Genomic DNA, 40,677 nt, shown 5'->3' on the forward strand with positions numbered 1-40,677 from the left:
AGTTCTTTTAGTTGTTGATTTCATAACACTCTCCAATTTTGGGGGTAGAAAGTGTCAACCTTATTTAGGACGGCACACGAGAATTGAAAAAAGCGACGAAATCAACGTCGCTTTTTTATCACCTAAACTATTGAATGAACGATTCAACCCGTTGAAGTAGTAGAACAATCCATACAAAATTATTGATAAACATAATAATTAACTAGCAACTCTACTTACTTCTCATATCGTCACTTTACTTCGTCCGCTTTGCAAAACTGTCGACAACTCGACACATTATTTTTCTATACTGATTTACGCCCATTAATTAGCACAAATGTAAAACAGCATGAATATGGAAGTTGAAGTGTGTACACATGGTGCTTACTTACAACGCGTACCGCGCAGTTTTTTTCAAAAGCTGCTGGGCATCAAGGAAGTATACGTATGCACAAAATGTGGTTACGTCATGAAAGTTAAGTAATTAGCCCAAGAAAAAACCAACCGCAAAAAAAGCGGCTCAATTGAGCCGCTTTTCACATCTAGATTAGCCTTATTCTTCGGGTTCCGCTTCTACTTCTTCGCTTCGACGAGTATAAAAACGCGCGAAGAACAAACCGACTTCAAACAGTAAACACATCGGAATAGCGAGTAAGGTTTGCGAGATCATGTCTGGTGGCGTTAACACCATACCTACGACAAACGCAGCCACTATAATATAAGGACGTTTCTGTCTTAAATCTTCTGGTGTAGTGGCCCCAGTCCAACACAACAAAATAATCGCAACAGGCACCTCGAATGCGATACCAAACGCCATAAATAGCGCCAGCACAAAGTCGAGATAACTCGAGATATCAGTTGCAAACTCTACTCCACCAAGAGAGATGGCGGTAAAGAAGCCAAACACCAATGGAAATACCACGAAGTAGGCAAATGCCACTCCACAGTAGAACAATAGCGAACTAGAGAACAGCAATGGCATGATCAATCGACGTTCATGCTTGTACAAACCTGGCGCTACAAATGCCCACACTTGATACAAGATAAACGGCACCGCAATAAATACCGAAGCAATTAACGTCAGCTTAAGTGGCGTAAAAAAAGGTGACGCTACATCCGTAGCAATCATGGTCGCGCCTTCAGGTAGACGTTCTACTAAAGGTGCGGAAACAAACTCGTAAATGTGGTTAGAGAAATAAATTAGTCCAACAAACACGACCAACACTGCGAGGATTGAACGCAGTAGTCGGTTGCGAAGCTCCAACAAATGACTAATTAAAGGTTGTGTCTGCTCGACGGTAGACATGGCAAACCTCTTATTAAAAACCAGATCAAAAAGGAGCTACCAATCACTAGTAGCTCCTCCTAATGAGACTATTCGGCTTTCTTATCTGCCGCTGTAACCTTGATCTCTTGCGCTTTCACGGCCTCTTCGACTGCTGGCTCTGTTTTTACAGGCTCAGCCTCTGAATCGGTGTTCTTTGCGTAAGGACGATTTACAGATTGCGCTGCCTTCTTCAACTCTTCAACTGAAGATTTCAACTCAGGGGACAAATCATCCATCCCCATTTGTTCTGCTTTGCGCAAGTTTTCTTGCAGCTCTTGGACTTTCAGCTCGTGTGACAATTCGTCTTTGACGCTATTTGCCATACTCTTAGCGGCACCGATAAAGCGAGACACGCTGCGAATAGCATGAGGCAAACGCTCCGGCCCAAGAACGACCAGACCAACAACAGATATTAATACCAGTTCCCAAAAACCGATATCAAACACGTTTTACGCCTGCTCTTTGTCTTTTTTCGTTTCAGGAGCAGCTTCTTTTTTCTGCTGCTCTTCTAGACTTTTTGGTTCGAAGTCTGCGTCTTTGTCATTTTTCGCAGGTTCATCTTCGCTCATCGCTTTTTTGAAGCCCTTAACGGCACCACCCAGATCGCCACCGATACCGCGTAGTTTCTTTGTTCCGAATAGCAATACAACAATTACAGCAATGATTAGAAGTTGCCAAACACTGATACCACCCATTCTCTTTACCTCGGGTCTTTAAACAAACAAAAATATTTCAAGAGTTTAACGTCTATTGACGATAAGCTCGCCAACTAAGCAGCCAAAATGTGACACCTGCGATACCGCAGGCCAACGAAAGCTGCTCAAAAGCATCGTTCACCAATATTGCCGAGCATACGACTAAAGTCGCGCCAACGCCAAACAAAAACTTTCCTGTCGCCTGCTGGCGCTTGCTCTGGCGATACCCTTGATAAAGCTGATCCATACGTTGATTCATCGCTTTACCTTGTTTCAGGCTATCGTAAAGCAGCTCTGGCAGTTCAGGTAATTTCTCTGCCCAAAATGGTGCGCGGTCTTTAATCGCATTCACTAGAGCTTGCGGCCCAACTTGATTCATCATCCATTCTTCCAGGAATGGTTTTGCGGTCTCCCACAAATCAAGTTGAGGATATAGCTGCCTACCAAGCCCTTCCACATACAACAGCGTTTTTTGCAACAGTACAAGCTGTGGCTGAACCTCCATATTGAATCGACGTGCCGTATTGAACAAATTCAACAACACATGACCAAAGGAGATTTCGCACAATGGCTTAGCAAAAATAGGCTCACACACAATGCGAATCGCGAACTCAAACTCATCGACATTGGTATCCGCAGGCACCCATCCTGAATCCACATGTAACTCCGCCACTCGGCGGTAGTCACGATTGAAAAACGCCAGGAAGTTTTCCGCCAGATAACGCTTGTCTTCGCTATTAAGTGTACCAACGATTCCGCAATCTAGCCCTATCCACATTGGGTTCTCTGGATGTTCGGGTTTGACGAACACATTACCCGGATGCATATCAGCATGGAAAAAGCTGTCTCGGAACACCTGAGTGAAGAACACACTCACACCGCGTTCCGCGAGCAATTTCATATTGGTGCCATTTGCTTTCAAGCCTTCAATATCAGAGACTTGAATGCCATATATTCGCTCAGAAACCATGACAGTTTCATTACTGAAGTCGGGAAAAACTTCAGGAACATACAATTCTTCGCTGCCCTCAAAGTTGCGGCGCAACTGAATGGCATTCGCCGCCTCACGTCGCAAGTCGAGTTCATCAAGCAGGGTTTTCTCGTACTCACGCACGACTTCAACTGGTTTTAAACGACGTGCTTCAGGCATCGCTCCGGCGACTATACGCGCCATTCGGTGCATCAGTTTTAGATCTGAATCAATGACTGGGCGAATATCTGGGCGGATAACCTTTAATACCACTTCTTGGTTAGTGTCTTTTATGCGCGCAGTATGTACCTGAGCAATCGACGCAGACGCCAGTGGTTTGATATCAAACTCGGTAAACCATTTTTCTAACGGACCACCTAATGCTTGCTCCATCTGCTTTTTTGCCAACTCGCCATCAAAAGGCGCGACTTGGTCTTGAAGTAAAGCTAGGGGATCAGCGATATGCGGAGGAAATAAGTCACGGCGCGTCGACATCATCTGACCGAACTTAATCCAAACCGGCCCCAGCTCTTGCAGTGCTAAACGCAGACGTTCACCGAGTGGTTTTTCTGGGTGCTTGTTCTTAATCCAAAACAAGCTTTTGCGCAGTAAAAGCGGAGCTTTGGTCAGTTGGTGATCGGGAAGCAGCTCATCTAAGCCGTATTCCAGTTGTACTTTGGCGATGTGGTATAAGCGCTTTAGTTCTGCTGGCGTCATGGTTTCTCCAATGCAGGCTTATCTGCATCCAGCTTATTCAGCAAAGCCGTTAAACGAGCTTCAATGCGAGAAGCCTGGCTGCGAACCTCATCAACTTGGTCACAGAAATAGGCCACTTCTAACGGAGCGGGAGCCAGTTTCCATTCTTCAGTCACTACTTGCGCAAGATGACGCTGGTGTTTTTCTGCTTGAGACGCAAGAAAGTTGCCGATGTTTTTTGAACCTTGCACAAAGGTATGTGCGGCGACATCGCCAGTCACGCGAGACAACCACTCTTCAACATCTGGTTTGCAATCCACCATCAACTGAGAGAATTTCTGCGCCAATTGAATATCGCCTTCGAGTTCAAGTTTATCTTGTTTAATAAGACGAGTGATGTTGGCCTGATCGCGCAGCTCTGGTAACACACTCAAGTTGAGCGATAGATAGCAGTTAGGCTGCCCTTCGTAATGACCAAGCACATCAATTTGCTGACTAAAAACGAATGTCAGTGTTTTATTGATCTCTTTCAGGTGAACTTGAATAACTTGACCTTTTAGACGCGCTAAACGACGGCCCAATGCAGGGTCGTCTTTGATCAGTGTATTCAGTGACGTTTCAATCACAGCGGTGATAAGTGGTTCAAATGGCATGCCGTTAACCCTTAGAATTTATAACCGCGATGCAAAGCCACAATACCACCAGTTAAGTTGTAGTATTTGGTGTTTTCAAAACCTGCGTCTTGCATCATGCCTTCCAGCGTTTCTTGGTCTGGATGCATACGGATTGACTCCGCTAGGTAGCGGTAACTCTCTGAGTCATTCGCAACTAGCTCACCGATTCTCGGCAACAAGTGGAATGAATATGCGTCGTATACTTTCGATAACGGCTCTAGCACTGGTTTTGAAAATTCCAACACCAATAGACGGCCGCCTGGCTTCAGTACGCGGAACATTGAACGAAGCGCTTTGTCTTTGTCTGTCACATTACGCAAACAAAAACTGATGGTGATAACATCAAAATAATCATCAGGGAACGGCAGTTCTTCTGCGTTGGCTTGAACGTAATGCACGTTACCCACAATACCGTTGTCACGCAGTTTATCGCGACCAACGTTAAGCATTGAGTTATTGATATCGGCAAGGATGACATGGCCTTCATCGCCAACAATGCGCGAGAATTTCGCCGTCAAATCCCCCGTACCACCACCTAGGTCAAGAATACGCTGGCCAGGGCGAGCGCCACTACAATCGATAGTGAAGCGCTTCCAAAGGCGGTGAATACCACCTGACATCAGGTCATTCATGATGTCGTATTTTGTTGCCACGGAGTGGAATACTTCGGCAACCTTAGTCACTTTTTCGTCTTTTGCCACTGTAGAGAAACCAAAGTGAGTGGTTTCATTCTCTAACGCTGTATTGGATTGCAAACTTGTGTCCGTCATTCTAATTCCTCTTAGGCAGCGCTTTCCTCTACGGGGCGTTTGTTGACAAATAAAATCGCCCACTGCACTGCGGGCGATTAGTTTACTTTATCCTCAGCCGGATGTCTTTCTACTAACGGGTCATTTTCTGAAAATGCATCACTCTGCGCTAACTGCGCGAGGTCGGAAGAAATCGGTCGTTTAATTTCAACTCCCAAGTGTTTAAAGCTTTCGGCTTGGCGAATCACATTTCCGCGCCCTGTGGCAAGCTTGTTCATCGCACCTTGATAGCTTTGATTCGCCTTATCCAGCGCACCACCGAGCCCCTCCATGTCGTCTACAAACAATCGTAATTTGTCGTAGAGTTTTGTCGCACGCTGCGCAATCATTTTGGCGTTTTCATTTTGGCGTTCATTGCGCCATAGATTATCAATGGTGCGCAATGCCACCAGCAACGTTGTTGGGCTCACCAAAATGATGTTTTGCTCCATCGCGTCTTTGATCAAACTTGGATCGGCTTGAATCGCGACTTGGAACGCCGGCTCAACCGGGATAAACATCAGAACATAGTCCAAACTCTGAATACCTTTGAGTTTGTGGTAGTCCTTCATGCTTAACCCTTTGATATGTGCACGTAGAGCGGCTAAATGCGCATTCAAAGCCTGATCGCGCTCAGCATCAGTTTCGGCGTTGAAGTAGCGCTCATAGGCAACCAGCGCCATTTTAGAATCCACAACCACTTGTTTGTTTTGTGGGAGATGAACAATGACATCAGGTTGGTAACGCTTGCCAGCTTCATTTTGTAAGTTCACCTGAGTCTGATATTCGTGCCCTTCACGCAAGCCAGATTCGGCAAGTACCCTAGCGAGCACCACTTCGCCCCAGTTACCTTGCTGTTTGTTGTCCCCTTTCAACGCTTGGGTCAAATTAACCGCTTCGCGCGTCATTTGCTCGTTCAAACGTTGCAGGTTTTTCAGCTCATGCACTAAGGTATGGCGCTCTTTAGCTTCTTGACTAAAGCTGTCATTAACGTGCTTTTTGAACCCTTCTAACTGTTCTCTAAGCGGTGACAACAAGCCTTCTAAACTCTGACGGTTTTGCAAATCGACCTTCGCGGTTTTTTCTTCAAACAGTTGATTGGCCAAGTGCTCAAATTGTTGTTTCAAGCGTGCTTCTGCTTGTTCTAAAATTTGCAGTTTTTCGGCATTAGCTTGGTTAATTTGCTCATGGCGAGCTTGCTGTTCACGCAGCTGCGTTTCTAGACGTGATTTGTGTTCACGCATTTGGCCAAGCTCATCAAAGTATTGCTGGCGCTCTTGCTTTACAGCCTCGAAGTAACGCAGTTTTTCCATTGCTGCCATCAGCTTTCCATGTGTTTGGCGTACTTCAAACGCGGCTTTATCGCGCTCATCATCTAATTCATCCAACTCTTGCTGAGCATCGGCAAGGCTTTGCTTGACCTGTTCAAGTTGCTGTTGATGAAGCTGTTTTTCTGAAACAAGTTGTTGCTCGAGAAGCTGAGTTTGGGTGATAAAACGCTGTTTCACCCACCAACCGGCAGCGACACCACTAAGCGTGGCAGCACAAAGAGAAGAGAGAATGAGAGATTGGTACTCAAGAATCCATTGCATAATAGCGAGTTAGCCTGTGTTTTGTATCTATAACAATGGTATTTAGACACTGGATAAATGTCCAGTTTGTTGGATGAAAAATCCTCGCATACACTAGGCCTTCCTATAATATTCTTTCTTCCGCTCAAATTATCCAAACCGAGCGGCACATCATCACGCAGAGGCATCATGAACGAGCGTCGCGCCCTAGGATTTGGGCTCTCAGCAGTATTACTTTGGTCTACCGTTGCAACCGCATTTAAACTCACGTTGGCAGAATTTACGCCTATTCAAATGCTATGCATTGCCAGCATCGTCTCTGCGATTGCGCTAACAGTAATCTGTGGTGTGCAAGGTAAATTGGGCCAGTTAAGTGCTACATTTTTCTCAAACCCTTGGTATTACCTACTGCTTGGGTTGATTAACCCTTTGGCGTATTACGTTATTCTGTTCAAAGCATATGACTTGCTGCCCGCATCTCAGGCTCAAGCGATCAACTACAGCTGGGCCATCACCTTAACGCTAATGGCCGCTGTTTTCTTAGGACAAAAGATCCGTGGTAAGGACTGGCTGGCTTGCGGTTTTAGTTATGTCGGCGTGATAGTGATTGCCACACAAGGCAATCTTTTAGGCATGGAATTTGAGAGCCCGTTGGGTGTTGGTCTTGCGCTGCTATCAACGCTGCTGTGGGCCGGTTACTGGATTTTAAATACCAAAAATAAGGCCGACCCTGTGGTTGGCGTTCTGCTCGGCTTTTTGGTCGCTATTCCATTCGCCATTGGTTTAAGTCTTTATGAAGGTGCTGGCTGGCAGATGATCTCAGCTAAAGGCTGGGCAGCGGTGACGTATGTCGGACTGTTTGAAATGGGGATCACTTTCGTTTTGTGGCTGAGCGCACTCAAATCAACGCAAAACACCGCGCGTATCAGTAATCTGATCTTTGCCTCTCCATTTATCTCACTCATGTTGTTAGCTACCATCATCGGCGAAGAAATTCACCCTTCAACCTTGATTGGCCTAGTATTGATCATCAGTGGCTTAGTCATTCAGCAAGTCTCATGGGGCAAGAAAACCAAAGCGATACACGCTTCTTAATCACCTATCAAAAGCCCTAAAAAACGATGCAATAAGTTGGATAAAAAAGAGATATAGATAACATTTTAATGATAGAAAGCACTTTACGCTGCTAGGATTTAGCTACGCGTTGGATACGATACTCACAAAGCCCAATAGCTTACGCTAGATTCTAATATAATTACCTTTGGGCGATTTAGGACTCGTTATTAATTATGTTTCGCTTCGCTATTCCTTCGCCTTTGATGGCAGACTGGCAACACGTTCTGCGACAATGCTGTAATGTAACTCAAGCTCAGGGACAGCTTTATACTCTGAGCGATACTCAGCAGTGGCTATCGACTGAGGTGTCCACCTCAACCCAAAATCATCGTGCTATCGTCGATGTGATAACGCAAGTTGTCGATCACTTTACGCCGACAGATTTTACAGTTAGCCATACCCCCTTTGAAGAGCAAACCTTGAGCATTGGACCGATTTGGCTACCTAATGGCGAATTGCTTGCCGTACTGACACTGACTCACCCTAATGATCAATCAACGGTTGTTTCGGCATGGCTAAGCGCAATCGCGGGGCGGATCAGCTTTGATATCAACTTGCACTGTCAGCAAGAACAAACGCGACATCAAAGCGCGGAAATAAAGCCAACACCAACACTACAAGAGTTTATCGACTGCCTTGAAGACCACGTATGGATAAAAGGCATGGATGGTCTTTATTCGATGACCAACCGAAGCGTAGAAAATGCGTGGCAAAAAACCAACAGTGAAATCATTGGCAAAGACGATTTTGCCCTGTTTAGCCATGAACGTGCGGAAAAATTCATTGATGCCGATAAATTGGTGGTAGCCACTGGCACGCAAAATATTGTTGAAGAATGCCGTCAAATTGATGAAAACAATAACCCCACTTGGCTAGAAACCATTAAGTCTCCTGTCCGTGATCATGCGGGAAACTTAATCGGCATTCTGGGGATGACACGTAACATCACCCGCCGAAAAATGGTAGAAACGCAGCTCTCCTTAGCGTCCCAAATTTTCAACAATTCGCAAGAAGGCATGGTCATTACAGACCGCAATGCCAACATTATTGATGTAAACACGGCTTTTACCCAAATTACAGGTTACCGCTCTGAAGAGGTGATAGGAAAAAACCCACGAATTCTGCGCTCAGGTCATCATGATCAAGGTTTCTATCAACAGTTGTGGCATCAACTCGAAAACAAAGGCCAATGGAAAGGCGAATTCATCAACAGAAAGAAAGATGGCAGCATTTATCCGCAATTAGCGACCATTAGCGCCGTAATGGACGATAAAAACCACCTTATTAACTACATTTGTGTGTTTGAAGATATCTCTGTGCGTAAGGCACACGAAGAAAAGCTGCAGCGCATGGCTTTTTACGATCCATTAACCAATCTACCTAATCGCACTCATTTACTTAGCTTACTCGAGCAACACATCGAAACCGGACACAAAAGCCAGCAGACGTTTGCCACCCTATTCTTAGATATCGACCATTTCAAACACATCAACGATAGCATGGGCCACTTCTGTGGTGACCAATTGCTGTCTAAGTTAGCGATTCGTCTGCAAGATGTGCTTCACCTCAATGCGCATGTGGCTCGCATTGGCGGCGATGAATTTGTGATTATTTTGCCAGACATCCATAGTGATGTTTCCTTATTGGAAACCGTCGGCGATATTCTAAGCGTATTCCAGCAACCATTCGACTTGGCAAACCACGACTCACTTCGTGTCTCGACAAGTATTGGTATTGCCTTGTACCCAAGAGACGGTCAAGACAGTGAAACCTTACTGAAAAACGCAGACACCGCGATGTACTTAGCGAAGAAAAATGGACGCAACGGCTACGCGTTTTACTCACCGGATTTGACCGATAAATCCGTATCCCATGTACGCATTCAATCCGCTTTGCATCAAGCAATAGAAAAACAACAACTCCGGTTAGAATTCCAACCGCAATACAATTTGGAACAAAATACGATTGTCGGCGTGGAAGCTTTATTACGCTGGCAGCATCCAGAGTTTGGCCTTGTACCACCAGCAGACTTTATTCCAATTGCAGAAAAAACAGGGCTGATTCAAAGCATTGGTGAGTGGGTGTTACAACAAGCCTGTTTGCAAGGTAATGCTTGGCTGGACCAGGGCATCGAGTTTGGCAAAATCGCCGTCAATGTTTCTGCATTGCAGCTTCAGCAGTCAAATTTCATTCAGCGATTAAGTACTATCCTCGATAACACCGGATACCCTGCCCAACGGTTAGATTTGGAGATCACAGAGAGCTTTTTACTGATCGACCCTCAACAAGCCATTGCATCGTTAAATCAATTACGAGAGCTGGGTATTGAGATTTCTCTGGATGACTTTGGAACTGGCTATTCGTCTTTGTCTTACTTGAAAGGTTTGCCAATCAACAAACTGAAAATTGACCGCTCATTTGTCAGTGATGTCCCAAGTAATAGCGACAGCAACGCGATTGTGAATGCCATTATTGCCATGGGAAAAACGCTGTCGTTGAAAGTCGTCGCGGAAGGGATAGAAACTCGGGAACAAGCCGATTATTTATTCGAAAAAGGCTGTATTTATGGTCAGGGATATTTATTTAGTCAGCCAGTGAGCGCTGAAAAACTGTTTCGTTGAACCAGCTTGCTCCTCAAGTCACTCTCGCGGTGCCACGTCCGCGGAGGTGATTTGTTTTGCTTGATTTTGGGTTGATTGGCATAGCTCTAGACGCTCAACCAAAATATTGATACAAACCAGCAACGGCACACCGATCAATAGTCCCATTCCGCCCCAAAGCCAGCCCCAAAAAACAAGCCAAACAAAAATCACTAACGGGTTTAAGTTAAACCTTTTCCCCAATAGTGTTGGTGTAACAAACTGACTTTCAATCAAATTGAGCAGTAAATAGATAGACACCACCGTCAGCATAAAACTGACCGACTCCAACTGAAGATAAGCAACAAAGCCAAAGCTCACCATGGATATGACAGGGCCGAGGTACGGCGCAAAATTCATCACGCCTGCAAATGCGCCCCATAGAAATGGATCTTCAAGGCCTAGAACAAAAAACACGGCCCCGACACTCAACCCCAGCCCAGCATTCACTAAAGTGATGGTGCCAATGTATCGAGATAGGTCTTTCTGTAGCGCTTTGACCAACTCAATCGCTTGGCGCTGTTTGGCGAACCCATGTAAGTAAGACACTGACTTTCGAAATAAGCTTCGTCCATGATTGAGCATAAAGTAAACCATAAACAGCACGATCATCGCTTGTGTCAAAATCGTCGGCGTAGTGGTCGCGAGCGTTTTTACCAAAGAAAATACGGTGTTGTTCCCGACCTCATCCATACTCATATCGTTGGCGATATTCAATGGAGTATTAAGGTGATCAGCCGAAGCTTTAGTAACTTCGCTTACTTCTTGCGACACATTTTTCACGATACTGGGCAGCTCAGACCACCATTGCTTGGCGGGCTCCGACATGGCGGCAAGACCAATAATTGAGGCGCCAACGAGGAATGACAGCGTCAACACGACGGTAATAGCACGTGGTAAACCTTTGTCTTCAAGATAATTAATGAAAGGGCTGCACAGCAGAGAAATAAAGGTGCTAAGCACAATAGGTAACAATATTGGCTTGGCAAAATACAGCCCTGGGACGAGTAACAGGACGAGAAGCGTTGCACCAATCGCAGTGTTGGCAGGAATGTTCAATTTCGCTGTCATAATAAGCTCAGAATCGGTAAGAAAATTTTGCGGTGAAATCCGCTATTAGAGTGGTTCGCCCTCTGTCGTCGCAGCGTTGCTTACTTGTGTTGCTGCATTTCCATTTTGCTCCGCATCTGACTCATCCAGAGAAGCTGCCGCGACCGGCTTTGTGAGCGAATCGGTAATATCAGACACGCTGCTAACCAATAGCCCCATTGACGAAATAGAAGAAGTCAGTCGAGACAATCGACCTGCTTTTGCTGCGGTAACGGCAACGACAGCACTAATGCCTAATGTCGTCCAAGGGTTTTCTCTCACAAACTTCTTGGTGGTAAACGTGAACATTTCCATCGACAAACAACATTGCTCTAGAGATGCTTTACCTTCCATCCGCTTGATCCGCATGGCTCGATTGAGCTTTTGTAGCGAGCGCATCCCACCCCTCCTGTAATTGTTCTGTCGTATTTTTGAATCCAAGAAATCCAACTAAACGCTTCTGCCACCAGGCTAAAGCAAATAATGCCAAGCCTAATGATGTGATAAATACACCCACGGCAACATATACGTTGGCAGTTAACTGATAAGCCACCACCCCAGAGGCAAGGCACAAACTGAATACGAACAGTACCGACAATAGGGTAAAAACAACGGTACACAGCAAAATCTGACGCACTGCGGACACGTTAACTTTTATCTCCAAGAGGAACAAATCCAACGTTGAACCTGACCATGCTTTTAGCGATTTCGTCAGTTGGTCCAATTGCGCAAGAATGCTGCTCAAACCATTAATGGTTTGTTGGATATCCTGTTCTTCTGCCCCATCAGGGGCTCGGCCGCTGTCTGAAGCCGCCGAGCCTGATTGCTGATTGGTAACTTGCCCTGAGTTATTCATGTGAAGCCTCGCCTTTCTGTTGTGTGGCTTAATCCTTGGTGACCACTATTATTTGATCAGCTTCGAAACCGCCCAACCAGCAAGGAAGGCACAGCCTATGCTCAGCAATGGGCGCTCCTTGATTACATTTTCTGCCGACTTAGTCGCCTGCTGAACTTGCTGTGCACCGACATCCAGCTTCTCTTTGGCTTGGTCTTTCATCGCGCCAACGGCTTCCGTCGTGGCTTGTTCCGCTAAGTGATATGCTTCTTCTAACTGCTCTTGAGGTTTTACTGTGCTTTCTTTTGTAGTAGCCATAACTAGCCTCCATTAATGAGTTGAATAGTGAATCAAGTGAAACAATGTTTGACCTCACTTACTCCCTACAAAGCCATATCCATGCCAGAATTTTAAGTTATTGTTTTTTATTAATTTTATTTTCATTTCGATAAAAAGCCGTATCTGTACGTGTAATTCTTTCCAAGCTTTCCCCGCCATTCTTGTAATTTTTTCTTAGCGCCTTACCGACTGTTAGCAAGTTATTGCAAAAAAATACATTAAGTCACTGATTAATAAGACTTAAAATTCATTGGCATACAACCTGCAATTAAAGATGAAACATCGTGTTTGTATTCCATACGCTCAAACACCCCTATCACCAGTAAATAAGGAGTGGCATATGAAAAATGAAAACATCGCCTCAATCATTGAGCTTATCGAAAGCGGAAATGAAATTTACAACAAGGCCATCGAGAACATCGACAACACTTCTTTGAATAATGTGTTGGTAGAACTGCTCAGAGTACGTGAGCGTGCAGTCATTGAGCTCACTCCCTACTCTCTAGCAAGTAACAATGAAGAATCTGCCGACGACACTCCGGTTTCCTACACCATCAAGGCGCGTGAGGTCTACAGCGACGTGATGAAGGAAGTGTCCTCTGACAAAGAGTCTATGTATTTAGAACAGCTTGAAGGTGTCGAAAGCAAGGTACTCAAAGAGATTGAGAATTTGATTACTTCCCACCCAGAGCAGGCGGATAACTCGGTTCTGCTGAAAGTTCGTAGCGATATAAAAAGCTGCAAAGAAAAACTCAGCAGCATCAGCCTTATTAGCTAAAACTTGGTGGTCGCCTTTGCAATAAAGCTCGGTATTGATCAAAGAAATGGCCAACTTGCTTTGGCCATTTCTGACAAGCCCACAGGCGCATTAACATAACCATCACGAGAAATGTCCCACGACAATAGTCATAAATAAAGAGGTCACTATGACATTGGATAACAATCGAGTAAGGGAGCTACTCGTAAAAATGACACACCATCGCCAAACGTGTTTGCCTCTCGTTAACCCGCAATCACATATGACACTCGCAAGAGCGGCATATCGATTCGTGAAAATAGAAAAAGTGATGATCAAAAAGATGGCGAAGCTGTTTTTCGACCAACAAGATGGTGAACAATTCATTGCAGAAAATGCCACCGAATACGGCGTTGCCGAGCTAGGTAATTACAAAGAAATGCATTTTATGAATAAATTACTGTTAGATGATTTAAAAGCCCTGCTTAGAGCCATTGACGACACCAACTTAACCGCACTTGTTTCTTATTGGTTAGCTGCTTTACAAGTTGAAAACGATGAAATTGAAAAGCACTTACCTCAGGGTGAGTAATTATACTCGCCCTTCTTTCTTCACTTTGTTTAACCCTCATCCCCAATCAACCTAATAAAAAGGTGTAGATAGACAAAAGCCGCTGCATCTACGCAGCGACCTTAATAGCCTTTTTACGACGCACACCAAATCATCAAACAACACAGAAAAAGCGCCATGTAGAATACGAAGCAAATGGCGCGTCATCCGCGGATTACAGTGTTAAAGCGAAGCTGATTTACGTCTCTGGCTTGGAACAAATACGTTCAATGACTTTGGACGCAGCTTGATTGCCAGTTGCTCATCAGAATACAGTTCACCATCAATCACATACTCAATCGGTTTATTCGCAGAAATAGTGACGCTCTGAGCCGTCGCGTATTGAAAATGTGTCGATTCTTCCTGTGCGCCTACGCTCGTTAATGTCAGATCCGACAAGGCGATAAGACGTCCGCCTAAAGACTCGGTGTTATCTAAATATGTGATATGCAGCTTGCCATCATCAGGCTGCGGCGCATCACCACCTTGGGCAAGCAACGTACTAAATGGAGCGATATTCGCAACGACAAAACTATGGACTTCAAGCGTTTGTGTATTATTGTCGTGGTTTCCATCTTCAGTTGGAGCGTCTAACGAAACGGTTAAAGCTTGCGTTTCTTCCGCCACTACAGCATTAAAAAAGCCAGTGAGGTAAGCGAGTTGTCCAAAAACATTTTTCTCTTCTCGCTGAGCGTGCTCGATCATCTTCTGTTCTAGCCCAATACCTAAGACCAATAAAATAAGCCGCTGATTGCAGTCCGCAGTATCAATACGTTGGCAGTGTCCGCCAAGCAACGCTTCACACGCTTTTTCGACCGGTGAGAATTTGGCGCCAACGCCATAGAGCACATGACATAACGCATTGGCAGTTCCGAGCGGAACAATACCGAGTTTTAGGTCGGTATCCACCAATTGGCTAGCCACCTCTGTTACTGTGCCATCGCCACCAGCTACGATGATTTGCTTAGCTCCACTTTCTTTTGCCTGTTGTGTTAGCTGCTCGGCGCTGAGGTTTGTGGTGGTTTGATGAATACTCAAGCGATATTTTTTGGTTAGCTCACGAATCAAGTGCTGTTCGTTTTCCTCCCATTTGCCGCCACCTGAAACAGGGTTAACCACCATCCAAGTGGATTGATCCAGCCCCAGTACGCCTTTTTCACTGATCGCTCGTAACGTCCTAATCTGTAATTTATTTAATCTCGCGGTACTACGTACGTCATTGATTTTTTTCATCACAGATTCAACCGTCAGTGACGGGTCTTTGCTCAGTAAATACGCCGCCACAACAAACACTGAACGACCACGCCCTAACGCACAATGCACAACCACAGCCCGCGAGCACGAGATTTGAGTATCAATCCAGTTAATCGCATGGCGAAGGCGCTCTAGCGTTGGGGCTTTGTGGTCGAGTACCGGAATCGAAAGGTAATGAAACTGCTTGTCGGTCATCGCACTTTCAAGGCCTGCAAATTCTGCGGTGACATCGACAATACAAGAGATCTCATTGGATTCGAGAAAATCTAAGTCACTCTGAAACAAACGGCGAGATAGGTATAAATTGTCGCTGACTTTTTGGATTGGAGGCACAGTATCACGCCGTCTTTCCCAGGCGTTATACGCTCTAGCCCCCAATAAAAATGGAATGAATGCCCAGCGAATCCACCTGACAATCTTGCCATCTTGGTTTTTTCTAAAAATAGAGGGAATGTCGAATACGTAGGCTACGCTGACCAACGCTAAAGAAAGAGATATCCACAAGAACAGCAGACTAACGATAATTTGAGGCGTATATATAGCGGCCAATAAACTGATCAGAGCGCCAAAAATATAATATTTGATGATAAACATTCGCTCTCCTTGCCTTCAGCGAGTGCACTTTTTAGTGGAAGTTAGAATACGCGGGGGATTGAGCTTGGATACATGAACTTGAGTAAACGCCTTGATTGAGTGCCTTCCCGTGCCGAAATGGCACGAAAAGGTCCAACACTCTACCTAGCTTGCCATCTCTTCAACATAACCATCCGCTAGTTTCATTTTCTGCTTATCGGTCATTACCTTACCGGCTAACTGGAAGAAACGCTGCTCTTCTTCCTCAAGATGGTGCAACACTTTGTGACGCAAGGTTTTCATTAGGTTGAGCCACGCTGGCGAGCTCATATCGGTTGCATCAAGCTGTGCAATCACTTTATCAATTTCATGATGCTCTGCGATGCCATGGCGAGTGAGATCAATGGTCTTATCGCTATCTATTAAAGGCGCGTAGAAAAATCGCTCTTCTGCCGCTGCGTGCTGTTCGAGTTCCTCTTTAAGGTTGTGATAAAACTCTTCACGAGCGGGGGAATCTCCAGACGTTTCCATCAGAGCATCGAGTAAAAGGCGCTGCTTTTCATGACTCTCTTTCAGTACATCAAATATGTTTTTCATCTTTGACTCCTTATCTGATTGTAAACAATTGGGACAAAAGGAAGGGCGGTGATTGACCGCCCCTCTCTTACATAGCTATGCGTAAAAACCTAACCTGATTCGGCTAACAATCTTGGTCTTCAGCGTTTAGGTTTTCTTTAATGTTTTCACATTCATCTTCAATCGCATTTTGGGTTTCTTCGGCGGCTTCATCTATCTTTTTGCCGGCCTGTTCCATTGGCCCTTCTTCACTACAAGCTGCCAACGCAAACACCAAACCGAATACTGCGGCGATACGGTAAATAAATGACGTAAGTCGCATGGAATCTCCTATCTATTTACGTTTTTTCTTCCCAGCAGAACAATCACTATTGATACAATTAATGACAATAGGAATAGGTAAAATATCACTTGCGCGATAGAGGCAGCAGCTCCTGCAATACCGGTAAAGCCTAATAGTGCAGAAATTAGTGCCAGTGCCAGAAAAATAAACATCCAACGAACCATAGTGTTACCTCCTAATAAAAGTGGGTTAAATCACTCGGCTCGCTATTATTGAACCACTTCTAGCTTATCAATCACCTTATTTACGTCATTGGTGTTATTTGCAATTGAAATTGCAAGATCATGCTCCGCATCTGAATTAACTTTACCTGCCAAAGTTACCGTTTTGCGTTCTGTCGTTACATCAATATCCGTACCACTCACATTGGTATCCATTAGTAGGCGCGTTTTAACTATAGTCGTGATTTTAGAATCGGTCAGTGTAGCTAAAGCTTCTGAATCAGTTTCTTTCTTGCCTTCATTCACTACTGACAATTCGTTGTTTACTTTTTTCACACCATCAAGACCAGTAACAAGCTCTTCGGCAAGTGATTTTTCAAGATCATTGTTTACCGAACCAGAAAGGGTAACGACCTGATTCTCTACATCGGTATTGATATCAAAAGAGTTGAGATTGCTGTTTAGCAGTAGTGTGGTTTCAGCTTTACCATCTAGCCAAGCGTCCATGGATTCTTTTTCCCATTTATCACTCGCTAAGACTGCTGTAGATGAAGTAGCAAGAACTGACGTAAGTACAATTTTAGCTGCGATGTTATTCATGGTAATTCTCCTTTATTGACGTTGCACTTCCCTAGGAGCAAACCATGTGCCAACTTTATAACTCATTGTTTTTAAGTGACTAATAAAGGAAAGAGGTAAAAATGAGATGAGCAATAAAGTATAAGCATGAATTATTTACACGTAAAAAATGTAATTTTTAATCGGTGATAAAGCCTCCGCCACTTGTGCAGAAATAACCTGATAAAACAGAAAGGCTATTTCTCCAGGATCAATTAATAGCAAAATTATTATTTTAAAAATAAAAATCTGAACAAAAGGAAATATCTACTGATAGCTCTCACCGATATATATCAAAAAGGGGCTAACAACATAAAAATACCGAACAAATCCTTAAATCTATGCTGACAATATTTTGTCTTGTGAAGTGAGAATAATCCACGTACATTGTTTCTGTCATAGTAAAGAGGACATTTCTATGTCGATGCCAAGCCTGTTTCTAAGAATACAAGATCCATCACTTAAAAATGCCATCGCTTCTTGCCAGGAACTGAACAAATTTCGTCTGCATGACATCGATGCCGCAGACCAATGGATTGAAGATTTCCTACAACTCAAACCGGAAGTTGCGATTGTTGAAGTCGCCCACTTTACTAGTGCAGATTATCAACGTCTTTCTAATATCGAAGACATCTACGATATGGACTTGATCATCATTAGCTCAGGCGCTCCAAACGAGAACTTGGATAAACTGATGAACTTGGGTGCTATTTTTCACTACAGAAAGCCCGTTGATATTGCCATTCTGACGGACACCCTGAGCGAAGTCAGCCAGTACTATCAACACAAACAAGATCAAGGGCGTAAAGTGTCCACCAGCGATCTTGACCAATTTGGTCTTTTGGTCGGATCTTCCTCTCCGATGCATCAGCTCTATCGTATGATCAGGCGCGTTGCTAAAACAGAAGCCAACGTCCTTATTGTCGGTGAAAGTGGATCAGGCAAAGAACTGGTGGCGCAGACCATCCACTTAGCGAGTGAGCGTAAACAACAGCCCTTTATAGCGATTAACTGTGGTGCCATTAGCCCTGAATTGGTTGATAGTGAACTGTTTGGTCATGAGAAAGGCGCTTTTACCGGAGCAAATAAAACTCACCAAGGTGTATTTAAGCAGGCAGAGGGCGGCACACTATTTTTAGATGAAATCACCGAGATGCCTATCGAGCATCAAGTGAAGCTATTGCGGGTGCTAGAAACCGGAGAGTATCGCCCAGTTGGCAGTAATACAGTTCATATCGCTAATACTCGCATCATTGCTGCTACAAACCGTGATCCTAAAATCGCCATTGAGGAGCAGTTCCTGCGTGAAGATCTGTTTTTCCGGTTATCGCATTTCCCATTAACGATACCGCCACTGCGAGAACGAGGCGGTGATATCGTCGGTCTGGCCAAGCACTTTATCGCGCACCGCAACGCCAATGAGGCAAAAACCAAAACGATTCTTGACTCTGCGATCCAAAAAATCGCTGCACACGACTGGCCAGGTAATGTCCGTGAGCTCAAACACACGATCGAACGTGCATTTATTTTGGCTGATGACACTATCCGAGATGAACACCTTATCTTCGACACACCACCATTGGAAACAGGCACCAGCATCGAAGACCTTGTTCCGGCGGGCGTTTCGTTAGAAGAGCTAGAAAAAGCCGCCATTCTCAATACCCTTGAAGAGAATCAAGGTAATAAAACGGAATCAGCGCAGGAGTTAGGCATTAGCGTGAAAACGCTCTATAACAAACTCGAAAAGTATCAAGACGAGTAACTCGCTATGGGAATACAAAAAAAGCACTGAATAAAACTCAGTGCTCTTTTTGTATCTTATCTTTTATGCAGTTAGGCTGCGTTTGGTGTTTGATTAAACCCACTGCCCCGCAACAAAACCGCTCGACCAGCACCACTGAAAATTGTAGCCCCCTAGCCAACCAGTCACATCCATCACTTCACCAATAAAATAAAGCCCTTTAATGTCTTTGCATTCCATGGTTTTCGAGGATAAGTGATCAGTATCGACACCGCCGAGTGTCACTTCCGCAGTTCGGTAGCCTTCAGTGCCATTCGGGGCGATATCCCAATGCTCTAGACGCTCCACAATCGCCGCAAGCTCCTTTTGATTGAACTGTTTTAGCGGTTTATCGACTAGCTCTTTACGTTCAATTAAGACTTCAACCAGACGCTTAGGCAGCACTTTGGCAAGCGTATTCTTGAGTGACTGATTTGGATGCTTCTCACGACTGCGTTCTAATAACTCAGCAACATCATCGTTTGGCACAAGATTGATCAACACCTTTTGTCCGGCCCGCCAGAATGAAGAAATCTGTAACACTGCTGGACCAGATAACCCACGATGTGTGAACAACAGGGCTTCTTTGAACATGGTGCCATCTTCAGCCGTAATTTCCGCAGGTACCGCGATACCAGATAACTCAGCAAAGTCTTCTTTGTCTTCTTTATGCAGAGTAAATGGTACAAGCCCTGCCGTGGTTGGAATAACTCGAAGACCAAATTGTTCCGCGACTTTATAACCAAATGGTGTCGCTCCCAGTTTTGGCATCGACAAGCCACCTGTTGCGATAACTAAAGACTCACATTCGACAATCTCAGTACCAGCATGCAAACGAAAGCCTTCATCAATTTTTTCAATCGAATGAACATCGCATTGGTAACGCTGCTCGATGTTCGGCATGTCACACTCAGCTAACAACATCTTCACGATATCTTTGGCCGTAAATGCATCGACACAAAACAACTGGCCGTGATCACGCTCTTCGAACTCAATGCCATGTTTACACACCATCGAGATGAAATCCCAGTTAGTGTATTGGGAGAGCGCCGACTTAACAAAGTGCGGGTTTTGACACAAATAGTGATTAGCTGAAACGTCGTAGTTAGTGAAGTTACAACGACCACCGCCCGAGATAAGGATTTTACGTCCTGGCTTTTTAGCATGATCGAGCACCAAAACACGGCGGCCTCGCTTGCCTGCTTCTGCAGCACACATTAAACCTGCTGCGCCTGCGCCAATTACAACAACATCAAATTTCTTACTCATCGGTAGCTCTTAGACTGATTGGTATCGAATCAAAATAAAAAAGGATGTGCACATTGCACATCCTTGCTTTCTAGGCGCGACATTCTACCGACAAATACCGAAAGGGAAAAGCGCTTAAACTCTAAGCGCTCTGTATGTCCGCAAAATCTCAGACAGAACAACTTCTGGATTATTGACTCTTAGAGAATGAAGGCCGCAAGTAGCGTCACGCCGAGCAACGCGGTCGATAGAACAAACAATTCACGCACTCTTTCACACTTACCAGTAAAAATTTCATCGTGGTGATGATGATATTCTTTACTTTTAATGTAGTGATACAACCTCACCTGCTTGGTGACATTTCCATGAGTGGTAAAAAAACCATTACCATCAACTTGCTGATATAACAGCGGATGCGCTTCACGCATGATATAAATTAGAGAACGAAGAGCGGTGAGATACCGGACCATATTAACTCCAGTTACCACCATTAGCGCAAATAAGATTGTGTCTCCACTGATCATCTTTTCCTCCCTACATCTTCAACAATGCTCAAGAGAAAAAGACGATCAACACTTCGTCTTTACCCGCTACTTACAACGTCCCAAAACGCGTTTACGCAGCTGGAGCATCCATGATTGAAGATGAACCTTCTTTCGCCATTTGTGCTAGATCTTTGTCAATGAAGAACAACGCTTTACCGTCTTCACCTACCAGTTCGATCTTATCTAAAATCCCTTTAAACAACTTCTCTTCTTCGTGCTGTTCTGACACGTACCACTGTAGGAAGTTAAACGTTGAGTAGTCTTGGCTAGTAAATGCAACGTGCGCCAGTTTGTTGATTTTTTCCGTGATCATTTGCTCATGTTCAAATGTCTCGCGGAAAACGTCACCTAGGCTCGCAAAGTCATGCTTTGGCGCATCAATAGCGCCTAAGATTGGCATTGAGCCAGTTTCACTCACGTAAGTGAATAGGCGTTGCATGTGCTCCATTTCTTCTACGGCGTGAGCGCGTAAAAATTCAGCCGCACCTTCAAAACCTTTGTCTTCACACCAAGCACTCATTTGTAAGTATAGATTGGATGAGAAAAATTCTAGGTTAATTTGCTCATTCAATTGTTCGACCATAGTTTGAGACAGCATGTTAACTCCTATTATTGTGCATGCAATATACCCAAGTAACCTCGAAATAAATGACGCTGCGAGAATAGCTTGGTCTGGCAGACACGGCGAAGTTTCACTTCAACTCTAGTCAGTAACACTACGCTTATTTCAGCATATCAAAGTCACTTGGGTATAACGCCACTATAACATGATTACTGAGACAAGACTTTGTACCTACGGCACCGATATGAGATCACTTCAGCAAATTTTTTTTGGGGTTGGTGCTAATCTAAAACTATGACCTTACAAGGAGATAGCAATATGAGTTACAAACACATACTTGTGGCAGTCGACCTTTCAGACGACAGTAAAGTGTTGATTAAGAAAGCCGTATCACTGGCTAAACCTCTGGATGCGAAAGTCTCTTTTATTCACATCGACGTGAACTACGCAGAACTCTACACCGGGCTTATCGATATCAATATGGCAGAAGCGCAACATCAAGCAATGGAAGCATCGCGCACACAATTGGCAAACTTCGCTGAATATGCGCAATACCCAATTGCCCATACTTTAGTCGGTAGTGGCGATTTGAGTAATGAGCTGTGCGATACCATTCAAGATTACAGTATTGATTTGGTGGTTTGTGGTCATCACCAAGATTTCTGGAGCAAGATTCTATCTTCGACTCGACAGCTGATTAACTGCTCACCAGTCGATATGCTGGTCGTACCGCTAAAAGACTGATTGGCGCAGCGATAAAACTTGGTTAGACTGCGGGCACATTTGTTGTTGATAAAGATTCTCATCCATGGCTTATCTATCCGCAGTTACCCTACTTTGGGCATTCTCATTTAGCCTGATCGGCGTTTACCTCGCCGGTCAGGTTGATTCTTGGTTCTCGGTGTTCATGCGCGTGGCACTGGCGAGCCTGGTTTTCATTCCCTTTTTGAAATTCCGTGGCGTTAGCAAACCCCTGATCGCGAAACTGATGACCGTCGGTGGCTTCCAGCTCGGCTTGATGTATTGCTTCTACTACCAATCTTTTTTGCTCCTTTCCGTGCCAGAAGTATTGCTGTTCACCGTATTCACACCCATTTACGTCACGCTAATCTATGACTTCTTGAAAGGTCGCTTTTCACCTTGGTACTTAGTTACCGCTGCAATAGCCGTATTTGGTGCCGCCTGGATTAAATTTGCAGGCATTAATGAAGATTTCCTACTGGGCTTTTTGGTCGTACAAGGAGCAAACCTCTGCTTTGCCATCGGTCAGGTGGGCTACAAATATATCATGGAGAGTGAACCCGTCGATTTGCCACAACACACCGTGTTTGGCTACTTCTACTTAGGTGCACTTTGTGTAGCAACCGTGGCTTTCGCGCTCATGGGTAACCTCGACAAACTACCTACCACTGCAACACAATGGGGCATTCTGACATACCTTGGGTTGATTGCTTCTGGTTTTGGTTACTTTGCTTGGAACAAAGGCGCGACTATGGTGAACGCAGGTGCACTGGCAGTAATGAACAATGCATTGGTTCCGGCGGGCTTGATTGTAAACATTGTGATTTGGAACCGCGATGTTGATGTCATGCGACTCGCCATTGGCGGTGCGATCATCATGCTATCCCTATGGATTAACGAAACCTGGGTGAAAAAGCGCGTAGAGATGAGCTACGCCAATAAGTAACGCAGCTAATCCTATAAACATTTCGACAATAAAAAACGCTCTCCGACTGGAGAGCGTTTTTTTATTTGATTAATGCACTTTGGCTTGTGAGATTGCGTTCATCAAAGCATTAGGTGGCGTTGGCAGCAACACTTCTAGTTTCGCATTACGCGCTTCCAGTTTACGCTGACGCTTAAGTAACTTTTGTTGTTTTTTCGCCACTTTTAGCAACTTCTTTTGCTGCTTATAGTGCTTTTTCAGTGCTTTTTTCGCTTTCTTGAGCGATTTTTTATCGGCCAAATCAAACAGTGCAGGAGCCGCCATCGACACTGGTGTCACCACTTTCGCGGCTTGTTTCTTCTCTTTCACTCGCTCGACCACACGTTTCACGATCGCCGCCTTTTCTGCGCTGTGTTTTGACGTGACGGAAATGGATTGCGCAGGCAGCGCTTCAGCTAACAAACCGCATGCTTGTTGCTCGTTTAACGGCTTGTCTTGGCATTTTTGTGGAGGAATTGCGGCAGGCTTACACAATGAGTCTTTAGAAGCGGAAGAGCGTGCACAAGAGCGACAAACGAACTTAGGTGCGACGACCAAACGGTGAATGTCACCCAAGTTGGCCGCAATTTGTTTGCGGTTCATCTTACATAAGCGTTTAGACATTCGACTACTCCAGCTTCCCAATTATCGACAGCATCACAACAAGTGAAATAATAATAATTCTTAGTTAGATATACAGTCAGAGTGTCGAATTAGCAAGTGAAAACTATCAATAGTGTTCAGGAAAGAATGGCAGCGTCACAGCACTTGGTTCAATGCTGTGACGAGAAGTTTTTGCGAGTCAGGAGGTTATGCCATCGAGGCTTTGACGTAGACGTCGAAACGATTCTTTTTGGTTTCAATCGCCATGCTTGGCTTTTGCTCGTTCAGCCAATTCGCGTAGTCCGGGCGCTTAACTACTACACGCTTTGTGGCTAACGCCATGGCTGGTCCTAGTAGGCCATCGGCGTCCAAATCAGCGCCAACCAACGATTGGAAAACGCGCATTTCTTTTTTCACGAGCGCCGACTTCTTTTTATTTTCTGGGTGCGGATACATCGGGTCAAGATACACCACATCTGGCTGGACAAAGTCTTTATCTTGCGCCAATTGTTCCAGCGCATCATGGCTAGAAGCATGGATTAGCGACATGCGCTCAGATACCCAGGTGCCGATTTCTGGGTCTTGTTTCGCTCGATCCAAGCCATCATCTAACAAAGCCGCTACGACTGGATGACGCTCGACCATCTGCACTTTACAACCTAGCGAGGCGAGCACAAACGCATCACGACCAAGACCTGCCGTGCCGTCTAACACGGTTGGCGTTGCCCCTTTGTTCAACCCCGCAGCTTTCGCAATTGCCTGGCCTTTACCACCACCGAACTTGCGACGATGACCGACCGCACCACCAATCAAATCCACAAAGATTGCACCCAGCTTTGGCTCATCCACTTTACGTAGCTCCAAACGCTCGGTGGTTAGCACCAAAGCAAAATCGCTATCGTCAGTGTGTGAAAGCTGCCAACGCGCAGCGAGTTCATCAAGATGAGATTGTTGAGACGGGTTTTCACAGATCAATTGCAGTTGCAAAAGGAGGCTCCAATAAAAATCGAGGTAACTGGCGCTGAGTGTATACCTAAGTTACCTATTAATGCTAGGTTGAGCTTGCTACGCAGAGGTTATACAGCCGTCAGTTGCTCCACTAGCTCAGAAAGCGGCTTAGGATGGCCAATACCGTAGCCTTGGCCGTAGTCCACACCGAGGTCTATCAAATGCTGCATGACCTGGTCATTTTCGACAAACTCCGCCACCGTCACTTTGCCTAGTTGCTTCGCCAAGTCATTGATTGAACGAACCATCACGCGGTCCATTTCATTTACGTTGATATCTTGCACGAAAAGACCATCAATTTTCACGATATCGACAGGAAGTTTCTTTAAGTAACCAAATGAAGACAATCCAGATCCGAAATCATCCAATGCAATCATGCAACCCAAAGACTTTAGCTTGGTAAACAACTCAATGGCTTGATCCAGATTGCTCATCGCCGCTGTCTCGGTGATTTCTAAGCAGATTTTTTCACACGGCAGAGTCGAACTTTCCAATCGCTCCAATAAGAAGTCAATAAACTCTTGATTCCCCATAGATTGACCTGAAAGGTTTATCGAACAGCGACCAAGCTGTTCAACCACCTCAGGACGCTGTTCAAACCACTCTAGTGTTTGAGTAATAACCTGCTTATCAATCCAATGGGCAATGTTGTAGCGCTCGGAAGCAGGGATAAACAGCGCAGGAGAAACATAATCACCGTACCCATTGCGAATACGCACCAAAATCTCAAAATACATTTGAGTCTCGTGCTTTTGTAAGCTTTTTATCGGTTGAGCAAACAGTTCTAAACGTTGATTCGACAATGCCTCATGCACCAAATTGACGCTCTGCATTTCCATCTGACGACGCTGCAACTCTTCGTTATCTAAGCTGAATAGATTATAGCGGTTACGGCCTTGCTCTTTAGCGGCGTGACAAGCAGAGTCTGCTTGAGCGTGCACCATTTGTGGCGTATCAGCGGTATGATCGATGATACGGATACCAATTGAGCAACTGATGAACAGGCGTGTGTCTTCCCAAATAAAGAGGTGTTCGCTTAGTGTCGAGATGATCAGTTTGGCAATATTGATGGCGCCATATTCGTCACAGTCTTTGAGTAACACCGCAAACTCATCGCCTCCCATTCGAGCCAAGATGGAATTGTACGGCAGAACGCCTTCCAGCATACTTGCGCAGAATTGAATCGCCGCATCACCTGCATCATGCCCAACCGTATCATTGAGGACTTTTAGTTGATCTAAGTCGAGGTACAACATGGCGTGGACTCGACGATGGCTGTCCACTTCGCACAGTGCGGTCTTAAGCTCTAGTTCAAAATGGTTTCTGTTGTAAGTCCCCGTCAGTAAGTCATAGCGAGCTTGGTATTCCAATTTCTCGGAGAGCAGTTTGGTTTCGGTAATATCTTCGCCCACAATCAGCAGTTGCTCAGATTCACTCAGCGGACGAATATTCTCGCGCACCCAAACACGATGACCATTTGCATGACGATACTCGACTTCACGTCGCCAAACACCATGCACTTGCTGGTTGGGTTGCAATAACACTTGGCGAGGGAACAGCACTTTGTCATCAAAATAGAACTCCCTCAGGCGATGTCCGAGCATGTCCATCGGTTTGTAGCCAAGAAGTAGTTGAGCAAATCGATTCACTTCTTGAATTCGGTTATTACTATCAAGCGTCACCATCATCACGGGCTGCTGCTCATAATAGTTGCGTAGGGTTGACTCACGTTGGTAGAGCTTGTCCTCCATCAATTTACGACTGGTAATATCGCGCGCTTCAAACAAGTATTGCTTATGATTCCCTACTTGCTGAGAAAAAGGCTTGAGCGAAACTTCTAACACCAATGCGCCGTGTTCTTTACTCCAAATTTCAGCTTCAAACGTCGACACTTGATGGTGAGGCGCGTGGAAATACTCCTCAAGCAACGCTTGTGCTTTTTCACTCCAGTTGGGGTGAAACCAAAGTGGTCGGTCTAAACGCAGTCCTTGGTGATAAAGTAAGGATTGAAGGTGATCGTTGCCCGATTTAAGCACACCGTTGGCATCCAAAATGCCCATATACTGCATGCTCTGATCGAAAATCGATTCTAGAATAGCCTGGCTTTCTCGCGCAGCGCTCTCACTGCGACGCATCCGCTGTAAATAATAACCCATCAGCAAAATGACCACCGACATCACCACAAACAGACTACCAAACAGGCGAATTTCCTTGGCAAAACGTTCAGAAAGCTTCATTGGCTTATTAAAAAATACCGCAGAAACCTCTTGTTCAGCCCCCAATCCCCAACGCGCTACCGCTTGGTAATCGAGCTTTATTTCAGAATCACTTTTTTTCACGGCAGGCAGAGGCTGATCAGGGTTATCCAAAACGAATTCAAGCATCTCTGCACTCTCAATACCATGCCGATAACCACTTTGAATAACCCCTCCAACTGCGCCATGACCCAAACCAATGTCATGCACCATAAACAGCGGCGCGTTTGAGACTTTGTTGACACCAACCCAGTCACGCTCGCTGCCAACCATACCTTGTTTATCTCGGTAATAGGTCCAGAACAAGACGACTTTATCGGAACTCAGTTTTGCGACTTGTTGTTTTAGATCGATGATGCTGTCTGGGACAAGTTGTACGATTTTGTCTCTATATTGCGGGAACTTGAGGACAAAATTGTCGATTTGATAACGCAACACCTCACCGGTCACCGAGTGGTCACTGACGATGAGAACTTGTGTGTAGTTCGGATGTAAGCGCTCAATAAGAGCGAGATTCGCTTCCAAATCGACATCTTCCATGACTCCGGTTGCATTCAGAGAACGATGTAAAGAAGGATGGTAGTTATTAATGCCGTTAAATATAACTGGGGTGTCTTTGATGACTGGGGCTAAACGCTGCATGAGTTCAAGTGCATTGTTATCGCTCACTAAAATGGCATCGAATCGCTCTTTGCGTAATTTCGTAAGATACAAGGATTTTAGTTGCGCAAAAAACTGCTCACTCTGGTTACGTTTCGAGTCTAGATAGAGCACACGCATGTCCAGCGCTCGATCGCCCAGCTGTTGCTCAATGCCTCGCTGTATGGAGTCCGTCCAGAAAAAACCCTGATGATAGGAGTGCACGACCAACACCTTCGGATCTGAGGCCGTAGCAAACGCGCTCCAACATAGCGCGGCAATAACCAGAAAACGCTGCACATTATCTCCATAGCTCGGAGTTAACCCGCAGTTACTCCTGCCAAACCTTGTGAATCCTATCCGCTATGAGTATAAAAGGGAGGTAAAACTCTATCCCTAACGGAAATCATAGTATGAATGCGAGCCTGCCGAAACTCGACGACCTTGACCGCGCAATATTAAAAACACTGATGGCTGACGCCAGAACGCCCTACGCAGAAATGGCAAAGCAGTTCGATGTCAGCCCTGCCACTATCCATGTGCGTATCGAGAAGATGAAGTCGGCTGACATCATCGAGGGAACGGAGGTGATCATCAATACCAAAAAGCTTGGCTACGATGTGTGCTGCTTTATTGGTATTAACCTCAATGCAGCTCGTGATTACCACTCCGCGTTAGAAAAACTCAACGCGCTCGACGAAGTCGTTGAAGCTTACTACACCACGGGCGCGTATAACATATTCGTCAAATTGATGTGCAAATCGATTGAAGAGCTGCAATTTGTACTGATCGACAAGCTGCAAGCCATTGATGAGGTTCAGTCCACGGAGACATTGATATCGTTGCAGAACCCGATCAACCGCAACGTAAATCCGTAAAATTTTTTATAAAAACTGTACAAAAAAGGCCAACCGAACGGTTGGCCTTGATGTTTTTGGCTCAATTTACGCCGCAATACCCGAGTGGCGCAACAGTGCATCGATTTGTGGCTCGCGGCCACGGAAGCGCTTGAACAGCTCCATTGGCTCTTCACTGCCCCCCATTTCTAGGATGTTGTTCAGGAAGCTTAGACCCGTCTCTTTGTTGAAGATGCCTTCTTCTTCAAAGCGAGAATACGCGTCTGACGACAGCACTTCAGCCCATAGGTAGCTGTAGTAACCCGCACTGTAGCCACCAGCAAAAATATGGCCGAAGCTGTGTGAGAAACGCGCCCACTCAACCGCAGGAACTACCGCGACTTTCTCTTTCACTTTCGCCAGAGTTTCCAGTACACGCGCACCCACTTCTGGGTCATATTCAGTGTGAAGCGTGAAATCGAACAAGCCGAATTCTAGCTGACGCAAAATACCCATCGCAGATTGGAAGTTTTTCGCTGCGAGCATTTTGTCTAGCATCGCTTTCGGTAGCGGCTCACCTGTCTCATAGTGACCAGAAATGAACGCCAGCGCGTCCTCTTCCCAACACCAGTTTTCTAGGAACTGACTTGGTAGCTCAACCGCATCCCAAGGCACGCCATTAATACCTGAAACAGCACCTGTATCAACTTGCGTCAACATGTGGTGGATTCCATGACCAAATTCATGGAATAACGTCACGACTTCATCGTGCGTGAACAGTGCTGGTTTGTCGCCCACTGGACGGTTGAAGTTACACGTTAGATACGCAACCGGCGTTTGCAGCTCGCCAGATAGCGTAACGCGACGACCACGACAATCATCCATCCACGCGCCGCCACGTTTGTGTTCACGAGCGTAGAGATCTAGGTAGAAGCTGCCACGGAGTGTGCCTTCAGCATCAAAGATATCGAAAAAGCGCACGGACTCATGCCAAGTGTCTACGCCTTCGCGCACAGTAACGGTCATGCCAAACACGCGGTTTAGCACTTCAAACAGACCGCTCACGACTTTTGACTCTGGGAAGTATGGGCGCAGTTCTTCATCCGAAATTTGGAACAGGTGCTGCTTTTGTTTCTCGCTGTAGTAAGCGATATCCCAAACGTTCAGCTCTTCAACACCAAACTCACTTTTCGCAAACTGACGTAACTCTTCGACTTCACGTTCACCTTGCGGTTTCGCTCGTGTCGCTAGGTCATTCAGGAAGCCCAGCACTTGATCCGGCGTTTCAGCCATCTTTGTTGCTAACGACTTTTCACTGTAAGTATTGAAACCTAGCATACGTGAAATTTCATGGCGCAGTTTTAGCTGCTCAGTAATGATTTCTGAGTTATCCCATTTGCCTGCGTTTGGACCTCGATCAGAAGCGCGCGTCACGTACGCTTCGTACACTTCTTTACGCAACTCTTGGTTATCGCAGTACGTCATGACAGGTAGGTAAGATGGGATATCTAGCGTAATGAGGTAACCATCTAACTCTTTTGCTTCTGCGGCAGCTTTCGCTGCTGCCAGCGCCGATTCTGGCATACCTGCTAGGTCTTTCTCGTCTGTGATGTGCTTGGTCCAACCCATGGTGGCATCCAGCACATTGTTAGAGAATTTAGAGCTCAGCTCAGACATACGTTTGCTGATCTCGCCGTAACGGTGCTGCTCATCGGATGGCAAACCAATGCCTGATAACTCGAAATCACGCAGTGCATCAGTGATGGTTTTCTGCTGGGCACGAGTTAACGTTGCAAATTCTTCGCTCGCTTTGATGGTTTTGTACGCTTCGTACAACCCTTTGTGCTGACCAACCCAAGTGCCGTACTCTGACAAAATTGGTAGGCAACTTTCGTAAGCTTCACGTAGCTCTTCGCTGTTCACTACCGAGTTCATGTGACCCACTGGCGACCAGATGCGGCTTAAGCGATCATCCGCTTCTTCAATTGGCGCAATCACACTGTCCCAAGTTGGGTGAGCGTTGTCTTGTAGAACTTCATCGATTTTTGCTCGGCAGTCAGCAATCGCTTGCTCAACGGCAGGCTTGATGTGTTCTGGTTTAATTTGAGAAAACGGAGGTAGGTCCGTAAACGTCAGAAGAGGATTAGACATGAATAATTCCTTTTGTGTTTTGACTCTGTGATTGCCTGTCTATTTTGTGCAGATAGGCCAACTCAATGTACAGACGAGCCAGCAACATGGATTGGGGGAGCTCCGTTCCCTTTCTCTATGCCGCGATGACCATCATATAGTCAACCAGCGCTACTCTGTCCTTGAGTCTTGTTATACCTAAATGAAATTTCACACCCTTTTGAGTGCGAGAAACTCACCTAGTTCAATTCGATTACCAATAGTAAGTGTGGGTGACTTAAAGAAATTTCAATAGCGTCCCCTTATCAGAGGAACAGATTTGATTGGAAGTTCTACATCTTTAAGTTACTTGAGTATAATACCGCCATAGAGTGAAAATCACAGACCACACTCAGCCAAAGAGTGTTTCGAGAGTTTAATTTGTTAAGTTACCGCCACAGCTTCCACGCTGGCAACCATGCCGACGTGGTCAAACACATCGTTCAAAGCCTCATTCTTGATGCGCTGAAACAAAAAGATAAGCCATTCGTTTATCACGATACCCACTCGGGTGTGGGCCGTTACGATCTGACTCACGAATGGTCTGAAAAAACGGGCGAATACAAACAAGGCATCGCACGTATTTGGGATAACCCAAGCATTCCTGAAGACATCAAAAGCTACATCGATGCCATTAAAGTGCTCAACAATGGCGAGAAGCTGCGTTACTACCCAGGCTCACCACGTGTGGCGCGCGCGCAAATCCGCCCACAAGATCGCATGGTGCTGACCGAGTTGCACCCGGCCGATCACCCATTGTTAGAGCAAGAATTCCATCGTGATCGCCAAGTGAGCATCTTCAAAGAAGACGGATTCCAACGCCTCAAAGCAAGCTTACCGCCACAAGAGCGTCGTGGTTTGGTGCTGATTGACCCACCATACGAACTCGCGAAAGAGTACCGCGATGTGGTGCGAGCGATTCATCAGAGCCATAAACGTTGGGCAACCGGTATCTACGCGATTTGGTACCCAGTGGTAAACCGCCACGACATCGAAGATATGATCGAAGGCTTGGAAGCACTGGGCATTCGTAAAATTCTGCAAATCGAGTTAGGTGTTGCACCAGATACCAACGAGCGCGGCATGACGGCATCCGGCATGATTGTGATTAACCCGCCCTGGAAACTGGAAAGCCAGATGAAAGAGATTCTGCCATTCCTGCAAGACGCGATCGCACCAGCAACTGGCCACTGGAAAGTGGACTGGATTGTGCCAGAGTAAGCACTTCAGTACTGATATCTTCAAGCGCAACGATATTCTCGTTGCGCTTTTTTATGCTCTCACCTTCTCCCTCCAATCGTGCTTATTCTTCTTTTTGTGCCTCTCATCGCTATTTGTCATAAGTATTGTCGCTTTTTCCCATTTAGGAATTAGTCGAATTCGATTTATGATAGTGGGATAACGGTGGCATTGAGTTCGGGCAAGGTCATCCCAATCTATCTATGTACCAGATAAAATTTATAAGCTCTTGGAGAAAGTAATGGCGACTCATTTTGACTATATCTGTATCGGTGGCGGCAGTGGCGGCATCGCATCTGCAAACCGTGCGGCGATGTACGGCGCGAAAGTTGCGCTAATCGAAGCTCAAGACCTTGGCGGTACCTGTGTCAACGTAGGTTGTGTACCGAAAAAAGTGATGTGGCATGGCGCGCAAATCGCAGAAGCAATGAACCTGTACGCAGAAGATTACGGTTTTGATGTCGACGTGAAAGGTTTCGACTGGAGCAAACTGGTTGAGAGCCGTCAGGCATACATCGGTCGTATTCACCAATCTTACGATCGCGTTCTTGGCAACAACAAAGTAAACGTGATTAAAGGCTTTGCTAAGTTTGTTGACGAAAAAACTGTCGAAGTAAACGGTGAACACTACACAGCAGATCACATCCTGATCGCGGTTGGTGGTCGTCCTACTATTCCAAACATTCCAGGCGCTGAATACGGCATCGATTCAAACGGCTTCTTCGACCTAGCAGAGCAACCAAAACGCGTTGCGGTTGTGGGTGCTGGCTACATCGCAGTTGAAATTGCTGGCGTACTGCACGCGCTAGGTACAGAAACGCACCTGTTCGTACGTAAAGAGTCACCACTGCGTAGCTTCGATCCAATGATCATCGATACGTTGGTTGAAGTGATGGACGCAGAAGGTCCAAAACTGCACACCCACTCTGTACCAAAAGAAGTGGTAAAAGAAGCCGATGGCAGCCTAACTCTGCACCTAGAAAACGGTGAAAGCCAAAACGTTGACCAACTGATTTGGGCAATCGGTCGTCACCCTGCTACAGACGCAATCAACCTAGCGTCAACCGGTGTGGCAACGAACGAAAAAGGCTACATCAAGGTAGACGAATACCAAGAAACCAACGTGAAAGGCATCTACTGTGTGGGTGACATCATGGAAGGCGGTATCGAGCTAACGCCAGTAGCAGTGAAAGCGGGTCGTCAACTTTCTGAGCGTTTGTTCAACAACAAACCAAACGCGAAGATGGACTACGATTTGGTACCAACTGTGGTATTTAGCCACCCACCAATCGGCACTATCGGTCTAACGACGCAAGAAGCGGAAGAGAAGTACGGCAAAGACAATATCAAAGTCTACACGTCTGGCTTTACGGCGATGTACACCGCCGTTACTAAGCACCGTCAACCATGTAAGATGAAGCTTGTATGTGCGGGCGAAGAAGAAACGGTTGTTGGTCTGCACGGCATCGGTTTCACGGTAGATGAAATGATCCAAGGCTTCGGCGTAGCAATGAAGATGGGCGCAACCAAAGCAGACTTCGACTCTGTTGTGGCTATCCACCCAACGGGCTCTGAAGAGTTCGTAACGATGCGTTAATTACGCGCTAATCTCATTACTGATTTCAGTGAATCATTTGAAAAGGTCATCTTAGGATGACCTTTTTTGTTATCCCATGCTTAACTCGCATTCTCTAATAATGTGCGAATAAACTCGGCTTTAATAGCACTCTCCTGCTTACCATCATGAATCAGACACAAGTCTGCACGCAGTGACTCTTTCAGCTTGATAAAACGAATCCCATGCCAATGATGCTGAGAAAACGTCGACGGCACCAACGTCACGGTATTGCTGTTTGCCACATACGCCATCAAAGTGCTTGGCTCCACCACTTGTTTGCCAATATGGGGTGAAAAGCCTTCTTGCAGACAGGCATTGATGATGAAGTTTGCCGAGGCAGAATTCGCCAAACTCATAAACGCAAACTCACACGCCTTTAAATCTTGGAGCCGCAGCAAAGATTTGCTGGCTAACTCATGTTGCTCCGACACCGCCACCACAAACACATCTTTGCCCAAAGATACCGACTGATACGGATAAATGTTGAGTGCATCGGCAAAACGCACAATGCCTACATCGATTTTCTTCTCGCTCAGATGTTTCTTTTGCGTCTCTGGGTTGAGGTCAAAAATGTCGGCGTGATAAGAGTCATGCTCAGCATGGAAGTGCTGTAACAGACGATCAAATCCGCCCCAAAATGCGCTACTTACCACACCAACTCGCAAAATGTTTCTCTGGTTCAAGCCCACTTGCTGCACTTGATTGAGCGAGACATCCAAGGTCTGAAAAATCAGTTGGCATTTGGACTCCAACAATCGCCCGGCCTCCGTCAGCATGACGTTTCTTGAATCACGCTCAAACAGTTTGACGTTAAGCACTTCTTCCAACTCTTTGATGCGATTGCTCAACGGCGAATTGGTGATATTAAGGTTCTCGGCGGCCTTAGTGAAATGCTTGGTTTGTGCGACCTCGTAAAAGTAACGCAGCATCTTCAGCGTCACGCGCTCAAATGGTTCTGACTTCATAATTGAGTCCTAGCGAATTTCATCATCCTCTTTTTAAGGATGATAGTAGCGAATAAAGCAAAGATAACCAGCGCAGAAAGTCACACAATGGAATCAACACACAACCAGAAGGTGACTAACATGAATCACGATCCAGTAATCGGCGCACTACAAACCATTCGCGAACGCAAACCAAACTTCCAACCTAAAGCGGCGTTTATTTTAGGCTCTGGCTTAGGCGTATTGGCAGACGAGCTACAAGACAAAGTGGTCATTCCATACGAAGAGCTCGAAGGCTTTCCGGTTAGCACCGTGCAAGGCCACTCTGGTGAGTTGGTACTTGGCACCATGGGCGGCGTAGACGTAGTGTGCATGAAAGGTCGCGGTCACTACTACGAACACGGCTCAATGAAGGTCATGACAACACCAGTACGCACCTTTAAAAAGCTGGGCTGTGAGTTTTTGCTCGTCACCAACGCGGCAGGTTCACTTCGCCCTGAGCGTATTGATGTCGGCTCTCTGGTGGTATTTCATGATCACATCAATACCATGCCTGAATCGCCAATGATCGGTCCGAATGATGAAGAGTACGGCCCGAGGTTCTTCAGCCTCGCCAATGCGTACGACAAAGACCTGCGCGCAGAAGCGTTTGAAGTCGGCAAAGCCAATGGCATTCACCTCAATGAAGGTGTGTTTGTCTCTTACACAGGCCCCAATTTTGAGACCGCAGCCGAAATCCGCATGATGCAAATCATCGGTGGTGATGTGGTGGGCATGTCGGTCGTGCCAGAAGTGATTTCTGCGGCGCATTGCGGCTTACCCGTATTGGCAGTGTGTGCGATCACCAACATGGCAGAAGGCTTGGGAGATGTAGAATTGTCTCACGCCCAAACATTGAAGTGCGCGAAGCTAGCCGAAGCAGATTTCATTCGCTTTATTAAGCGCTTTATGAAGCATCACTTCTAAAGCCGTTTCATTCCAAAAGCAAAAGGGTCATCAAGTAACTTGATGACCCTTTTTTGTGTCACGTTTTCTAACGTTCGGGGGTATTTCGGAGCCGTTTGTGCGTTTTACTTAACTGCACGAACCAATTCAGCAATGCCTTCCCAATCGCCGTTGTCCATCATTGCGGTTGGCACCATCCAAGTACCGCCACAAGCTACAACCGATTTCAGCGCTAGGTAATCTTCCACGTTGGATGGGCTTACGCCACCTGTTGGCATGAATTCAACTGGGTAAACCGCCGTGAGTGCTTTCAGCATGCTTACGCCGCCTGATGGCTCAGCAGGGAAGAACTTCAACGTACGCAGACCCATTTCCATCGCTTGCTCAACCAAGCTTGGGTTGTTTACACCCGGTACGATAGTCACGCCACGTTGCTGACAGTATTTCACTGTGGTTGGGTTGAAGCCTGGGCTAACGATAAAGTCCACGCCCGCTTCGATCGCGATGTCCACTTGCTCTGTTGTCAGTACTGTACCAGCACCGATCAGCAGTTCTGGGTACGCTTCACGCATAATGCGGATCGACTCAGCCGCCGCTTCAGTGCGGAATGTCACTTCCGCACATGGTAAACCGTTTTCTACCAACACTTTTGCCAGTGGCAGAGCGTGTGCTACGTCGTTGATTGCGATAACTGGGACGATTTTGACTTCTCTTAATCGTTGTTCAAGTGTTGTCATGGGGAACCTCTAAAGAATAAAGCTTAATGTTGCGACGATAATAAACGCGATACCGCCAAGTAACGTTTCCATTACCGTCCAAGTTTTTAATGTGGTTTTCTCATCCATCTCAAGCAGACGAGATACCAACCAGAAACCAGAGTCATTGAAGTGAGACAGTACCGTTGCACCACCCGCAATCGCGATTACGATAAAGCAAAGGTCTAGTTCACTCAAACCTGTTGATGCAGCCACAACTGGCGCGATAAGAGCCGCCGTAGTGGTTAGCGCTACGGTTGCCGAGCCTTGAGCAACACGCAAACAGGTTGAAATCACAAACGCCGCCACAATCACAGGCATACCAGTGTCTGTAAGAACGTCAGCCAGCGCATCACCAATACCGCTTGAGCGCAGTACGCCACCAAACATGCCACCAGCACCCGTTACTAGGATAACGCCACAGATTGGAGCCAATGACTCACCACACAATTTTTCTAGTTTTGCCATGCCGTAGTCTTTGGCAAACACAGCCAGACAGACAATCAAAGTAATCAGCAACGCGACTGGGGTTTTACCTAGCATACGTAGGAACTCAACCAGTGCCGTTTTGCCATCAATCAAACCTGCAACCGCCAGTGTGTTCAATACCGTATCCAAACAGATTAGCAGGACTGGCAGCACAAGGATGGTCATAACCGTGCCAAATTTTGGTGCGTTGCGCTCATCCACCATCGCTTCGCCATTAAAGAAGGCTTTAGATAGTGGGATATCGAATTTTTTGCCCGCGTACAAACCAAATAGGTAAGCGCCAAGGTACCAAGTTGGAATAGCAACCAAAATACCCACCACCAATAGCAGACCGATGTTTGCGCCAAGGAATTCTGCAGCTGCAACCGGACCTGGATGTGGTGGAACAAACGCGTGCATAACCGCAAAAGCACCGGCTGCAGGCAACGCGTATTTAATTGGCGAGCCACCAAAACGAGCCGCCACACTTAGGATGATTGGCATCATCACTACAAGGCCTGCATCGAAGAAGATTGGGAAGCCAAACAGTAATGAAGCGACGCCCAAAGCAAATGGTGCGCGCTCTTTACCAAAGCGACCAATCAAAGTGTCTGCCAGCACTTTCGCACCGCCAGTCACTTCAAGAATTTTACCGATCATCGCACCAAGACCAACCAGCAATGCCACGGAAGCCAGTGTGCCGCCGAAGCCGCCCATCATGGTCGATACGACTTTCTCAGAAGGAACGCCAGTGGCGATTGCTGTGCCTAAACTCACCATAGTAAGGGAAGCAAAAGCATGGACTTTCAGTTTAATGATCAGAACGAGTAACGCTGCAATGGCAAGGCCTGCAATCGTCAGTAGGAACGTAGGATCTGGGGCTTGGGTTAATTGCTCCATAGGTTCACCTTTAAGAATTATTGTTTGTGTTATGGTTCACATTTATTTCAGTTACCGGTAACATGTTACCGATAACATGAATAAGATAAACCCATATTTTAAAGTGAATTCAAAAATTGAGATCACGCGCAAATTTGGTTATGAGGATAAGTTATGGCTGGTAGTAGTGTCATCGTTATGGGCGTTTGTGCTAGTGGTAAAAGCACAATTGGTGAGCATCTAGCGAAAAAGCTAGGGCGTAAATTCATTGATGGTGATGATCTTCATCCACGAGCGAACATTCAGAAAATGGCATCGGGCCAGCCTCTGAACGATGATGATCGCAAGCCATGGCTAGAACGCATTCGTGATGCGGCGTACAGCCTAGAAAGCAAAAACGAACACGGCATTATTGTCTGTTCAGCACTGAAAAAGATTTACCGCGATCAGATCCGCGAAGGCAACGACAACGTGACCTTCCTGTTCCTTGATGGCGATATGGAGTTGATCCTTAATCGCATGCGTATGCGCAAAGGCCACTTCATGAAAGAAAACATGGTGAAGAGCCAATTCGAGACACTAGAGCGCCCAGACAACGAGCCTCAAACTCTGATCGTCAGTATCGACGGAGACATCAGCGACGTGGTGGAACGCTCTGCCGCTGAGCTAATCAAAATGCAAGCGATCGAGGTGGCGTAATGACTCACTCTGTTGTTCTTGAGGTCACACAACGTTTGACCGAGCGCAGCCGTGAAGCGCGCGCTGCCTTTCTTACTCGCACCGAAGTGCAAGCCGAAGCGGGCAAAGGCCGCGTTGGTTTATCTTGTGGTAACTTAGCCCATGCAGTCGCCGCTTCTTGCTCTTCTGAAAAGAAAAATATTCTCGATTTTACTCATGCCAATGTCGCGCTGATCAGCGCCTACAACGACATGTTGAGCGCCCACCAGCCGTACCAAGATTACCCAGTGCAAATCAAACAAGTGCTGGCGGACTACGGCCATACAGCGCAAGTCGCAGGTTGTGTGCCAGCGATGTGCGATGGGGTGACTCAAGGTCAAGCAGGCATGGATATGTCGCTGTTTTCACGTGACTTAATTGCGCAATCAACGGCGTTGTCTTTGAGCCACAATGTCTTTGATGCCACATTACTGCTTGGTATCTGTGACAAAATTGCCCCGGGGCAACTGATGGGCGCGCTGTCTTACGCGCACCTGCCGACTGCGTTTGTACCAGCGGGTCTGATGGCAACGGGCATCAGCAACGAAGAGAAAGTCGACGTGCGCCAAAAATACGCAGCGGGTGAAGTCGGCAAAGACGCTCTGCTGGATATGGAGTGTCGCGCTTACCATTCTGCGGGTACCTGTACGTTTTACGGCACCGCCAACACCAACCAGTTAGTGTTCGAAGCCATGGGCTTGATGCTGCCGGGCGCGGCGTTTATTCATCCCCATACCCAACTGCGTAAAGCGTTAACCGATCACGCCGCTCTGAAAATCGCCTCAATGACGGCGGGTTCTGCACACTTCCGTCCGCTGGCCGAGGTGGTCACAGAAAAGAGCTTGGTCAACGGCATCATCGCTCTACTTGCATCTGGCGGCAGCACCAATCACACCATTCATATGATCGCCGTGGCGCGTGCTGCTGGCATCTTGCTCACCTGGCAAGACATCAGCGATCTGTCGGATGTGGTTCCTTTATTAGCGCGCGTTTACCCGAACGGCCCAGCCGATATGAACGCGCTCCAAGACGCGGGGGGCGTGCCAGCGTTATTGCACCGCTTGAACCAATCCGAGCTTTTGCATCGCGATGTGAAACCCGTGTTTGGTGAATTTGAAGACCAGATAACGCTACCGAGTCTTGTCGATGGACAACTGACTTGGACACCGTGCCAAGGCAGCCAAGACGGTGACGTGATCGCCAAACCGGATGCCACTTTCCAAAATACTGGCGGCACTCGCGTATTGACTGGCAACTTAGGCAAAGCCGTGGTGAAAGTGTCTGCGGTGAAAGAAGAACAACGCGTGATTGTGGCACCAGCGATCGTATTCCAATGCCAACATGAAGTGGAAGCCGCGTACAAACGTGGTGAGCTGAACAAAGATTGCATCGTTGTGGTCACACACAACGGCCCAGCGGCAAACGGCATGCCTGAACTGCATAAACTGATGCCAATCCTCGGCAACGTGCAGAAAGCGGGCTTTAAAGTCGCGCTAGTGACGGACGGTCGTTTATCTGGTGCATCCGGTAAAATTCCGTCTGCGATTCACGTTTCTCCAGAAGCCATTCGTGGTGGCGCGATTGGTTTGGTGCGCAACGGTGATTTGATTCATCTGGATTGCCAAACGGGCGAACTGAACAACTTAAGCGATACCACTGGTCGCGAGTTGATTCATTTCGATACCGAATCGACCCAACAAACTTGGGGACGAGGCTTGTTTAGCGTGATCCGCCAAAACGTCTCTAGCGCAGAAGAAGGCGCAAGCTTTATTGTTTAAGGCGAGAAGAAAAACCTCGTCATTTAGACAAGCCTAAGCAAGATCAGGAATTTAATATCAACGTGCTGTGAAGTCAGAGAAAACACCTCTGCCACAGCACTTTTTGTTGGTAGATTCTGAATCACACTCGTCCCTCGCAGTTCAGAATGACGAGCTTTGAGATTGGCCACCGCTCTTTCTAAAAACGAATGAATCCGTCATTCCGACGAGCCTAGGCGAGATCAGGAATCTAATATCAACGTGCTGTGAAGCCAGAGAAAATCCCCTCTGCTACAGCACTTTTTGTTGGTAGATTCTGAATCACGCTCGTCCCTCGCTGTTCAGAATGACGAGCTTTGAGATTGGCCACCGCTCTTTCTAAAAACGAATGAATCCGTCATTCCGACGAGCCTAGG

General features: G+C 46.2%; 39 protein-coding genes. 13 read left to right on the forward strand and 26 right to left on the reverse strand.

Annotation, left to right across the window (positions count from 1 at the left end; translation table 11 throughout):
* Positions 1-532: 532 nt before the first annotated feature.
* The 7 genes from tatC to rmuC form a co-directional block, all read right to left on the reverse strand.
* Positions 533-1,285, reverse strand: a complete 753-nt coding sequence (tatC, locus tag R8O11_RS18750; RefSeq protein WP_318194345.1) for a twin-arginine translocase subunit TatC — start codon at positions 1,283-1,285, stop codon at positions 533-535.
* A gap of 68 nt (positions 1,286-1,353) precedes the next feature.
* Entirely contained in the window at positions 1,354-1,752 is a 399-nt protein-coding gene (tatB, locus tag R8O11_RS18755; protein ID WP_318194346.1) for a Sec-independent protein translocase protein TatB, read from the reverse strand.
* Between the two features lie 3 nt (positions 1,753-1,755).
* A complete protein-coding gene (gene tatA / locus R8O11_RS18760; RefSeq protein ID WP_005382958.1) occupies positions 1,756-2,001 on the reverse strand; it encodes a Sec-independent protein translocase subunit TatA in 246 nt (81 codons plus the stop codon).
* Positions 2,002-2,053: 52 nt separating this feature from the next.
* On the reverse strand, positions 2,054-3,688 hold the full coding sequence (ubiB, locus tag R8O11_RS18765; RefSeq protein ID WP_005379226.1) for a ubiquinone biosynthesis regulatory protein kinase UbiB: 1,635 nt from the start codon (positions 3,686-3,688) through the stop codon (positions 2,054-2,056).
* Complete coding sequence (locus R8O11_RS18770; protein ID WP_005379213.1) at positions 3,685-4,320, reverse strand: SCP2 domain-containing protein; 636 nt, start codon at positions 4,318-4,320, stop codon at positions 3,685-3,687. The genes ubiB and R8O11_RS18770 overlap by 4 nt, the downstream gene beginning before the upstream one ends.
* An 11-nt stretch (positions 4,321-4,331) precedes the next feature.
* Positions 4,332-5,111 (reverse strand): bifunctional demethylmenaquinone methyltransferase/2-methoxy-6-polyprenyl-1,4-benzoquinol methylase UbiE, encoded by a 780-nt coding sequence (gene ubiE, locus R8O11_RS18775; protein ID WP_005379210.1) that lies wholly within the window; start codon positions 5,109-5,111, stop codon positions 4,332-4,334.
* A gap of 77 nt (positions 5,112-5,188) precedes the next feature.
* On the reverse strand, positions 5,189-6,721 hold the full coding sequence (rmuC, locus tag R8O11_RS18780; RefSeq protein WP_005379209.1) for a DNA recombination protein RmuC: 1,533 nt from the start codon (positions 6,719-6,721) through the stop codon (positions 5,189-5,191).
* A 168-nt stretch (positions 6,722-6,889) separates the two neighbouring features.
* Between rmuC and R8O11_RS18785 the strand changes: the two genes are divergently transcribed.
* Both R8O11_RS18785 and R8O11_RS18790 read left to right on the forward strand, forming a co-directional pair.
* Complete coding sequence (locus R8O11_RS18785) at positions 6,890-7,795, forward strand: DMT family transporter (protein WP_318194347.1); 906 nt, start codon at positions 6,890-6,892, stop codon at positions 7,793-7,795.
* A gap of 194 nt (positions 7,796-7,989) precedes the next feature.
* Positions 7,990-10,437, forward strand: coding sequence for an EAL domain-containing protein (locus R8O11_RS18790; protein ID WP_053349760.1), 2,448 nt, complete (start codon positions 7,990-7,992; stop codon positions 10,435-10,437).
* 18 nt (positions 10,438-10,455) lie between these two features.
* On the opposite strand, the gene R8O11_RS18795 is transcribed toward R8O11_RS18790, so the two are convergent.
* Genes R8O11_RS18795 through R8O11_RS18810 form a run of 4 tightly spaced genes read right to left on the reverse strand, consistent with a single transcriptional unit; the run spans position 10,456 to position 12,697 of the window.
* Complete coding sequence (locus R8O11_RS18795; RefSeq protein ID WP_318194348.1) at positions 10,456-11,526, reverse strand: AI-2E family transporter; 1,071 nt, start codon at positions 11,524-11,526, stop codon at positions 10,456-10,458.
* Between the two features lie 45 nt (positions 11,527-11,571).
* Positions 11,572-11,898: a hypothetical protein gene (locus tag R8O11_RS18800; protein WP_005379200.1), complete on the reverse strand. Its 327-nt coding sequence runs from the start codon at positions 11,896-11,898 to the stop codon at positions 11,572-11,574.
* Positions 11,888-12,400 (reverse strand): hypothetical protein, encoded by a 513-nt coding sequence (locus tag R8O11_RS18805; RefSeq protein ID WP_318194349.1) that lies wholly within the window; start codon positions 12,398-12,400, stop codon positions 11,888-11,890. Before R8O11_RS18805 ends, R8O11_RS18800 begins: the two co-directional genes overlap by 11 nt.
* Positions 12,401-12,448: 48 nt before the next feature.
* Positions 12,449-12,697: a hypothetical protein gene (locus R8O11_RS18810; RefSeq protein WP_005379196.1), complete on the reverse strand. Its 249-nt coding sequence runs from the start codon at positions 12,695-12,697 to the stop codon at positions 12,449-12,451.
* A 361-nt stretch (positions 12,698-13,058) separates the two neighbouring features.
* On the opposite strand from R8O11_RS18810, the gene R8O11_RS18815 reads away from it, so the two are divergent.
* Positions 13,059-13,496: a DUF2383 domain-containing protein gene (locus tag R8O11_RS18815; RefSeq protein WP_005379194.1), complete on the forward strand. Its 438-nt coding sequence runs from the start codon at positions 13,059-13,061 to the stop codon at positions 13,494-13,496.
* Between the two features lie 148 nt (positions 13,497-13,644).
* On the forward strand, positions 13,645-14,046 hold the full coding sequence (locus R8O11_RS18820; RefSeq protein ID WP_318194350.1) for a hypothetical protein: 402 nt from the start codon (positions 13,645-13,647) through the stop codon (positions 14,044-14,046).
* A 201-nt stretch (positions 14,047-14,247) separates the two neighbouring features.
* Here R8O11_RS18820 and R8O11_RS18825 read toward each other — a convergent pair whose 3' ends face one another.
* The 5 genes from R8O11_RS18825 to R8O11_RS18845 all read right to left on the reverse strand — a co-directional run bounded on the left by R8O11_RS18825 (position 14,248) and on the right by R8O11_RS18845 (position 17,571).
* Positions 14,248-15,912 carry a diacylglycerol kinase family protein gene (locus R8O11_RS18825; RefSeq protein WP_213909526.1) on the reverse strand — a complete coding sequence of 555 codons (1,665 nt, stop codon included), beginning with the start codon at positions 15,910-15,912 and terminating at the stop codon, positions 14,248-14,250.
* A 144-nt stretch (positions 15,913-16,056) separates the two neighbouring features.
* A complete protein-coding gene (locus R8O11_RS18830) occupies positions 16,057-16,488 on the reverse strand; it encodes a hemerythrin domain-containing protein (RefSeq protein WP_005379185.1) in 432 nt (143 codons plus the stop codon).
* Between the two features lie 103 nt (positions 16,489-16,591).
* Positions 16,592-16,789: a hypothetical protein gene (locus R8O11_RS18835; RefSeq protein ID WP_005379178.1), complete on the reverse strand. Its 198-nt coding sequence runs from the start codon at positions 16,787-16,789 to the stop codon at positions 16,592-16,594.
* A gap of 8 nt (positions 16,790-16,797) precedes the next feature.
* Entirely contained in the window at positions 16,798-16,974 is a 177-nt protein-coding gene (locus R8O11_RS18840) for a DUF1328 family protein (protein WP_005379177.1), read from the reverse strand.
* A gap of 45 nt (positions 16,975-17,019) precedes the next feature.
* Positions 17,020-17,571, reverse strand: coding sequence for a BON domain-containing protein (locus R8O11_RS18845; protein ID WP_005379174.1), 552 nt, complete (start codon positions 17,569-17,571; stop codon positions 17,020-17,022).
* 436 nt (positions 17,572-18,007) lie between these two features.
* Here R8O11_RS18845 and R8O11_RS18850 point away from each other — a divergent pair, with 436 nt between their 5' ends.
* Complete coding sequence (locus R8O11_RS18850) at positions 18,008-19,351, forward strand: sigma-54 interaction domain-containing protein (protein WP_005382945.1); 1,344 nt, start codon at positions 18,008-18,010, stop codon at positions 19,349-19,351.
* A 93-nt stretch (positions 19,352-19,444) separates the two neighbouring features.
* Here the strand turns inward: R8O11_RS18850 and R8O11_RS18855 are convergent, their stop codons facing one another.
* From R8O11_RS18855 to ftnA, 3 genes are all read right to left on the reverse strand, one after another.
* On the reverse strand, positions 19,445-20,638 hold the full coding sequence (locus R8O11_RS18855; protein ID WP_005382944.1) for an NAD(P)/FAD-dependent oxidoreductase: 1,194 nt from the start codon (positions 20,636-20,638) through the stop codon (positions 19,445-19,447).
* 179 nt (positions 20,639-20,817) lie between these two features.
* The gene (gene uspB / locus R8O11_RS18860) at positions 20,818-21,141 is read right to left on the reverse strand and encodes a universal stress protein UspB (RefSeq protein ID WP_005379169.1); all 324 of its coding nucleotides are present in this window, start codon (positions 21,139-21,141) and stop codon (positions 20,818-20,820) included.
* A gap of 91 nt (positions 21,142-21,232) precedes the next feature.
* A complete protein-coding gene (ftnA, locus tag R8O11_RS18865) occupies positions 21,233-21,760 on the reverse strand; it encodes a non-heme ferritin (protein ID WP_005379167.1) in 528 nt (175 codons plus the stop codon).
* 282 nt (positions 21,761-22,042) lie between these two features.
* Between ftnA and uspA the strand changes: the two genes are divergently transcribed.
* Complete coding sequence (gene uspA / locus R8O11_RS18870; RefSeq protein ID WP_005379165.1) at positions 22,043-22,468, forward strand: universal stress protein UspA; 426 nt, start codon at positions 22,043-22,045, stop codon at positions 22,466-22,468.
* Between the two features lie 64 nt (positions 22,469-22,532).
* A complete protein-coding gene (locus R8O11_RS18875; RefSeq protein WP_017635030.1) occupies positions 22,533-23,411 on the forward strand; it encodes a carboxylate/amino acid/amine transporter in 879 nt (292 codons plus the stop codon).
* Between the two features lie 69 nt (positions 23,412-23,480).
* Here the strand turns inward: R8O11_RS18875 and R8O11_RS18880 are convergent, their stop codons facing one another.
* The 3 genes from R8O11_RS18880 to R8O11_RS18890 all read right to left on the reverse strand — a co-directional run bounded on the left by R8O11_RS18880 (position 23,481) and on the right by R8O11_RS18890 (position 28,234).
* Positions 23,481-24,053: a hypothetical protein gene (locus tag R8O11_RS18880; protein ID WP_017635031.1), complete on the reverse strand. Its 573-nt coding sequence runs from the start codon at positions 24,051-24,053 to the stop codon at positions 23,481-23,483.
* A 186-nt stretch (positions 24,054-24,239) separates the two neighbouring features.
* A complete protein-coding gene (locus R8O11_RS18885) occupies positions 24,240-25,019 on the reverse strand; it encodes a class I SAM-dependent methyltransferase (protein WP_017635032.1) in 780 nt (259 codons plus the stop codon).
* A gap of 89 nt (positions 25,020-25,108) precedes the next feature.
* Positions 25,109-28,234: an EAL domain-containing protein gene (locus R8O11_RS18890; protein ID WP_256901162.1), complete on the reverse strand. Its 3,126-nt coding sequence runs from the start codon at positions 28,232-28,234 to the stop codon at positions 25,109-25,111.
* A gap of 113 nt (positions 28,235-28,347) precedes the next feature.
* On the opposite strand from R8O11_RS18890, the gene asnC reads away from it, so the two are divergent.
* Positions 28,348-28,812 carry a transcriptional regulator AsnC gene (gene asnC / locus R8O11_RS18895; protein ID WP_005389595.1) on the forward strand — a complete coding sequence of 155 codons (465 nt, stop codon included), beginning with the start codon at positions 28,348-28,350 and terminating at the stop codon, positions 28,810-28,812.
* A 66-nt stretch (positions 28,813-28,878) separates the two neighbouring features.
* Here the strand turns inward: asnC and prlC are convergent, their stop codons facing one another.
* A complete protein-coding gene (gene prlC, locus R8O11_RS18900) occupies positions 28,879-30,921 on the reverse strand; it encodes an oligopeptidase A (protein WP_151514517.1) in 2,043 nt (680 codons plus the stop codon).
* A 399-nt stretch (positions 30,922-31,320) separates the two neighbouring features.
* Here prlC and R8O11_RS18905 point away from each other — a divergent pair, with 399 nt between their 5' ends.
* Both R8O11_RS18905 and gorA read left to right on the forward strand, forming a co-directional pair.
* Positions 31,321-32,160 (forward strand): 23S rRNA (adenine(2030)-N(6))-methyltransferase RlmJ, encoded by an 840-nt coding sequence (locus R8O11_RS18905; RefSeq protein WP_005379158.1) that lies wholly within the window; start codon positions 31,321-31,323, stop codon positions 32,158-32,160.
* Positions 32,161-32,419: 259 nt separating this feature from the next.
* A complete protein-coding gene (gene gorA, locus R8O11_RS18910) occupies positions 32,420-33,775 on the forward strand; it encodes a glutathione-disulfide reductase (RefSeq protein WP_005379157.1) in 1,356 nt (451 codons plus the stop codon).
* 80 nt (positions 33,776-33,855) lie between these two features.
* Here the strand turns inward: gorA and R8O11_RS18915 are convergent, their stop codons facing one another.
* The gene (locus tag R8O11_RS18915) at positions 33,856-34,761 is read right to left on the reverse strand and encodes a LysR family transcriptional regulator (protein WP_029817042.1); all 906 of its coding nucleotides are present in this window, start codon (positions 34,759-34,761) and stop codon (positions 33,856-33,858) included.
* Positions 34,762-34,881: 120 nt separating this feature from the next.
* On the opposite strand from R8O11_RS18915, the gene xapA reads away from it, so the two are divergent.
* Positions 34,882-35,706 carry a xanthosine phosphorylase gene (xapA, locus tag R8O11_RS18920; RefSeq protein WP_005379149.1) on the forward strand — a complete coding sequence of 275 codons (825 nt, stop codon included), beginning with the start codon at positions 34,882-34,884 and terminating at the stop codon, positions 35,704-35,706.
* Positions 35,707-35,810: 104 nt separating this feature from the next.
* On the opposite strand, the gene R8O11_RS18925 is transcribed toward xapA, so the two are convergent.
* Complete coding sequence (locus tag R8O11_RS18925; protein WP_054579536.1) at positions 35,811-36,422, reverse strand: bifunctional 4-hydroxy-2-oxoglutarate aldolase/2-dehydro-3-deoxy-phosphogluconate aldolase; 612 nt, start codon at positions 36,420-36,422, stop codon at positions 35,811-35,813.
* Between the two features lie 9 nt (positions 36,423-36,431).
* Positions 36,432-37,808: a GntP family permease gene (locus tag R8O11_RS18930; protein ID WP_005478622.1), complete on the reverse strand. Its 1,377-nt coding sequence runs from the start codon at positions 37,806-37,808 to the stop codon at positions 36,432-36,434.
* A 153-nt stretch (positions 37,809-37,961) separates the two neighbouring features.
* On the opposite strand from R8O11_RS18930, the gene R8O11_RS18935 reads away from it, so the two are divergent.
* Positions 37,962-38,486 carry a gluconokinase gene (locus R8O11_RS18935; RefSeq protein ID WP_005467756.1) on the forward strand — a complete coding sequence of 175 codons (525 nt, stop codon included), beginning with the start codon at positions 37,962-37,964 and terminating at the stop codon, positions 38,484-38,486.
* A complete protein-coding gene (gene edd, locus R8O11_RS18940) occupies positions 38,486-40,282 on the forward strand; it encodes a phosphogluconate dehydratase (protein ID WP_262640183.1) in 1,797 nt (598 codons plus the stop codon). Before R8O11_RS18935 ends, edd begins: the two co-directional genes overlap by 1 nt.
* Positions 40,283-40,677: the final 395 nt, after the last annotated feature.

Source organism: Vibrio sp. 1288, from assembly GCF_033344475.1.

Excerpts from the sequence above, each read along its gene's own strand:
- R8O11_RS18825 (WP_213909526.1), bottom strand. The coding sequence starts at position 15,912 with ATGTTTATCATCAAATATTATATTTTTGGCGCTCTGATCAGTTTATTG.
- R8O11_RS18785 (WP_318194347.1), top strand. The coding sequence starts at position 6,890 with ATGAACGAGCGTCGCGCCCTAGGATTTGGGCTCTCAGCAGTATTACTT.
- R8O11_RS18850 (WP_005382945.1), top strand. The coding sequence starts at position 18,008 with ATGTCGATGCCAAGCCTGTTTCTAAGAATACAAGATCCATCACTTAAA.
- R8O11_RS18815 (WP_005379194.1), top strand. The coding sequence starts at position 13,059 with ATGAAAAATGAAAACATCGCCTCAATCATTGAGCTTATCGAAAGCGGA.
- R8O11_RS18855 (WP_005382944.1), bottom strand. The coding sequence starts at position 20,638 with ATGAGTAAGAAATTTGATGTTGTTGTAATTGGCGCAGGCGCAGCAGGT.
- ubiB (WP_005379226.1), bottom strand. The coding sequence starts at position 3,688 with ATGACGCCAGCAGAACTAAAGCGCTTATACCACATCGCCAAAGTACAA.
- R8O11_RS18875 (WP_017635030.1), top strand. The coding sequence starts at position 22,533 with ATGGCTTATCTATCCGCAGTTACCCTACTTTGGGCATTCTCATTTAGC.
- R8O11_RS18935 (WP_005467756.1), top strand. The coding sequence starts at position 37,962 with ATGGCTGGTAGTAGTGTCATCGTTATGGGCGTTTGTGCTAGTGGTAAA.
- rmuC (WP_005379209.1), bottom strand. The coding sequence starts at position 6,721 with ATGCAATGGATTCTTGAGTACCAATCTCTCATTCTCTCTTCTCTTTGT.
- ubiE (WP_005379210.1), bottom strand. The coding sequence starts at position 5,111 with ATGACGGACACAAGTTTGCAATCCAATACAGCGTTAGAGAATGAAACC.
- R8O11_RS18805 (WP_318194349.1), bottom strand. The coding sequence starts at position 12,400 with ATGAATAACTCAGGGCAAGTTACCAATCAGCAATCAGGCTCGGCGGCT.
- R8O11_RS18835 (WP_005379178.1), bottom strand. The coding sequence starts at position 16,789 with ATGCGACTTACGTCATTTATTTACCGTATCGCCGCAGTATTCGGTTTG.
- R8O11_RS18800 (WP_005379200.1), bottom strand. The coding sequence starts at position 11,898 with ATGGAAGGTAAAGCATCTCTAGAGCAATGTTGTTTGTCGATGGAAATG.
- R8O11_RS18790 (WP_053349760.1), top strand. The coding sequence starts at position 7,990 with ATGTTTCGCTTCGCTATTCCTTCGCCTTTGATGGCAGACTGGCAACAC.
- R8O11_RS18770 (WP_005379213.1), bottom strand. The coding sequence starts at position 4,320 with ATGCCATTTGAACCACTTATCACCGCTGTGATTGAAACGTCACTGAAT.
- R8O11_RS18830 (WP_005379185.1), bottom strand. The coding sequence starts at position 16,488 with ATGAAAAACATATTTGATGTACTGAAAGAGAGTCATGAAAAGCAGCGC.
- R8O11_RS18840 (WP_005379177.1), bottom strand. The coding sequence starts at position 16,974 with ATGGTTCGTTGGATGTTTATTTTTCTGGCACTGGCACTAATTTCTGCA.
- gorA (WP_005379157.1), top strand. The coding sequence starts at position 32,420 with ATGGCGACTCATTTTGACTATATCTGTATCGGTGGCGGCAGTGGCGGC.
- R8O11_RS18930 (WP_005478622.1), bottom strand. The coding sequence starts at position 37,808 with ATGGAGCAATTAACCCAAGCCCCAGATCCTACGTTCCTACTGACGATT.
- edd (WP_262640183.1), top strand. The coding sequence starts at position 38,486 with ATGACTCACTCTGTTGTTCTTGAGGTCACACAACGTTTGACCGAGCGC.
- R8O11_RS18820 (WP_318194350.1), top strand. The coding sequence starts at position 13,645 with ATGACATTGGATAACAATCGAGTAAGGGAGCTACTCGTAAAAATGACA.
- uspA (WP_005379165.1), top strand. The coding sequence starts at position 22,043 with ATGAGTTACAAACACATACTTGTGGCAGTCGACCTTTCAGACGACAGT.
- R8O11_RS18925 (WP_054579536.1), bottom strand. The coding sequence starts at position 36,422 with ATGACAACACTTGAACAACGATTAAGAGAAGTCAAAATCGTCCCAGTT.
- R8O11_RS18845 (WP_005379174.1), bottom strand. The coding sequence starts at position 17,571 with ATGAATAACATCGCAGCTAAAATTGTACTTACGTCAGTTCTTGCTACT.
- R8O11_RS18915 (WP_029817042.1), bottom strand. The coding sequence starts at position 34,761 with ATGAAGTCAGAACCATTTGAGCGCGTGACGCTGAAGATGCTGCGTTAC.
- tatA (WP_005382958.1), bottom strand. The coding sequence starts at position 2,001 with ATGGGTGGTATCAGTGTTTGGCAACTTCTAATCATTGCTGTAATTGTT.
- ftnA (WP_005379167.1), bottom strand. The coding sequence starts at position 21,760 with ATGCTGTCTCAAACTATGGTCGAACAATTGAATGAGCAAATTAACCTA.
- xapA (WP_005379149.1), top strand. The coding sequence starts at position 34,882 with ATGAATCACGATCCAGTAATCGGCGCACTACAAACCATTCGCGAACGC.
- uspB (WP_005379169.1), bottom strand. The coding sequence starts at position 21,141 with ATGATCAGTGGAGACACAATCTTATTTGCGCTAATGGTGGTAACTGGA.
- prlC (WP_151514517.1), bottom strand. The coding sequence starts at position 30,921 with ATGTCTAATCCTCTTCTGACGTTTACGGACCTACCTCCGTTTTCTCAA.
- asnC (WP_005389595.1), top strand. The coding sequence starts at position 28,348 with ATGAATGCGAGCCTGCCGAAACTCGACGACCTTGACCGCGCAATATTA.
- R8O11_RS18795 (WP_318194348.1), bottom strand. The coding sequence starts at position 11,526 with ATGACAGCGAAATTGAACATTCCTGCCAACACTGCGATTGGTGCAACG.
- tatC (WP_318194345.1), bottom strand. The coding sequence starts at position 1,285 with ATGTCTACCGTCGAGCAGACACAACCTTTAATTAGTCATTTGTTGGAG.
- R8O11_RS18880 (WP_017635031.1), bottom strand. The coding sequence starts at position 24,053 with ATGTCTAAACGCTTATGTAAGATGAACCGCAAACAAATTGCGGCCAAC.
- R8O11_RS18810 (WP_005379196.1), bottom strand. The coding sequence starts at position 12,697 with ATGGCTACTACAAAAGAAAGCACAGTAAAACCTCAAGAGCAGTTAGAA.